Source organism: Emticicia sp. 17c, assembly GCF_037153985.1.
Taxonomy (GTDB): domain Bacteria; phylum Bacteroidota; class Bacteroidia; order Cytophagales; family Spirosomataceae; genus Emticicia.
Genome location: NZ_JBBAYI010000009.1, coordinates 115,343 through 173,013, shown reverse-complemented (window position 1 = coordinate 173,013; position 57,671 = coordinate 115,343). Strand labels below are relative to the sequence as shown.

At 38.7% G+C, this 57,671-nt stretch carries 49 protein-coding genes and 1 tRNA gene (2 of these 50 running past the window's edge); 22 read left to right on the top strand and 28 right to left on the bottom strand.

The features are described from left to right. The 3 genes from WAA15_RS17565 to WAA15_RS17555 form a co-directional block, all read left to right on the top strand. On the top strand, nucleotides 1-1,000 hold the 3' portion of the coding sequence (locus tag WAA15_RS17565) for a PorP/SprF family type IX secretion system membrane protein (RefSeq protein ID WP_337044124.1). It extends 23 nt beyond the left edge of the window; only the last 1,000 of its 1,023 coding nucleotides appear in the window; its start codon lies beyond the left edge, outside the window; its stop codon occupies nucleotides 998-1,000. 129 nt (nucleotides 1,001-1,129) lie between these two features. Further along, a complete protein-coding gene (locus WAA15_RS17560; RefSeq protein ID WP_337044122.1) occupies nucleotides 1,130-3,625 on the top strand; it encodes an OmpA family protein in 2,496 nt (831 codons plus the stop codon). Between the two features lie 190 nt (nucleotides 3,626-3,815). Further along, nucleotides 3,816-3,889 (top strand) — tRNA-Ile (locus WAA15_RS17555). Nucleotides 3,890-3,938: 49 nt separating this feature from the next. Here WAA15_RS17555 and WAA15_RS17550 read toward each other — a convergent pair. After that, nucleotides 3,939-4,772: a universal stress protein gene (locus WAA15_RS17550; RefSeq protein ID WP_337044121.1), complete on the bottom strand. Its 834-nt coding sequence runs from the start codon at nucleotides 4,770-4,772 to the stop codon at nucleotides 3,939-3,941. A 171-nt stretch (nucleotides 4,773-4,943) separates the two neighbouring features. On the opposite strand from WAA15_RS17550, the gene WAA15_RS17545 reads away from it, so the two are divergent. Continuing rightward, complete coding sequence (locus WAA15_RS17545; RefSeq protein ID WP_337044120.1) at nucleotides 4,944-5,771, top strand: class I SAM-dependent methyltransferase; 828 nt, start codon at nucleotides 4,944-4,946, stop codon at nucleotides 5,769-5,771. A gap of 112 nt (nucleotides 5,772-5,883) precedes the next feature. Then, a complete protein-coding gene (locus WAA15_RS17540; protein ID WP_337044119.1) occupies nucleotides 5,884-6,093 on the top strand; it encodes a hypothetical protein in 210 nt (69 codons plus the stop codon). Nucleotides 6,094-6,108: 15 nt separating this feature from the next. Here the strand turns inward: WAA15_RS17540 and WAA15_RS17535 are convergent, their stop codons facing one another. The 3 genes from WAA15_RS17535 to WAA15_RS17525 all read right to left on the bottom strand — a co-directional run bounded on the left by WAA15_RS17535 (nucleotide 6,109) and on the right by WAA15_RS17525 (nucleotide 7,981). Then, nucleotides 6,109-7,053 carry an AraC family transcriptional regulator gene (locus WAA15_RS17535; protein WP_337044118.1) on the bottom strand — a complete coding sequence of 315 codons (945 nt, stop codon included), beginning with the start codon at nucleotides 7,051-7,053 and terminating at the stop codon, nucleotides 6,109-6,111. A gap of 167 nt (nucleotides 7,054-7,220) precedes the next feature. Continuing rightward, complete coding sequence (locus WAA15_RS17530; protein ID WP_337044117.1) at nucleotides 7,221-7,526, bottom strand: DUF3817 domain-containing protein; 306 nt, start codon at nucleotides 7,524-7,526, stop codon at nucleotides 7,221-7,223. Between the two features lie 11 nt (nucleotides 7,527-7,537). Beyond that, nucleotides 7,538-7,981 carry a hypothetical protein gene (locus WAA15_RS17525; RefSeq protein ID WP_337044116.1) on the bottom strand — a complete coding sequence of 148 codons (444 nt, stop codon included), beginning with the start codon at nucleotides 7,979-7,981 and terminating at the stop codon, nucleotides 7,538-7,540. A 442-nt stretch (nucleotides 7,982-8,423) separates the two neighbouring features. On the opposite strand from WAA15_RS17525, the gene WAA15_RS17520 reads away from it, so the two are divergent. Continuing rightward, nucleotides 8,424-12,587 carry a two-component regulator propeller domain-containing protein gene (locus WAA15_RS17520; RefSeq protein ID WP_337044115.1) on the top strand — a complete coding sequence of 1,388 codons (4,164 nt, stop codon included), beginning with the start codon at nucleotides 8,424-8,426 and terminating at the stop codon, nucleotides 12,585-12,587. A gap of 46 nt (nucleotides 12,588-12,633) precedes the next feature. On the opposite strand, the gene WAA15_RS17515 is transcribed toward WAA15_RS17520, so the two are convergent. From WAA15_RS17515 to WAA15_RS17500, 4 genes are all read right to left on the bottom strand, one after another. Then, nucleotides 12,634-13,686: a glycoside hydrolase family 43 protein gene (locus tag WAA15_RS17515; RefSeq protein WP_337044114.1), complete on the bottom strand. Its 1,053-nt coding sequence runs from the start codon at nucleotides 13,684-13,686 to the stop codon at nucleotides 12,634-12,636. A gap of 118 nt (nucleotides 13,687-13,804) precedes the next feature. Beyond that, a complete protein-coding gene (locus WAA15_RS17510) occupies nucleotides 13,805-13,987 on the bottom strand; it encodes a hypothetical protein (RefSeq protein ID WP_337044113.1) in 183 nt (60 codons plus the stop codon). 63 nt (nucleotides 13,988-14,050) lie between these two features. Beyond that, a complete protein-coding gene (locus WAA15_RS17505; RefSeq protein ID WP_337044112.1) occupies nucleotides 14,051-14,476 on the bottom strand; it encodes a hypothetical protein in 426 nt (141 codons plus the stop codon). Nucleotides 14,477-14,527: 51 nt separating this feature from the next. Then, nucleotides 14,528-15,172 (bottom strand): MgtC/SapB family protein, encoded by a 645-nt coding sequence (locus WAA15_RS17500; RefSeq protein ID WP_337044111.1) that lies wholly within the window; start codon nucleotides 15,170-15,172, stop codon nucleotides 14,528-14,530. A gap of 198 nt (nucleotides 15,173-15,370) precedes the next feature. Between WAA15_RS17500 and WAA15_RS17495 the strand changes: the two genes are divergently transcribed. The 3 genes from WAA15_RS17495 (at nucleotide 15,371) to WAA15_RS17485 (ending at nucleotide 18,988) form a co-directional block, all read left to right on the top strand. Beyond that, nucleotides 15,371-15,772, top strand: a complete 402-nt coding sequence (locus WAA15_RS17495) for a hypothetical protein (protein ID WP_337044110.1) — start codon at nucleotides 15,371-15,373, stop codon at nucleotides 15,770-15,772. Between the two features lie 29 nt (nucleotides 15,773-15,801). Further along, nucleotides 15,802-17,514 (top strand): lamin tail domain-containing protein, encoded by a 1,713-nt coding sequence (locus tag WAA15_RS17490; protein ID WP_337044109.1) that lies wholly within the window; start codon nucleotides 15,802-15,804, stop codon nucleotides 17,512-17,514. A gap of 586 nt (nucleotides 17,515-18,100) precedes the next feature. Beyond that, nucleotides 18,101-18,988: a serine hydrolase gene (locus tag WAA15_RS17485; RefSeq protein WP_337044108.1), complete on the top strand. Its 888-nt coding sequence runs from the start codon at nucleotides 18,101-18,103 to the stop codon at nucleotides 18,986-18,988. Between the two features lie 21 nt (nucleotides 18,989-19,009). On the opposite strand, the gene uvrC is transcribed toward WAA15_RS17485, so the two are convergent. After that, nucleotides 19,010-20,824, bottom strand: a complete 1,815-nt coding sequence (uvrC, locus tag WAA15_RS17480; protein WP_337044107.1) for an excinuclease ABC subunit UvrC — start codon at nucleotides 20,822-20,824, stop codon at nucleotides 19,010-19,012. A gap of 296 nt (nucleotides 20,825-21,120) precedes the next feature. Between uvrC and WAA15_RS17475 the strand changes: the two genes are divergently transcribed. Genes WAA15_RS17475 through xrtN form a run of 6 tightly spaced genes read left to right on the top strand, consistent with a single transcriptional unit; the run spans nucleotide 21,121 to nucleotide 26,983 of the window. Next, nucleotides 21,121-21,816: a DUF1361 domain-containing protein gene (locus WAA15_RS17475; protein ID WP_337044106.1), complete on the top strand. Its 696-nt coding sequence runs from the start codon at nucleotides 21,121-21,123 to the stop codon at nucleotides 21,814-21,816. Continuing rightward, nucleotides 21,791-22,150, top strand: a complete 360-nt coding sequence (locus tag WAA15_RS17470) for a diacylglycerol kinase family protein (protein ID WP_337044105.1) — start codon at nucleotides 21,791-21,793, stop codon at nucleotides 22,148-22,150. Before WAA15_RS17475 ends, WAA15_RS17470 begins: the two co-directional genes overlap by 26 nt. Then, nucleotides 22,147-22,758, top strand: a complete 612-nt coding sequence (locus tag WAA15_RS17465; RefSeq protein ID WP_337044104.1) for a hypothetical protein — start codon at nucleotides 22,147-22,149, stop codon at nucleotides 22,756-22,758. Before WAA15_RS17470 ends, WAA15_RS17465 begins: the two co-directional genes overlap by 4 nt. A 56-nt stretch (nucleotides 22,759-22,814) precedes the next feature. Then, nucleotides 22,815-23,108 (top strand): winged helix-turn-helix domain-containing protein, encoded by a 294-nt coding sequence (locus WAA15_RS17460; RefSeq protein WP_337044103.1) that lies wholly within the window; start codon nucleotides 22,815-22,817, stop codon nucleotides 23,106-23,108. Nucleotides 23,109-23,165: 57 nt separating this feature from the next. Beyond that, entirely contained in the window at nucleotides 23,166-25,670 is a 2,505-nt protein-coding gene (locus WAA15_RS17455; RefSeq protein WP_337044102.1) for an XrtN system VIT domain-containing protein, read from the top strand. After that, nucleotides 25,670-26,983: an exosortase N gene (gene xrtN, locus WAA15_RS17450; RefSeq protein WP_337044101.1), complete on the top strand. Its 1,314-nt coding sequence runs from the start codon at nucleotides 25,670-25,672 to the stop codon at nucleotides 26,981-26,983. Before WAA15_RS17455 ends, xrtN begins: the two co-directional genes overlap by 1 nt. A gap of 131 nt (nucleotides 26,984-27,114) precedes the next feature. Here xrtN and WAA15_RS17445 read toward each other — a convergent pair whose 3' ends face one another. Together WAA15_RS17445 and WAA15_RS17440 are read right to left on the bottom strand one after the other, a co-directional pair. Continuing rightward, complete coding sequence (locus WAA15_RS17445; protein WP_337044100.1) at nucleotides 27,115-27,834, bottom strand: Bax inhibitor-1/YccA family protein; 720 nt, start codon at nucleotides 27,832-27,834, stop codon at nucleotides 27,115-27,117. A gap of 115 nt (nucleotides 27,835-27,949) precedes the next feature. After that, nucleotides 27,950-33,409: an alpha-2-macroglobulin family protein gene (locus WAA15_RS17440; RefSeq protein ID WP_337044099.1), complete on the bottom strand. Its 5,460-nt coding sequence runs from the start codon at nucleotides 33,407-33,409 to the stop codon at nucleotides 27,950-27,952. A gap of 637 nt (nucleotides 33,410-34,046) precedes the next feature. On the opposite strand from WAA15_RS17440, the gene WAA15_RS17435 reads away from it, so the two are divergent. After that, nucleotides 34,047-34,388, top strand: coding sequence for a hypothetical protein (locus WAA15_RS17435; protein ID WP_337044098.1), 342 nt, complete (start codon nucleotides 34,047-34,049; stop codon nucleotides 34,386-34,388). A gap of 626 nt (nucleotides 34,389-35,014) precedes the next feature. Here WAA15_RS17435 and lptB read toward each other — a convergent pair. From lptB to WAA15_RS17410, 5 genes are all read right to left on the bottom strand, one after another. After that, on the bottom strand, nucleotides 35,015-35,752 hold the full coding sequence (gene lptB, locus WAA15_RS17430) for an LPS export ABC transporter ATP-binding protein (RefSeq protein ID WP_337044097.1): 738 nt from the start codon (nucleotides 35,750-35,752) through the stop codon (nucleotides 35,015-35,017). 111 nt (nucleotides 35,753-35,863) lie between these two features. Continuing rightward, complete coding sequence (locus tag WAA15_RS17425; protein WP_337044096.1) at nucleotides 35,864-37,270, bottom strand: hypothetical protein; 1,407 nt, start codon at nucleotides 37,268-37,270, stop codon at nucleotides 35,864-35,866. Nucleotides 37,271-37,285: 15 nt separating this feature from the next. Continuing rightward, the gene (locus WAA15_RS17420; protein ID WP_337044095.1) at nucleotides 37,286-38,167 is read right to left on the bottom strand and encodes a DUF4097 family beta strand repeat-containing protein; all 882 of its coding nucleotides are present in this window, start codon (nucleotides 38,165-38,167) and stop codon (nucleotides 37,286-37,288) included. A 16-nt stretch (nucleotides 38,168-38,183) separates the two neighbouring features. Further along, complete coding sequence (locus tag WAA15_RS17415; RefSeq protein ID WP_337044094.1) at nucleotides 38,184-38,732, bottom strand: hypothetical protein; 549 nt, start codon at nucleotides 38,730-38,732, stop codon at nucleotides 38,184-38,186. Between the two features lie 4 nt (nucleotides 38,733-38,736). Continuing rightward, nucleotides 38,737-39,243: an RNA polymerase sigma factor gene (locus WAA15_RS17410; protein WP_337044093.1), complete on the bottom strand. Its 507-nt coding sequence runs from the start codon at nucleotides 39,241-39,243 to the stop codon at nucleotides 38,737-38,739. 180 nt (nucleotides 39,244-39,423) lie between these two features. Here WAA15_RS17410 and WAA15_RS17405 point away from each other — a divergent pair, with 180 nt between their 5' ends. Both WAA15_RS17405 and WAA15_RS17400 read left to right on the top strand, forming a co-directional pair. Beyond that, nucleotides 39,424-40,008, top strand: a complete 585-nt coding sequence (locus WAA15_RS17405; protein WP_337044092.1) for a Crp/Fnr family transcriptional regulator — start codon at nucleotides 39,424-39,426, stop codon at nucleotides 40,006-40,008. Nucleotides 40,009-40,102: 94 nt separating this feature from the next. Next, a complete protein-coding gene (locus WAA15_RS17400; RefSeq protein WP_337044091.1) occupies nucleotides 40,103-40,687 on the top strand; it encodes a DinB family protein in 585 nt (194 codons plus the stop codon). A 43-nt stretch (nucleotides 40,688-40,730) separates the two neighbouring features. Here WAA15_RS17400 and recJ read toward each other — a convergent pair whose 3' ends face one another. The 12 genes from recJ to nusB form a co-directional block, all read right to left on the bottom strand. Then, nucleotides 40,731-42,446, bottom strand: a complete 1,716-nt coding sequence (gene recJ, locus WAA15_RS17395; RefSeq protein ID WP_337044090.1) for a single-stranded-DNA-specific exonuclease RecJ — start codon at nucleotides 42,444-42,446, stop codon at nucleotides 40,731-40,733. A 23-nt stretch (nucleotides 42,447-42,469) separates the two neighbouring features. Continuing rightward, entirely contained in the window at nucleotides 42,470-44,614 is a 2,145-nt protein-coding gene (locus WAA15_RS17390) for a 3-hydroxyacyl-CoA dehydrogenase NAD-binding domain-containing protein (RefSeq protein ID WP_337044089.1), read from the bottom strand. Further along, nucleotides 44,604-45,116: a hypothetical protein gene (locus WAA15_RS17385; protein ID WP_337044088.1), complete on the bottom strand. Its 513-nt coding sequence runs from the start codon at nucleotides 45,114-45,116 to the stop codon at nucleotides 44,604-44,606. Before WAA15_RS17385 ends, WAA15_RS17390 begins: the two co-directional genes overlap by 11 nt. A 113-nt stretch (nucleotides 45,117-45,229) precedes the next feature. After that, nucleotides 45,230-45,592, bottom strand: coding sequence for a DUF1304 domain-containing protein (locus WAA15_RS17380; RefSeq protein ID WP_337044087.1), 363 nt, complete (start codon nucleotides 45,590-45,592; stop codon nucleotides 45,230-45,232). Nucleotides 45,593-45,630: 38 nt separating this feature from the next. Next, complete coding sequence (locus WAA15_RS17375) at nucleotides 45,631-46,548, bottom strand: S66 peptidase family protein (protein WP_337044086.1); 918 nt, start codon at nucleotides 46,546-46,548, stop codon at nucleotides 45,631-45,633. A gap of 29 nt (nucleotides 46,549-46,577) precedes the next feature. After that, entirely contained in the window at nucleotides 46,578-47,537 is a 960-nt protein-coding gene (locus WAA15_RS17370) for an ion channel (RefSeq protein WP_337044085.1), read from the bottom strand. An 80-nt stretch (nucleotides 47,538-47,617) separates the two neighbouring features. Further along, nucleotides 47,618-47,923, bottom strand: a complete 306-nt coding sequence (locus WAA15_RS17365; RefSeq protein WP_337044084.1) for a DUF721 domain-containing protein — start codon at nucleotides 47,921-47,923, stop codon at nucleotides 47,618-47,620. A gap of 88 nt (nucleotides 47,924-48,011) precedes the next feature. Further along, nucleotides 48,012-48,665 (bottom strand): hypothetical protein, encoded by a 654-nt coding sequence (locus tag WAA15_RS17360; protein WP_337044083.1) that lies wholly within the window; start codon nucleotides 48,663-48,665, stop codon nucleotides 48,012-48,014. A gap of 81 nt (nucleotides 48,666-48,746) precedes the next feature. After that, nucleotides 48,747-49,025 carry a preprotein translocase subunit YajC gene (gene yajC, locus WAA15_RS17355; RefSeq protein ID WP_337044082.1) on the bottom strand — a complete coding sequence of 93 codons (279 nt, stop codon included), beginning with the start codon at nucleotides 49,023-49,025 and terminating at the stop codon, nucleotides 48,747-48,749. 52 nt (nucleotides 49,026-49,077) lie between these two features. After that, nucleotides 49,078-49,548: a DUF1573 domain-containing protein gene (locus tag WAA15_RS17350; RefSeq protein ID WP_337044081.1), complete on the bottom strand. Its 471-nt coding sequence runs from the start codon at nucleotides 49,546-49,548 to the stop codon at nucleotides 49,078-49,080. A gap of 13 nt (nucleotides 49,549-49,561) precedes the next feature. Beyond that, entirely contained in the window at nucleotides 49,562-49,882 is a 321-nt protein-coding gene (locus WAA15_RS17345) for a YtxH domain-containing protein (protein WP_337044080.1), read from the bottom strand. Between the two features lie 96 nt (nucleotides 49,883-49,978). After that, on the bottom strand, nucleotides 49,979-51,115 hold the full coding sequence (nusB, locus tag WAA15_RS17340; protein WP_337044079.1) for a transcription antitermination factor NusB: 1,137 nt from the start codon (nucleotides 51,113-51,115) through the stop codon (nucleotides 49,979-49,981). A gap of 329 nt (nucleotides 51,116-51,444) precedes the next feature. Between nusB and WAA15_RS17335 the strand changes: the two genes are divergently transcribed. The 4 genes from WAA15_RS17335 to WAA15_RS17320 all read left to right on the top strand — a co-directional run. Continuing rightward, nucleotides 51,445-52,938 carry a S41 family peptidase gene (locus WAA15_RS17335; RefSeq protein WP_337044078.1) on the top strand — a complete coding sequence of 498 codons (1,494 nt, stop codon included), beginning with the start codon at nucleotides 51,445-51,447 and terminating at the stop codon, nucleotides 52,936-52,938. Nucleotides 52,939-53,038: 100 nt separating this feature from the next. After that, entirely contained in the window at nucleotides 53,039-54,496 is a 1,458-nt protein-coding gene (locus WAA15_RS17330) for a S41 family peptidase (protein ID WP_337044077.1), read from the top strand. A 103-nt stretch (nucleotides 54,497-54,599) separates the two neighbouring features. Further along, complete coding sequence (locus WAA15_RS17325) at nucleotides 54,600-57,095, top strand: DEAD/DEAH box helicase (protein WP_337044076.1); 2,496 nt, start codon at nucleotides 54,600-54,602, stop codon at nucleotides 57,093-57,095. A gap of 73 nt (nucleotides 57,096-57,168) precedes the next feature. Beyond that, nucleotides 57,169-57,671 carry the 5' portion of a malate:quinone oxidoreductase gene (locus WAA15_RS17320; RefSeq protein ID WP_337044075.1) on the top strand. The gene runs 1,003 nt beyond the window's last position, so 503 of the gene's 1,506 nt are visible here — the first part of the coding sequence; the start codon lies at nucleotides 57,169-57,171; its stop codon lies off the right edge, out of view.

Sequence of the window (57,671 nt, the reverse complement as noted above, 5' to 3'; positions counted from 1 at the left end):
AAGCAGGTTAGCTACGCTATTGCTCGTAGGTCTCCTATCTACCTCTTTTCACACCTTCGCACAGCAGGAAGCTATGTTTTCACAGTACATGTTCAATACAATGGCTGTTAATCCAGCTTATGCCGGTAGCCGTGATGTATTGAGCCTGACTGCGTTAGGTCGTTATCAATGGATTGGAGTTGCTGGTGCGCCAACAACTTATACCTTTTCAATGGATATGCCCATTAGCAGCGAAAAAATGGGGCTAGGATTGCAGGCATCATACGAAGGTATCGGGCTGGCCAAAAACACTGGTATCTATTTCACTTATTCTTACCGTATCAAGGTAGGGCCACGCTCAACACTCGCTTTCGGAGTTCAGGGCGGGGCGGTAAATATTCGCTGGGCTTTATCTGATGCCAAAAACGTGGGCAATGACCCCGTATTCAATGGCATGAACGACATCAATAAAATACTACCAAACGTAGGTGGAGGTCTTTATCTGAGTAACGATAAAGGCTATATAGGTATCTCATGCCCGCAAATTATACAGAATCCTCTTTCTAATTACAGTTTTACTGATAGCACCGGAAAACTCATTAAATCGAACAGCCGAACACAAAGACACTATTTCTTGATGATGGGTTTTGTAGTAGGTAAAGGCGATTTCAAAGTTAAGCCTTCTATGATGGCCAGATATACTCCGGGTGCTGGGGTTGGTTTTGATGGCAACCTGAACTTCTGGATAAAAGATAAAATTTCCTTTGGGGTTTCAGGAAGAATTGCACAATTCCAGACATTTAATCAGGATGAAGGTTTCGATGCTGTTGTTGGTATGTTAGAGCTACAATTAACTCCACAGTTCAGGCTTGGTTATGCCTACGACTTCACTACCAACAGGCTTAACGACCCTAGCAAAAAAGGTGTCGACCGCTTTATTGGTATTCCAACGCATGAAGCCATGCTCAGATATGAGTTTGGTTATGGTAAAAACAAAATCTTAACTCCAAGATATTTCTAGTAATAATCTTGATTCGGATATATTTTACAGGATGTTAGAAAAGCATTAAATGCTGTTTTGTTCTATACATCAGTGGTTTTATATGCAATCATTAAAAAAAATCTGAGTGAATTTTTAAATTCAGCAACAATGACTGTCAGGAATAAAATAATCGGAGCCATGTTCATGGCAGCCCTATTTATAGGTCGGGTACAGGCGCAGGAAGCACTGCTTAAAGCAGCCGAGCACCACTATGAAAGCCTTAGCTATATTAAAGCTATTGATGCTTTTGAAGCCGCTTTGAGCAAAAAAGGCATCACCGAACAACAAAAATTAGCCGCCAGAATTAAACTGGCCGATAGCTATAACAAAATAAAAGATACGCAAAGTGCCGAACGTGTATATCGTGAGATATTTGAAGGGAATACCGGAGATATTTCTGATGAAAAAGTAGCAGCCAGCTTAAAATATGCTCAGGTACTTGCCAGCAACGGAAAGTACAAAGAAGCACAGGAAATGTATGATAAGTACACCCGTAAGGTTGATGATGACCCCCGCGGAAAAGGATTTTCGAAACTTTATAATGATGTAAGCGTTTTGTCAAAAAATGCCAATTGCTATAAAGTTGACTACCTGTCAATCAACACAAATTCTTCAGATTTTAGTCCTTCTTACTATAAAAATGGTCTGGTTTTCGTTTCTAACCGCCGCAGCACTGTTGGTGTTCGTAGGGTATTTGGCTGGAACGACACCCCCTTTCTTGATTTATACTTTCTGGATGATATTTCGGCCATTGGCGGAAAAGCAGCCGGTTTGGGCACTGGTTCGAGCGAGGTTAAAAAACCTGCACGGCGTAGAAGTGGCGGCGGTAGCTTAGGCTCTGACGACTACACCGCTTCCACAGCCAACGACTCACGTACAATTGGAACGTATGGTGGCACCAATGTAGGGCTTGGCCTAGGCTATGGCGACAAACCCGTTACGGAGTCAGACAGAATGAGTGGGTCTATCAACTCCAAATACCATGAAGGTCCTTCGGCTTTTTTCAAAGATGGTTCACGAGTAGTCTTTACCCGTAATAACTACCTGAAAGGGAAAACAGGCAAAGGCTCTGACGGCATCATTAAACTTAAACTTTATATAGGCGAAGCCGACAAAGATGGTTGGAAAAATATTAAGGAACTTCCTTTCAATAGCAACGACTACTCAACGGGGCATCCAGCACTTTCGCCTGATGAAAAACTACTATTTTTTGCCTCAGATATGCCCGGTGGTTTTGGTGGAACCGACATTTACGTGTCTCGCTTTGATGGCAGTAGCTGGTCGCAACCTATTAATCTTGGTAAAAATATTAATACAAAAGGTAATGAAATGTTCCCTTTTGTTGATGATAAAGGGAATCTTTACTTCTCTTCTGATGGCCACGCAGGTTTAGGAGATTTAGATATTTTCTTCTCTCAATTAGATGGCATTACTCCTAAAGGGCGCGTAATTAATCTGGGTTCTCCGATTAATTCAAGCAAAGACGATTTCGGTATTCTGACCGATGGTTTCCGTAAAGCCGGTTATTTCAGTTCAAACCGTAAACGCGGCGGAGACGACGATGATATTTATAAGTTTGACCGTGAATGTGAGTTGAAAGAGGGTTGTGATTTAATTATTGCAGTGTACGACTCTGAAACCAAAATGCCTCTTGATAACACTAAAATCGTTTATGAAGATAAAGATGGTACCCTAAAAGAGAAAACTACGGATGCCGACGGTAGTGTAAAACTGGAAAGTTTAGAAGAAGACATGGAATTTACTTTCAGAGCCACGCGCGAAGGATATAACTCAAATACTGTGAGTTTCTCGACTAAGGATTGTGACAATGAACCTTCTCGTCTGGAAATCCCGATGAGCAGACCCAAACCAGCCGTTGACTCTACCACACTGGCACAGAATGGAAACAATACTACGGGGCAAACTGGCTACACAGGCAATACGCCGGGAAGCACCAATAGTACGCTACCGGGCAATAAGTGTCTGATAAAAGGTAAAGTAATGACTCAAGGTACTAACAAGGTAATTGCCGGTGTGCTAGTAACGCTACGCAACGAATGTGATAACAGTATTCAGACAGCAACTACTGATGCCACGGGTTCATATCAATTCCAAGTAGTAGAAGGTTGTGATTATACCGTAGAAGGAACTAAAGATAATCTGGGTTCAAAAGGCAAACGGATTCGTCGTTTGAGTTGTAAAAATGGCAACGTTACTGCTGACATCTATATGTTTAGTACTGGTGATGTAGTGCAGGTTGATAATATTTATTTCGAATATGGTAAATATAATCTACGCCCTGACGCCAGAGCCGGACTAGACAAACTGGTATCGCTGATGAGACAGTACCCTAATATGAAAGTTGAACTTCGTGCGCATACTGACTGCCGTTCTGAGGCCGATTTCAACCAGACATTATCTGATAATCGTGCTAAAAACTCGGCCAATTATCTATTCAAGAGAGGTATCAGCCGTAGCCGTGTAGAATACCGTGGATACGGCGAAAGTATGCCTGTAAACGGATGTTCGGACGGCGTAAATTGTACAGAGGAACAACACGCACAAAACCGCCGTACAGAGATAAAAATCTTACAGATGAATTAATAACAATACAATAATTGAGCAACAAAGCCACCCTTTAAACAGGTGGCTTTGTCGCTATAATCGGGTCTTTGTAGTGCCTGTTTATTCATATTTTTCTCACCTACCCTAACTTTATTAATCAGTTTTATAATTTTTCTTTGAATTTTATTTGTTAATTCTTACTTTTGCAGCACAAAACCAAAAGGTTTTAGGGCCTATAGCTCATTCGGTTAGAGCAACTGACTCATAATCAGTAGGTGCCTGGTTCGATCCCAGGTGGGCCCACTAAAACAAAAAACACGCTATGAAAGCGTGTTTTTTGTTTTTCTACTCATTACTCCCCCATATCATAAACTAGCAGCGGAATATCTGTCTTGTTAATAATTGTTTTCGATTTTCCCGGATTAATCAATTCTGAAAGAAAACTATGGTGATGACGGGCCACTACCAGCAAATCAGCCTTATGTGTATGCGCCGCATTCAATAATCCCTCGCTTACCTGTTCAGCTTTAATAGTCGAAAAAGTAAACTTCTCCTTAGCAAAATTTTTCTCAATATCTTTTAGCAATTGTTTGTCATCCTGAACATCCAGTTCAAAATCAACATTTACTTTAATTAGCTCCACTTTTGCTTTAAAAGTATCTGCCCACTCAAAAACCTTGGCTAATACCTCTTTTTCTTCCGACTCAAGTTCAGTTCCATAAATAATTTTTCTGAACGAAGGTGCAGGGCTATTCACAGGCACAACCAAAACCGGAATATTCACGTTATCAACTACATGTAGAGCTGTATTCCCGATGAGCCTGTTAAAGAAAGAGGTATCTGGTGTTTTACCCACAACAATCAGGTCGGCGTTTTTTTCTTTAGCAAAAGCAGCAATGCCTGACGACAAACTACCTACTACAAGTTCTCTTTGCGCTTTAACTTGTTTGTCTTTCAGCGAATCTACTATTTTATCCAGTTGTTCTTCAAAAGATTTTATCATTTCTTCCTGCAAGGTCGAAGGAGCCACAGTATCATAAGCCAGATTGGGGTCAATCGAAACCACCGGAAAATACGCATGAATTACCAGTAATTCGGCTTTCCATTGCTGAGCCAGAAATGTAGCATATACTAACGCGCTATCTGAGTTTTCAGAAAAATCAGTCGCTATAACGATTTTTTTCATTGGTTTGCTTATTAAAAGTTATGTATCAATAAAGTTAGTAAAAGTTTGTGCTCCTTATAGCAATTCAATATTAATTCTATATAAAGTTTAGTGGCTTATATTTTTTAATTTTGCAGAGCGTCAACTATATATAAGCAAAATAAGCACCTTACAGTTTTATATTTTTTTATAATGAACACCGAAAAACTTATCAGCCCTGAAATAGAAAATTTTTATACCCAGACCTCAGAAGAAGCAAGATTACAGCTTGGTTTAGGGCCGCTAGAATTTGAACGGAATAAAGACCTTATACAAAGGTACTTGCCAAAAGCGGGTAAAGGCATTGTTGTGGATGTTGGTGGCGGGCCGGGTATCTATTCTGAATGGCTAGCTAAACTTGGCTATACTGTTCATTTAATTGACCCCGTTCCGAAGCATATCAAGCAAGCAACCAAACGAGCAAACGCCCTTAAAAAACCTTTTAAAGCCACATTAGGTGAAGCTCAACAACTGGCTTTTGCAGATGAGTCGGCCGATATTGTCATTCTGCATGGACCTTTATACCATTTGCAAGACAAACAGGCAAGACTCAAAGCCATTATTGAGGCCAAACGCGTTTTAAAGAAAAACGGTATTATACTTGGTTTTGCCATTAACTACGCGGCCTCTACTATTGCAGGTTTACTCAATGGCTTTATGCACGAGCCTGGCTTTTTAGATATGTGCAAACGAGAGCTTTTATCGGGTATACATACACCTCCGGCAAGTATGCCGGGTTCATTAGCCGAAGCTTATTATCATAAACCCACACAACTGATAGAAGAATTTAAAGAAGCAGGCATCGAATTTATTAATATTTATGCCGTTGAGGGGCTGGTGTGGCTTGATAAAAAGTATTTTGAAAGCCGCGCTGACGCTTCAAAAAAGCAGGCTTTAACAGATTTGTTAAGCATTACGGAAAACGATTTGTCGCTTTTAGCCTTAAGCCCACACATGATGATAGCCGCCAGAAAAATATGATTTTAAGTTAATATGCCCCTAATATAGCCAGCAAAATAAATAACAGGCTTATTTCGGGCTTTCGATGAATTTGTAATTATATTTGGTAACAATACTTAAACCTTACCTTGTAATGCCTAATATTAAGAATTTTCGTGCTTTTCTGATGAAGCAACAAAAAGATGAGCCTACGTTTTCGCTAAGTGGAATTGAAGAAAAACTCGAATTACCGAGCCTACTACTCCAACATTTTTTGAAAGGGAGAAAAGATTTAGGACCACATACCGAAAAGGTTATTGAGTTTTTTTCCTCAATTGGTTACGACGACAACACCCCTTATTAAATAAACTATATTCGTTCAAATGCCTATTGCCTTCCGAAATTCAGAAGGGCTGATACCCTCATATTTTTTAAAAAGTCGGCTAAAATAAGATTGGTCAAGCAAGCCAACTTCGGCGGCTATTTCGCTGATAGATAAATTGCTTTGATAAAGCAATACTTTTGCTTCTAATACAATGGTTTCATCAATCCATTTGGTAGGCGATTTGCCTGTGGCAGCTTTAACCGATTTATTCAGATGATTTGCCGTAATATTCAACAAAGAAGCGTAGTCGCTTACCAGATGTTTGGTTCTGATGTGGCTAAACAACAACTCTCTGAATCTGTTGGAAATACCCATTGTCTTTATTGATGACGGTCGGGCAGTAGCTTTGTCAATCAGATTTATTTCAGAAAGCAAAGCCAACAAATATGACTGAAGAAGGTCAGTGTTTTTTAAACCATTGTCAGAGTAATCTCGTAGTAATCTTTCAAGTAATTGCTCTACAAAGCCTGAAATTTGCCTACCTAAAGTAATTTTGGGGTTACCCCAAACCCTCAAAAATTCAAAATCTTTCAGCAAGTCTTTTTTAGCCAACCTGCCTATGATAAAATCATCATGAAAGTTAAAGAGGTATCCTTTATTAATATCAAGGTTATCAAAAGAAAAAACCTGCCCTGCTGCTACTACCAGACATTCGTCTTTAACAATCCGATAGGTTTCGCTACCTATTTTCATGATGGCTTCACCTTCAGTAAGGTAAATAAATGTATGCGTTAATGTTTTTGCAGGAGGCACGGGCAATTTCATGAGCCTTATCATGTCTTCGACCCTTACAATAAAAAACTTGTCAAAACCTGATTTCAACACGGTTTCTGTTTTGTTGCCCGACTTTATGAATCTGTTCCGATAGGTTTCGGCATTATAGGTTTTTATGAGGTGTTTATCTGCCAATTGAATTGCATAGGTTTTTAAACTATACATTATTATTTTCTAAAATGTTTCTCTAACAAGCTAAAAATCTCATCAAAAGCCTTATGACCTCAATTAGCTACGTACAATGATTGTTTTGTTTTACCCTGAATTAAATAAAAACAAATACCATTGGTAGTATAATCACTAATTTTCAGAATCCAGATTCAGGCAACCATCTATTCAGTTGTATTCTGAAAAAGTTTTTTATCTGCCCAGAAAGTACCAAACGGAATAACAGAGGCCAGCAAAGCTAAAAAAGTTTTTTTCATGGCCCAGTTTTGCTCAATCTTTACCTGTATTACTGCCAGCACATACATAATGAACAGCAAACCATGCACAAGGCCAAACATTTTGTTGGGTTCGGGGTTATGAAACATATATTTCAGGGGCATAGTAATAAAAAGCAGAACCAGAAACGAGATACCTTCAACAAATGCCAGAATACGAAGCCGTCCCACTTGAGTTTTGAATAAATTCAGCATAATATTTTTGGTTAAAAATTTCTAATAAATGGTCTGAACCACGGTATTGCCATAAAAATAAGTAGCAAGGCTATTGAAAAGTAGATAACAATAGTTTTAAATTTTGCTTTATCGGTAGTAGCCCGCTTGGCAATAGAGCTTCCGACGGTCATAACCACTATTGAGGTAAACATCATAGCAATATGATAAATTCCGAAAAACCATATTTCGTGGTTTCCACCTGAGCCACTTTTTATGAAGTACCCTGTAATAGGGCTAAGCACAAAGTACAAAGTAAAGCCTATAAGTAGCTGTGTATGGCTAATACTCCCCGCAATGGTGCGTGCTATGTTATCGGTTTTAGTATAAGCTCTTTTACTGAGTAATCCTTCGATACTACGCCCGATAGTATACATTATACTTAACAGAACAAGCCAACGGAAAACAGAATGAATAGCTACAAAGGTTTCGTACATAAAGTTAGTTTTTTCATGCAAAATTATGTTCAGATGGGTATCAGGTGTTAGGATAGTTAAAGCCAAAATCAGGATTTTTCAATCATTTTTTATGAAGCTATTCTTTTTTCTCCTACCCAAAACACAATGCTAAATTCATTATCTTGCTCATAATTATGTGGCAATTATGGGCGTAATGTCTTTTTCTATCCGCTAAAATAGCAGCCAAAAAGTAAAAATAATTACAAATACTTACCAGACCCAGAAAACGCAATTTTCTCTTAGCAGTATCGGTCATTCTAATATTCTTACATCAATTGGCATTATTTTTGCTATTTTTTATAAAAAAAGTACAATCTATTTATTTTCCATTCCTGTTGAGTTATTCGTCAGAAATGCTTGCTGCAACTTTGCCTTATACATTTATAGCATTATCTTAAGATTAGTCCTAATAAACTTTATCATGGTGTATAAAACTTTATTGTCTTTCTGTTTTCTGTTATTTAATATCACAATTCAAGTTATTGGGCAAATTCCCACTCCTTCGTTCAGGCATATTTCAACCAATGACGGGCTATCTCAAGGCCATATTAGTGCTATTTTAAAAGACAAACAAGGTTTTATGTGGTTTGCTACCGACGAGGGGCTTAATAAATATAATGGATACAAATTTATTGTTTACAAACATTCGTTTGAAGATACCCTGAGCCTGAACGATAATTATCTTTATGATATTCTGGAAGACCATAAAGGCACAATATGGGTAGCTACAACCAATGGGCTGGATAAGTTTAACAGAGCTAAAGATAATTTTACTCATTTTTTTCCGGCTGATAAGCAGGTCAGTATTCGGGATATATTTCAGGATAGAAAGGAAAGAATATGGCTTGGAACTACCGAGGGTTTATATCTGATTAACCCTACTAACGGTTCTTATAAGGTTTACAGGCATCAGGATGGTAACCCAAATAGCCTGAGCAATGACTTCATATTGAGAATAACAGAAGACAGTTTCGGGAAACTCTGGCTGGCAACCAAAGAAGGGCTTAACCGTTTCGACCCTGAAACCAATGCTTTTGTACAGTATTTTAATGACCCGAAAAATCCGAAAAGTATCGGAGGAAATTACATCAAAGCCATTTACGCCGACAAGCACAACAATATCTGGGCAGGTACAATGGGTGGTGGTGTTTCAAAATTCAGTTATACTGAAAACAATTTCACTACTTTCAGGAATAACCCAAAAGACCCCTCGAGCATTGGCTATGACGATATTCTTTCGTTTATGGAAGATGAAGCCGGTAATTTATGGATTGGTACCGAAAACGGAGGAATCAGCATCTATGATTTTAAAACCAATCGTTTTCAGACTTTTACGAGCGACCCTACTGATAAAAGTACACTGAGTAATAACTCTGTTTACTGTATGTATCTGGACGAAATTGGCAATATATGGGTTGGCACTTATTCGGGAGGTATTAATTTTTATGCCAAATTTGGCAATAAATTCGCTCTATATAAGGAAGGCTCCCCGAAAAATGGACTAAAAAACAGTAGTATATTAGCCATTGCTGGTGATGACAAAGGCAATGTATGGCTAGGAACAGACGGTGGCGGGCTGAGTTATTTCAATACAGAAACTGGCACATTTACAACCTATAAAAAACAGGTATCAAACCCTAACAGCATCAATTCAGACTACGTAGTTTCGGTTATTGAAATCGAAAAAGACCTGTTAGGTGTGGGTCTTTATATGGGTGGTTTCGATTTATTTGACAAAAAAACTAAAAAATTCATTCATCATTTACCCAATAAGAAAGATACTCACAGTATTTCTTCAGAGAGTGTTTTTTCAATGTTAAAAGCAAAAGATGGAAACGTATGGCTAGGTACACTTAGTGGTGGGTTGAGTTATTATGACCGTAAAAACAATACCTTTACCAACTACTTGCACGACCCAAAAAATCCTAACAGTGTAGCATCTGACTACGTTAAAGCCTTGTACGAAGATAACAATATATTATGGGTAGGAACCGAAAACGGGCTTGATGCTTTTGACAAAACTACGAAAGAGTTCAGACATTTTGTGCATAACAGCAAAGACAAAACCAGCCTTAGCAACAATAATATTCAGGTAATAACCGAAGCCGAAGAAGGTTTCTTATGGGTAGGTACTACCGATGGCCTATGCCTGCTCAATAAAAAAACACTGAAATTCCAGACAATTACTGAAAAAGATGGCCTTCCTAACGACCTCATTAATGCCATTTTAAAAGATAAAAAAGGTAATTACTGGATAAGCACTAACAGTGGCATTACAAAGTACATACCCTCAACCAGAACGTTCAGGGCTTATGACATCTCTGATGGGCTTCAGGGAAACGAATTTAAGCCCCGTTCGGCCTATCTTACTGTTAAAGGTGAAATGTTTTTCGGAGGCCCCGATGGTTTCAATGCGTTTTATCCTGACAGCATGAAAGACAACACCTATATTCCGCCCGTACATATTACCGATTTCAAGATATTCAATAAGAGTGTACGTCTGGGCGAAAAAAATTCTCCACTCACAGAAGCTATTACAGAAACTAAAACTATTGTACTCACTCACAAGCAATCTGTTTTTACATTTGAGTTTTCGGCCTTAAACTATGTTTTATCAGGCAAAAACCAATATGCCTATATGCTCGAAGGTTTTGATAAAGAATGGAACTACATAGGCGACAGACGCACAGCTACGTATACGAATCTGGACGCCGGCACATATATATTCAGGGTAAAGGCTTCTAATAACGATGGCGTCTGGAACGAGGAGGGGACCTTTATTACCATAAAAGTACTTCCGCCTTTCTGGGAAACATGGTGGTTCAGGTTGCTTCTTAGTGCCAGTATTATTGGCCTTGCTGTGGCTTATTACAGGTATCGAGTAAGAGAGATAAAAGCATTGAACGAAAAGCTCGAAAAACAGGTGGAAATGCGTACATCACAACTACGCCAATCGACCGAAGACGAATTAAAAGCCAGACAGGAGGCCGAGAAAGCAAATCTGGCGAAGAGTATTTTTCTGGCTACAATGAGCCACGAAATCCGTACCCCTTTGAATGGTATTATAGGTATGACCTCACTGCTGGAAGAAACACCGCTGAACGAAGAACAGAAAACTTATACCGATACAATACATACCTGCGGCGAAGGCTTACTGACGGTTATAAATGATATTCTGGATTTCTCAAAAATAGAATCTGGAAATATGGAACTAGACGTGAAAGACTTTGACTTGAGGCATTGTATTGAAGAAGTGCTTGATATTTTTGCCGAAAAAGTAGCTAAATCGAACATTGATTTATTGTATCAGATTGACTGGGAAGTTCCTTTGCACATTGTTGGCGACAACCTACGTTTACGTCAGGTGCTTCTGAATCTTATTGGCAATGCCATTAAATTTACAAACAAAGGTGAAATATTTATCAGGGTGTTTCTGGCAAATACTGGTAAAAATGGTGAAGTAGAACTAGGTTTCCATGTAAAGGATACTGGCATTGGTATACCTTCCGACAAAATTGACAAATTGTTTAAGGCTTTCTCGCAGGTTGATTCTTCTACTACCCGTAAATATGGTGGAACAGGGTTAGGACTGGTAATAAGCGAAAAGCTCATCAAATTAATGGGTGGCAATATCAGTGTGAAAAGTGAGGTCGATAAAGGCACCGTATTTACGTTTACCATCAAAGCCCAGATTAGTGCTATAAAAATAGATTCTCTACCATTTAATCTGGAAATTCTTGAGAACAAGAAAGTACTTATTGTAGATGATAACCTTACTAACCTCAGTATTTTTAAAGGGCAATTGGAACAGTGGAAAATGACACCCACCCTTACACCTTCGCCCAGAGAAGCCCTGACAATTATTGAGGAGAACAACCAGTTTGATATTGTTATTACAGATATGCAAATGCCTGAAATAGACGGCGTTGAACTGGCCTTAGCTATTAAAAAATTAGCTCCCAAGCTCCCTATTATGTTGCTGAGCTCTATCTCAGATACTTTTTACAAAGAACACCCCGATTTGTTTTGCTCGGTTTTAACCAAGCCTGCCAAGCAGCATATTCTTTGCCGGAATATTCATAACCAGATTATGTCGAAAGAATATCCTGTTATAACAGAAAAAACATCAAACCCACAAAATACCCAGAAGTTATCTAATCAGTTTGCGGTAAATTATCCGATAAATATTCTGGTAGCAGAAGATTACATCATGAACCAGAAATTAGCACTCAGAATCTTAAGCAAACTGGGGTATGAGGCAGACCTAGCCGAGAATGGGCTTGAAGTACTGGAAGCTATTAAACAGAAAGAATATGATATAATACTAATGGATGTACAAATGCCAGAAATGGACGGATTAAAAGCCACCGAATGTATCAGAGAGCAGCTTATTAATCAGCCCGTTATTATAGCCATGACGGCCAACGCCTTACAGGAAAGTAGAGACGAATGCCTGAGAGCGGGCATGGACGACTACATTAGTAAGCCTATTAATCTGGAATTATTGTTAGCCATGCTTGAAAAATGGGCCAAGCTAATTATGAAGAAAATCCAGAAAGCCGTAGAATCAGATATTGTCCGATAGAAGGATACGATTACGTCGGTAGGCGCATCCTTCTATTTTAAAATTATTATTTCTGCCCCGAAGGTAAATTAATTTCTTGTTGTAAAGCAATAGGTTTACCAAAGTCGGGGGTTCCGTCTGCTTTCCAAGTAAAAGGCTGCATTCGTGGTGAACGAAATTTACCACACCCCTGATTAGGTTTAGGGTTGGCATGATAAATTATCCAGTGTTCTTTACCATCCGGCGACTGAAAAAATGAGTTATGCCCGGGCGCGAAGGCTTCCCCGTCAGGATTAGCCACAAAAACAGGTTCAGGGAATTTCTTCCATGAGCTTGCCTGCATCAAATCAGCGTCAGCCCTTGCTTCCAGCAAACCAAGTTTATAACCATCGGCCCAGCAGCCACTTGCCGAAAATACAATAAATACTTTCTTACTTTTAGGCGACTGTCTTAAAAACTGCGGCCCTTCGTTTACTACGGGTAACGAATTACTTGCCCCTACTTTTTCCCAGTCATATACCGGCGATGCTATTTTTGTTCTTGCACCTTCAATTGTCCACGGGTTCTTTAGTTGGGCTATATAGATATTCTGACTTACATTTTCGGCTCCATCCCACCCTGACCAGACAACATACAGTTTTTTATTCATTTCAAATACCGACATATCAATTGCCCAGCGGTCGGTTGGGTCAGTAATCTTGCCTTTGAGTGTCCAGTTAGACGTAGTAGGTTCAGCGTCGGAGTTTTCGAGTACCCAAACCCTGTGGTTATCGTTTTTACCGTCGTCGGCTGCTACATATATATACCATTTGCCTTGCAAAAAATGCAGTTCAGGGGCCCACAATTCACGCGAATAAACTTCGCCGGCAGGAGGAGTCCAGACAACGTGTTTTTCGGCACTGGCTAAATCTGCCAGATTTTTTGTTTTCCAGAGCGTAATATTAACGCCAGTCGTATTACAGTAATAATAATACCCGTTTTTTTGAATCACCCATGGGTCGGGGCCTGTTGGTAACAGTGGATTTCTGAAAGTACCATTTTTAGCAGGGTTCTGGCATAAACCTGTGCTTATAGCACAGCACCAGACAATAAATATACCCGAAAGCAGATTTTTAATCATTTGTGTTAAGTTAGAAGAGAATATAATTAGCTATCGGGCTAAATTATGGGTAAATTATTTACTTAACAAATGATTTTCGGGTACAATAAAAAAGGCGGTTAAACCGCCTTTCTATTTCTTAATGATGTCCTTCATCAGCATGTGTACGGTCATAACCGTTGGCAAAAACAAGTGCCATAATAAACAAGCCTAACAGAAAGGTAAACAAATCGCCAAATACCCAAAGGATTGTCATGATTAACAAGAAAATCACTAGCATAAGCCAGTTAGGTAGCGGTTTTGATTCAGAAGGTTTTCCCATGATTTATTTCGATACGTTATTTTCTGAGCGCAAGTTATTACATAAGTGGCAAACTTGAAAGTATTACTTGATTTTCTCGTAAAAAAACGAATTACCATCGGCCAAAGTCGAACCCACAGGTGCACTTTGGTATAAAACCATATATTTTGATGTTTCGGTAAACGATATGTAGGAGTACGTATTACTCTTCTCGAAAATAAGCATATCTCTGTTGTAAGTAGCCTTTTTATCCGAACTTACACTTACTTTAGTCTGCTCTACTACTTTACCATCTTTAATACGGGTAAAATTACCATTTGAAGCATCAAATTCGAGTGTTTCCTGATAAGTAGGCTGTATCTCGGTAGGCCCACCCGGAGCCGGAAAACCTATACCGATTTTTATAAGTTTCCACTGCCCGTTTACCTGAAGCAAAAGTGGGTCAGTATTGGCTGTTTCACAGGCAGATAACAATACAATAGTGCAGATAAAAGTTAAGATAGTTCGCATAGATAGAATTGTTTTTTATAGAAGATTCCATTTTATTTAAAAAGGTTGGAATCAAAAATCGAACTCTATAATATCAGGGTCGTTTAATAAACTCTTGATGGCCTTTTCATGATTTTGCTCGGGACCTCTTACCACCCAAATACCACTAATGAGGTCGTTCGATTTCGTTTGCTTGTCTCGTTCTGCATCCAGACCAAACTTGGCAAACTTGTGTTCATAATGCTTAAGGGTATCATTATTAAATTTACATACAATCCGGTAGGTACGAATCAGGTTTTTCTTTTTAATACGTGTTTGTATAGGTACTAGCACATAAAGGGCAAAAATAGCCATAATCATTGCCACAAATCCTGTTTCGTAAAGCCCCTTACCAAAGCCAACACACATACCTAAAGCAGCCGTAACCCAAGCCGCCGCAGCGGTAGTAATACCCGTAATACGCCCGCTTGAGTTGTCTCTGAAAATAATTCCGCCCCCAACAAAACCAATACCTGTTACAATGTTAGCTGCTATGCGCGAGGGGTCGGCACCTAGCTTCATCGAAATTATTGTAAAAAGTGTAGAACCCAGACAGATTAATATCATGGTACGCAAACCTGCCGATTTACTATGATATTCTCGTTCAAAACCAATAATAGCTCCAGTACCTGCCGAAATCAGGAGTTTGAGAATATCTTCCGGTATAAAGTGTATCATATACATATTTCTTCAATTAATAACTGAGAGGCAACAATTTAGTTAATTTCTTGTTTTCATCATTAACGGGCATCAAATAATCATGATTCGTTCAACTATTTTTGTCTTTGCCTTAAAACTTAACACGTTTTTTTTGCTTTTTTGATAACAGTTAATTGTATTTGCACATTAATTCGAATATACTAAAAATAACTCCTTATGAAAACTGATCTCAAACAACAGGTCACTGAAATAGCTGCTGCGCTGACGAGTGTAGTAAAAGGTGAAAACACGAGCAAAAAATTAAAGAAAACCATCGATAAAACTGCAAAGAAATTAGCTAAAAAAGTAGTTAAACTCAAAAAGAAAGCTGAAAAAGAAAAGCAGAAAGATGAAAAAAAAGCTTTGAAAAAGGTGGCTGAGAAAGCAAAAAAAGATAAAAAGAAAGACAAGAAAAAAGACAGTGCCGTTGTAAGTAAAAAAGAAGATACTAAAGCGGCAACAACGTCTGAGTCAACACCTACACCCAAAGCCGTTGCCCCAACACCTACTCCGGCAAAATCGGTTCCGGCTAAACCTAAAGCCGTAGCCCCTACCAAAACAGAAGAAAAAACAGCTTAATCTGACCAGATAACTTATTATTGCTGCTTATGAATATACTGCAACAAGGGTGTAAATCGCTGGTTTACACCCTTTGCTTTTTATGTTTTACGTTTGCTGAGACTAAAGCCCAAAATAACAACGACCTTATTATTACTGAAATCATGGCCGACCCTACCCCTACCAAAGGTTTGCCTGAAAAAGAATATCTGGAGTTATACAACCGCTCGGCTAAAAGCATAAACCTGAATAAATTTGTACTTTTTTATAATTCAACCTCCGCAGTTTTTCCTGATGTTTCAATCGAGGCCGGGGCTTATGCAATTGTTACTCACAGAAACAATGCCCGTGAGTTTGAGCCTTATGGAAAAGTTATAGGGTTAAACAACTTTTCATTATCTAATACTGGTACAACCCTCACGCTGAAAAATGTAGCAAACAAGACCTTGTTTTCAGTGAGTTATACCGACAAATGGTATACCTCAACTAAAAATCAGGGTTTCGCACTTGAAATGATTGACACCGAATATGCCTGTGTAGAAGAAGGTAATTGGGCATCGAGCGAAGCACTGCTACAAGGCACGCCCGGCAGCGAAAACTCAGTAAAGGATTCTCACCCAGACCTCACCCCTCCTACCCTAATCAGGTATGAATGGCTAGCCGAAAATAGCATTAAGCTGGTATTTTCAGAAAAACTGGATAGCCTCTCAGCTATAAGCCCTTATGCCTATACAAGCAATAATAATCTGGCAATTAAAACAATAGGGCTCGAAAGCCCTCAGAATAAAAATATTGTTTTGACATTTTCTTCGACCATGCAGGCAGGTGCGCTTTATCAACTTACAGCCCATAATATAGCCGATTGTTCAGGCAATGTACTAAAAGAATCTGGCTTAATAATAGGTACTCCTACTTATGCCGATTCGGGCGAAGTTGTGCTGAGCGAAATTCTTTTTAATCCGCGTAGCAGTGGAGAAGATTTTGTTGAAATTTATAACCAAAGCAGCAAACTGGTTACTATTACTAACTGGGCTTTAGCCAATGCTGATGCCGCAGGTTTAATAGCCAACAAGCGCAATATTACTACTAAAAATATTGTTTTGCAGCCCAAACAGTTTTTGGTCTTAACCTCAGATGTGTCTGCAGTGAGCAGAGAATACTTTAAATCAGTTAAGGAGAACTTTCTTGAGATGAGTTCTTTGCCCTCGTTTCCTGATAAAAGCGGAACGGTAATTCTGCTTAATGCAAACGAAAAAGTATTCGACAGATTCGACTACAACGAGAATCTGCATCATTTATTGATTGACGATAAAGAAGGCATTTCGCTTGAAAAAGCAGATTTTACGAAAGATTCAAACGACCCATCAAACTGGCATTCGGCGGCGGCATCTGAAGGTTATGCCACGCCCGGCTATGCTAATTCACAGCAAATTCCTGCGGTAGAATCAACTATTTTTAGTATTGAGCCGGAAATTATTACCCCTGATAACGATGGACAGGACGATGTTTGTACGCTCAGGTTTCAACTAGACAATTATAATTATATAGCCAATGCTTATGTGTTTAATGCCAACGGACAACTCATAAAAACCCTTGCACAAAACCAGCTTCTTGGTGTTAACGACCAGCTAATCTGGGATGGTAAAGGAGCTACTTATGAACCAGTAGCCGTAGGGTATTATGTAATTCTGGTAGAAATATTTAATACCACAGGCAAAAAACAAAGTTTTAAAGCAAAAGTAGTAGTAGGCAGTAAATTCTAGTTAAGTTTTTTTCTAGCTCCTGTATGTTATATTGACTGATACATATATGTTGTTTTGGCGCATGAGCATTTTATTTGCTAACAGCCTCGAAAGTAAACCCTCTCTCAAAAGCGATTATTGTTTGCCTTGTTGATTTACTGTTATTGAACTATAAAAGGTTTGGGCTAGTTTTCTCTACGATTATTTTTTCTTTGCGAAATCATACTATTTCGATACTCTCGTTGTTCCTGACGCTCCAGATGCAAACCATAAGCCGATACACATCCCATAGCAATAAATTGTGATACGATAAATAATACAACTATCATGGCTCTTAATGTTTTGTTATGTAGTTAATTATCAAAAACGCTTGCCAATGCTTAAAAAAGGCTAAAATCATTGATTCTGAGGAAAATGTTCCTCAGAATCAATGATTTTAGAGAAATTTTACTTCAATTTTCTAAAAATAAGCTCCTTACAAAAATACTTAGAGCCTTAAGTTATGCGTAGCCCACAGTATTATCACTTATTGCTATACCTGTTTTTAACAAATTTGCATTATCTTGCATGAGAGGTATTTATTCATTAAGCGTCTGTACTGAACCCTATGAAACACTTTTATACTATTGCTCTCTTGCTCGGAAACCTGATGAATGTGTTAGCACAGCAAACGGAGACCAACCATTTGAAAAAAGCTATTGAAGAGAAGCTAAGTACGGTTGAGGGAGACTTTGCCCTAGCTTTTAAAGATTTACAAACCGGAAAAACACTTTTTATTCATGAACATGAAAGTTTCCATGCAGCCAGTACCATGAAAACCCCTGTCATGATTGAAGTATTTAAACAGGCAAAAGCAGGTAAGTTTAAACTTTCTGATTCTATTGTTGTAAAAAACGAATTTAAAAGTATTGTTGATGGCAGCCTCTTTAGCTTAGATATAAGCGATGACAGCGCAGACGATATGTATAAAAAAATTGGTCAGAAGATGACTATCTATGACCTGACCTACCAGATGATTATTGTGAGTAGTAACCTTGCAACCAATGTGCTTATCGACTTGGTAGGTGCAAAAAATGCAAATGCAAGCATGAGAATCCTCGGTGCTAACGACATTCAGGTATTGCGAGGTGTAGAAGACAACAAAGCCTTCAAGCTAGGCATGAATAATACAGTAACAGCTTATGACCTGATGCTTATTTTTGAGAAGCTGGCACAAAAAAAAGTAGTTAGTAAAAAAGCCTCAGAGCAGATGATTGACATATTATTTGACCAGAAATTTAATGAAACCATACCCGGAAAACTACCTAAAGACGTAAAAGTAGCGCATAAAACGGGCTCTATTACTGGCGTACAGAATGATTCAGGTATTGTGTATCTACCCGATGGCCGCAAATATGTGCTAGTAGTTTTATCAAGAAAGCTGAAAAACGAAAAGCAGGGAATAGAAGTTCTGGCCGAGGTTTCAAGAATGATTTACGACAGCCTTCAACATTAAGAAGGCTGCCATAAAATACTATCAGCTTTCTTTTTCGAGAAACTCTTTAATACGGTGAGTTTTGTCTTTTCCTACCAATTCAATCAGGGCCTCGTCAGGGGCATTTTTGATGTTCGAAATAGTCTTGAAATGTTTGAGTACCTTTGTAGCCGTTAGTTTACCTATACCGGGCGCACTTTCAAGGCTGCTTATCAGAAAATTCTGGCTACGGCGGTCGCGGTGGTGAGTAATACCAAACCTGTGGGCTTCATCGCGGCAGCGTTGTATCAATTTCAGCGATTCAGATTTTTTATCGATATACAATGGCAATGTGTCTTCTGGGAAATAAATTTCTTCCAGTCGTTTGGCTATACCTATAATGGGTATTTCACCATATAGGTTTAGCTCTTTCAGGGCTTCACAAGCGGCCGAAAGCTGCCCTTTACCCCCATCTATAATAATGAGGTCAGGCAAGTCGGCTTTTTCTTCCAACAACCTTGTATAACGTCGGGTTACCACTTCTTTCATAGTTGCGAAATCGTTTGGCCCCTGCACAGTTTTCGGAATAAAATGACGGTAATCTCTGGGTGATGGTTGTCCGTTAATAAAGCATACCATTGCCGATACCGGATTCGTACCCTGAATATTCGAGTTATCGAAACATTCAATATGGCGTGGTAAAGCCTTAAGTTGCAAATCCTGTTTAAGTTTTACCAGTACACGGTCACGTTTATTAGTAGCGCCGCTTGCAGCTATGGCTTCCCTCTCGGCTTTTTCTTTTCTGAAATAAATTACATTCTTCAAAGACATATCCAGCAATTTGCGTTTATCTCCTATTTGTGGCACTGCAATATCTGCCTTCATATCAATCGTCACCGGAATATTCGTTACTATCTCTTTAGTGGTGCTTTCATACTGCTGCCGAAGCTCCAGAATAAACATAGCCAGAATTTCTTCATCGGTTTCGTCCAGTTTTTTCTTTACCTCAAGCGTTTGTGTAAGCGTAATAGTACCATTAATTACTTTCAGGTAGTTGATGTATGCCGATGCCTCATCGGAGGTGATACTGAACACATCTAAATCTTTAATGCTTGGATTAACCACCGTAGCCTTACTTTGGTAGTTTTGCAGAAAATCAAGTTTCAGTTTAAACTGATGCGCCTCTTCAAATGCCAGCTTTTGAGCGGCCTCTTGCATACGTTGCTCAAAGTACTGTTTTGCAGGTGATAAATTACCTTTTAAAATATTATGCACCTGCTCTATTTCACGCATATAATCAGCTTCTGATTGCAGGTTTTCGCAAGGCCCTTTACAGTTGCCGATATGGAATTCAAGGCAAACTTTGAACTTACGTGCATCGATATTTTCCTGCGCCAGATTCAGGTTACAAGTACGAATGGTATATAACTGACTAAACATCTCGAGCAACGCATACATAGCTTTTGAGTTAACAAAAGGGCCATACAGTTTGCCGCGCGATTTGTCTTCAATACGCCGTGTAGTAATTACGCGCGGAAAACGCTCATTTGTAACACATACAAACGGATACATTTTGTCGTCGCGCAATAAAATATTATAACGGGGCTGATATTTCTTAATCAGGGTGTTTTCAAGGAGAAGCGCATCAAATTCGCTTGGTACGATGGTAAACTCCAGCTTACGGATACTTACAACCAACCGACGTGTTTTTCGGTCGTGGCGGTTAAAATTAGTAAAATAACTTGTTACCCTGTTTTTCAGATTCTTGGCTTTACCTACATAAATTACTTCGCCTGTTTCATCAAAATATCTGTATACCCCTGGTTCTTCAGGCACCCGCAATAATTCGGTTTTATAATCAAAACTTATCTCCGACATATCATCTTCATTAATATAATTCCCATTCAATTATTAACAATCCTCTGAAACAATGTGTTCAATTTTATAAGAGCAGATTGCTGGTATTCATTTCTACCTCTAATTTACATACAAAGTGGCAATAATAATAGCTACAACTTATTCTTAAATACATGACACCAGCATTTTATTGTGTTTCTATTTGTTTTGTATCTCTACCTAACTTGTTATGAGTATGTTAAAAAAAATAGAAAAAGATTTGGAGAATGATAAAACTTGAATTTACTTTGCAAAACAAAGTTCTTTTTAAAACACTTATGAATAATAAAAAATCAGCTACCCCATTTAATATCAGCCGCCCGACATTGAGCCTGATTTTACTGGCAACCTTAAGTGTAGTGCTTCTTCTTACCGGATTCGTAAAAACGGGGTATCTAAGAAACATTTTTCTGTTATGGAATTTATTTCTGGCGTGGGTTCCGTTATTTTTTGTTCTGGTGGCTCGCCGGATTCATGCATCAAAACAAGCGGCAATTGGTACCAAGCGCGTTGTACTATATGTTTTTCTGGGTTTGTGGCTTTTATTTTTCCCTAATTCGCCTTATATCATTACAGATTTAATTCATTTGGTCGAATCAGAAAGCCATTTGCTGTGGTTCGATTCGGTCAATTTTTTTGTTGTGGCCTTGGCAGGTTTAGCTACTGGCCTTTATTCGCTTTACGTAGCTCATCAGATTATCCAAAGGCTTACCAACAAGTTTACAGCGTGGGTTTTAATTTCGGGTAGCGTCATGCTGGCAGGTTTTGGGTTATATCTGGGTCGGTTTATTCGCTTCAATAGCTGGGACTTGTTCACTAATCCTGTTTTTTTGTTCCGAAAATCTTTTCAGGAACTACAAAACCCACTAGCTATTAAAACAACGCTGGTTTTTTCTTTAGTAGTAATGGTCTTATATATTTCGTTAAACCTGTTGATTCCGCCACAGTATGAACGTACCAAAAATGTTGCGTAGTTTTAAATATGCTTTTCAGGGCATAGGCGTATTACTACACGAAAACAATGCCCGTTTTCATTTGTTTGCTACTGTGGTGGTTATTTTGTTAGGCTTGCTATTACATATAAGCCATACCGAATGGGCTTTCGTAATTATGCTTATAGGGTTGGTATGGGCAGCAGAAGCATTTAATACAGCTATCGAGAAAATATGCGATTTTATATCGTCTGAATACCATCCGCTTATCGGGAAAATCAAAGATTTAGCCGCCGCCGGAGTTTTAATTATTTCCATTGTTGCTGTAATTGTAGGAATTATTATATTTTTGCCTAAAATATTAGCTAGTCTATGAACGAACACCTAGAACAACTCAAAGAGATCCGCTCTATTATGGAACGTTCCTCGAAGTTCCTTTCCTTGAGTGGGTTATCAGGTATTTCGGCAGGTATTTGTGCTTTAGCAGGTGCGTGGTACGCACACAACAAAATACATATCGAGGGGTTATATCATTTATTCGACCCCAAAGTACGCTCAGAAATTGTACCTTTTTTGCTCCTTGATGCACTGGTAGTACTCATTACGGCACTAGCTTCAGGTATTTTCTTTACCGTCAGAAAAACTCGCAAACAGGGTTTAAGTGTCTGGACTAGCACCTCAAAACGCCTGTTGACAAGTATGTTTGTTCCATTAATAGCAGGAGGCATTTTTTGTCTGGGCCTGCTTTATAATGGCTTTTTCTGGTTGTGTTTTCCGGCTACGCTCGTTTTTTATGGCATAGCTCTGGTAAATGCCAGTAAGTACACCGTGCATGATACCTTTTATTTGGGTATAAGTGAAATTATTTTAGGAATCATTGCTTTGTTTCTGGCTCAATGGAATCTCTGGTTCTGGGCGGTAGGTTTTGGAGTATTACATATTATTTACGGAATAGTTGTGTATTTCAGGTATGAAACTAAATAGTTATTGATAAAGCCACAAATAAAATTGAGCTCTTTATTGACGGCTTTAAGTTATATATGAATTTATTACAAAATTTTAATAAGGCTTTTGAAAGCAAGGCACGTTTAGGCATAATGTCGGTGCTGATGGTAAACGATGAAGTTTCTTTTAATATGCTAAAAGAAATTCTGGCACTTACTGATGGCAATCTGGCTACTCACCTGCGCGCGCTCGAAGAGGCGAACTACATCACATTCAGAAAAGAATTCATAGGACGTAAACCAAGTACTATTTACTCTGTTACAGATGAGGGCAAACAGGCTTTTAACGACCATCTGAACGAACTTGAGAAATTCATCAAAGGCACATAATATATTTTTTTACCTATTTACTTTTAAAAACAAAGTACTTTTAAATATACATTTATTATGAATACTGTTGACTATATCTCTGAAAAAAAAATTCACTCAAATTCACTTCACTGGAAAAACCTGAACGTAAGTGGTACATACATACTGGGGCTTGTAAGTTTACTTATCTGTCTGGCCTTTTTCCATTTCAGCGAAAAATGGCAAAATCAAGATATCCTACCATCTCTGCTGACACAAATGATTAGCATTTTTTATGTAGTCGTTCTATTGTATGATTCCAGAATGAGAGTATTCTGGAAGAAGCAACCCTCCGAGCAGTTATCGTATCGGTTGCTTGCTTGGCAAATATGGGTAGTTAGTTGCTTTACTCTAAACCGCTCGGTAGGTATTTTTCAGGAATCAACCGACTGGCTAAGTGTTGCTCTTTGCCTTTCAGCGGCAGCAAATATTCTTTTTCATTTCAATAATTTGTTGCCCAAGTTTTTTCAGGAAATACTTTTTACTATGCTGGGTGCCTCTACTGTACTATGGTTTTATTTTACTGCGCATACACTATGGCTATATCCTTTTAGTTTTCTGGGCATTATTATTCTTGGCCTTTCTTTCCACACCTTTATTCCTTTATTGTTACTCATTGCTCACGTCAAACTGCTCATAAAATATTGGCATTCCTATAAGCCTGCATTTTTATTCGGCCTGATTACGCCTTTCGTCCTTACCATTGTTTTTATTAGCCAATGGATATTTATACAAGAGAAAATCCGCACAATTTATCAAGAATCTTTTACCTCAAAAACGGCTGAAATCCCTACGTGGCTGGCAGTTGCGGAGAAAGTAGAAAATACATGGATTACTGAAAAAATACTGAAAAGCGATTTGGTGTATACTACCTTTAAAGGAAACTTTGATGTTTTTACGCTCACAAATAATTTTGAGAAACGATTGCATGACCCATTAGTCTTACTAGCTTCTTTTTTTTATAAAGATGTCATAATTAGCTATGAAGAAAAAATGAAGATTTTAAACATGCTCCAGGATATACGCCATGAAAGCCAGATAAGACTACGGAGCGGAACACACCTGCAAACCAGTGCTGTAATAACACAGGCCCGTATTTATCCTGAATACCGAATAGCTTATACTGAAAAAAACTTAACCATTGTTGCTCCCTTTACTTTTGGACAATCTGAGGCCATTTACACTTTTTATTTACCAGAAGGCTCAGTGGTTTCATCGCTTTCGTTGTGGGTCAACGGTAAAGAAGAAAAAGCCTATTTAACAACCAAAAGTAAAGCGCAAAATGCTTATAATACTATTGTAGGCCGTGAAAGTCGTGACCCCTCGGTGGTATACTGGCAGGAGGGCAATAGCATAAGCGTCAGGGTTTTTCCTTGTTCTAATACTAACCCCCGACACTTTAAAATTGGTTTTACGTCTCCGCTTAAAGAAAAGAATGGCCGGCTGATTTATGAAAACATTTACTTTAAAGGCCCCGACGCTCAAAATGCAGACGAAATAGTAAAAATTAATTTTACCTCAAAAATTGATGAATTATCGGCTCCGTGGTCTAGTAATGACAACAATGCCATTGAACACAAAGGTAGCTATACACCTTACTGGCAACTGAGTTTTAACACCCCAGAATTGTCGAAAAAAGCATTCAGCTTCGATGGAAAAAGTTATGTACTGGAAAAACTGAACAGACCCAAAATTAATTTTAATCCTGACAAAGTATTCCTTGATATCAATAAAGAATGGAGCAGAACAGAATTTAATGATGTATGCGAGACTTTTAAAAATAAAGAAATATGGGTCTGGAATAATGCGCTCGTGAAACTGAATGAGAGCAATCGATACAAATTATTTAAGGAATTAAAACAAAACCAGTTCAGCCTTTTCCCGCTTTACCAAATACCCGACCCCACACGTAGCTTATTTATCACAAAAGGCAATTATCAAGGGCCTATACTTGAAGATTTAAAAGATAGCAACTTTGCCAAAGCTATTCGAAACATGAATACTTCTAATGGAGCTATTCAGACAATATGCCTGAATGATGAACTTAGCCCCTACCTGAAAACTTTAAAAGAAATGAGTGTAATTATGGTAGACTGGCAAGATATTGACCAACTGAAAAACAAAAAAATATTTTATATAAAAGCCAATAAGGCTCCTGTTGTAAGCATTGAAACTGCTGGTATGCAAATCAGGGAAGATAGCACAAGCAATGCCGGAAAAACCGATGCTCCAGACCACCTGCTACGCCTATATGCCTATAACGATATTATGCAGCAAATCGGGGTAAAATATTTCCAGCAGGATTTCCTGACCCCAAAGCTAATTGATGAGGCTGCAAAAGCCAATATAGTAACTCCGGTTTCAAGCCTGATTGTATTAGAAACTCAGGACGACTATAATCGTTTTGAGATTAAGAAGACAGACATCGCTCTGGCAAATGCCTCTCTTAATGCGTCGGGGTCTGTACCAGAACCTCATGAATGGGTATTAATAATAGCATTGGGAGTCATCATCGTATTTTTTGTTCTAAAAAAGCCCTGTTAATGATTACCCTTAATAGTATTAAAAATATCCGTACTGTTATATCATTTATTTTGATATATCTGGCTTTATTCAGTTTTCAGGCGTATAAAGGCTATTTTTTAGGCGATAGTGTTTTTCTGATAGGTATAGGGCTTTTATTTTATATGATAAAAACAGGCTTTTCAGACAACCGAAGCTATCGTTTTTTGTTTCCGACGTTGGTAGTAGCCATACTGGCATTTTATATACCGGCCTCTTCAATCAGATACATACTACTGGTTTTTGCTTTGCTATTTTGCTATGAAAGTCTGGTAGGAAAGGTAAGTGGCTTAGTTCTAGTGACGCTTTTGTTAATATCACCTTTATTCAGGTATGCTGCCGAAACCTTTACATTTCCTATTCGTATATGGTTGAGTAAAATTAGTGGGCAATTGCTTAAGGCTATGAATTTCCCGATAGAAATACAGGGAAACGTAGTTTTAATCAACGGCAACGATTTTCTGGTAGATGCTGCCTGTACCGGCTTACAGATGATAGGTTTTTCGTTTTTACTAAGTATTTTTCTGATGACCTATTATCAGAATTTATTTCAGAAGAAACTGGCATTCTACTGGCAGATACTGATATTATCATTTACATTTTTGCTGAATATATTCAGTAATCTATGCCGGATTATTATATTGATTGTTTTCAAAATTTTACCCGACCATATCATGCACGAAGTTATTGGCCTAATATGCCTGCTATTGTATGTCTGGCTACCTGTAATAGCACTAACAAAGTTCGTAATCAAAAGGCAGAAACACTCCAATAGACAGTTATACATAACAGCAGATAACAAAAGGCATTTACACTGGTTGGTTAATACTTTGGTATTAATGATTTCTGTTTATCTGGTTGTATTTTTTTCAGACACAGAAAAACGTATTAACGTCGGCTCAATTCAACTCAGAAATAAGGCGGGGTATCAGACTAAATTACTATCTACTGGTATTACACAATTAAAAAATGCTAAAGCTTTGGTATATCTCAAACCAATCCCAGATTTTTATTCGAGCGACCACAGCCCCGTTGTCTGTTGGACAGGTAGTGGTTATGAGTTCAAAAAAATTAAAGAAGAATCAGTGGGGCAATATCATATTTACACAGGTATACTAGAAAACAAACAAGATAAATTATATACAGCTTGGTGGTTTAGTGATGGTGAAACCACTACAATTAGTCAACTCGAATGGCGATGGAAAGCATTTAAGGGTACCCGTAGATTTGAATTAGTAAATGTTACGGCATCAACTGAAGATGAACTGAAACACACAATTGCTGAATGGCTATAAATTTAGTTTGGGGTAAATTTCAATAAAGTCTATATGCTATTTATATAGGCTTTTTTCTTGTTTGTCAGGTGCATAAACACATAAACCTGACTGTTACGGTCAGGTTTATGTGTTTATTATGCTCACAGGTATTATCTACGAGCTAGTTTTGCCAATAATTTCAGAATTTCAAGATATAACCAGATAATGGTTACCATTAATCCAAAAGCTGCATACCACTCCATATATTTAGGAGCGCGCATAGCTGCACCTTGCTCAATCAGATGAAAATCAATAATAAGGTTCAGGGCGGCTATGGTAACAACTACCAATGAGAAGCCAATGCCTATCAGACCCGCATCATGAATATAAGGCATATTAATACCGAACATTCCGAGAATCCAAGTTGCCATATAAATAAGGAAAATGGCTCCGGTAGCGGCTGTTAGTCCAAAAATAAAGCCTTGTGTTGCCTGAAGAATTTTAGTTTTGTATAAAAACCACATCACAAGCACAACACCAATAGTTAAACCTGCTGCCAGCAAGGCTATTTCATGAAATATAAACGAAATAGCACCAATTGCCAGCCCTTCTAACAAGGCATAAGTTGGGGCCAGCTGAGGCGCCCATTCTTTTTTAAATACCAGTACTAAAACGCATAGAAAGCCTCCGATAAGACCAGCCGGAATTAATGCGCCCGCAATACTCCACTGTTTTTCCATGCCTATCCATGATACTGCAGACGATGCTAAAAGAATAAATAATAAAATACCCACTTTATTAAGTGTGGTTGGTACGGTCATTACGCCATTTTCATCATGTGTGATGTCTAGCTTGGTGAACGTTTTTTCAGAAAAAGCCGGATTTGCCATAGCTTAAATTGTTTAGGTATGTTTGATTTAAATTAAAACAGTTTTATAAACTCCCCCTAAATTACAAAAAAATCACAGAGACGTATATACCTCAGGTATTTTTTGCAATACTATTCTATTCTACAACTACTTTGCCCCCACCGTTATAACTTTTATACTCGCCGTTATACATGGCATCGGCAGCAGCGGGGCCAATAATAAATTTCCCTCTTGACACTACGCGTACCAGATAATAGAAACTTCGTTCTGCGGTGTCGGCATCGGTATAGAAATTAATTCTATCGTCACGAATATCAAAATGCTGTGGCACCGACGCATTTTTTATCCAAGTCATTTCACGGTCTTCATTGAGGCGTGGGTTTTCAATTTCAAAGGCCGCCGGCAACATATCTGTTACTACTACATTTTTTATTGGTATGGTTCCGCTTACACTTATCTTTACCACAACTAATTGGTTTTGTTTAAACTGATTTACCGAAAGTGGCTGGCCCGTACGGGTATAAAACTGACGACGTACTTTCAGGAAGTTATCTTCTTCTGTGTAATTACCTGTGGCGCTTAAGCCCTCCTGTTGCGCAAAATAGTAAAGGCTTCCTTTACCTTTCGCACTAATATTAATGGTTTTTCCGGCTATACCTTTATTAATTGATAAGTCAGTACCTGTAAAATTAGCCAATGTTTTGTTATCGCTTGTCAGAACGGCTGTCACATTCGATTCTCCATTACGTTTGGCTATCTTACCTAATGCCAGAAAACTGAATACCGACTCCTGCGTTGATAGATAAGGCGTGTTTTTAAGCAATGTCGATAAGGTTCTTGCCAATTTCGGAATCTGCAAACTTTGTGGGTCACTTTCTACGAGGCTATTCAACGAAATAGCCAGATTACGAATAGGCGACGAAAAACTACCTCCGGTTTCTTTTACTGTATTCTCAACGGTGTAATCCTGCGGCACTAACTGTTTGTAACTTGCTTCGTCGCCAATCTGTGCAAAAGTGGCTCCAAGCATATAACGAATATCAGTTGTTAATAAATTGCTATTTTCTTTAAAATAATTCATCACAGGCTGGTTGGCTCTACCTGCCAGCGCAAGTGTGTATAAAGAATAAATCACTTCTCTTCTGGCAATCTTCCGTCCGGTATAGCTACCTGTTTCTTCATAGACATACTCTGTTTCGGTAGTTACCTGAGTCGATGTCATGTTGGTAAGGTAATCGAGCATTCTGTTCAGACTTTCTTCATTAATTTCATAGTCGGCCTTTTTAGCTTCCAGTAAAAAATGTGCTGCAAAGGCCGTACCCCACCAGCTTTCGGTATCCATGCCCTGCCAATAACTTAGCCCACCACTGGCTAACTGCATACTTTCTATTTTACGAATAGCCGACTGCACATTAAATTGTGGGTTCCAGTCGTTTTCGCCTTTCAGTCCTATTGATTTCGACTTGGAAGCAATTGTTTTCGTAAAGTCGGCAAAATATAGCTGAGGAAATGCCTTCGCTACGGTTTGTTCGATACACCCATGAGGATACCCCAACAGGTAGTCGAGTTCTTTGGCAAACTGAACCATTGGAGAGCGGCTTACTAATAAACTGGCCTGTGCCGAGCTTGCCATATATGTATTACCCAGATTAAGCACCTCGCTGCGGCCAGCCAGAACTGTACCTGAATAGGCACTTTTCAATAAAGAGGTACTTGGCCTGATGGTGAGGTCGGTACTTTCTGAGAATTTCTCTTTAAAACCATTCACTGTTACTGTCATACTGCCCGCCCCAATGGCTGCCGGAGCTTTTATGGTAAAGGTCGTTCTGATTTCTTTACCTGCCGGAATATTAAGCGACTGGTTATTCTGGCTTTGTAAAGACAACCCGCCTGCCAGTTGAACTGAAGCACTTACGTTTGTATTACTTTGGGTTGTATTCGTGATTGTTACCGGTACAATTACCTCGTCGTCGGGGCTGAGGAATCTTGGCGCACCAGTGCTTATTACAAGAGGGTCTTTTACCTTCATATTGGCATTAGCCGACCCAAAGGCTTCATCATTGTAAGCTACGGCCATGATTCGTAAATCGCCCGAAAACTGCGGAATATCAAACTCAAACTGTGCTTCGCCATTTGAGCCAGTTTTCAGTATACCGCTCCAGATAGCAACCAGTTTAGTACGCCCGTTGCTTAGGGGGTTTACTCTTTTTTCAAGGTTGTACCCATCACCTCCTATACTACTATTGCTGGCCAACGATAATTCAGGAAACAAAAACTGATATAAATCATGACTACTTACTTCTAAAGCCTGTTTCTGATAAAAATAATTATAAATATCAGGTGTTTTAAAATTTTTAATCTGTAAAATACCTTCATCAACCACCGCTACGGTTAGCTCGCTATTAGCTTTGCTCTTGATAGTAATTTTTTGTTTACGTTTCGAGCGTGACTCTTTGGCAGCTATAATCTGAACAGGCAGCAGGTTACTGGCTTTCTCAACTTTTAAAGAGGCGAAACCATGCGCTACTGTTAAAGGCATATCTATTCCTTTCATCGGCCTGATGAGCGTTGCCGTTATATAAGCATTAGGCAGCATATCTTCTGTGATTTTCACCTCTACTTCTGCCGATTTTTTATCGGTCTCTATATAAAAATGCTCCAGAACTTTATTTTTTTCAACTGTTACAAGCATTTTGCCAGCAAAGGGTGTTTTCAAGAGAATTTTTGCTTTATCTCCTACATTATATTTTTCTTTGTCTGCTTCCATTAATACCTGCCCCTCGTTGCTTACTTCAAACGAACTGTTCGACGTACTACCATAGCCATACGCATAAAAACCCTGAGAAGCATAGCTTTGCGCGCCAGGGCTATAAATACGCACCTCGTAAGTGCCTGAAACCTGTGGAATAAACCTGATATTTGATTTTCCTGCGGCAAAACTTACTTCTTTTGACTGCACCAGTTTTTCTAAACGCTTGGAATTATACTTGATAGTGCCGTTATTTTTTTCTACAACTGTCTGATACTCTATACGATACACATCTACCACCGCACGGGCATTATTTTCTGGCTTACCGGCTGTACTCAAGGCTACCAGCGGAATACTTAGCGGCACGTGTGTGCCTACATAATAATCTGAAAGCCCAACTCCAAAGAATGTTTCCTGTGTAAAAACATCAAAGCGTTTCATACGGTTAAGTGGCCGCCCAGTTTCATCAAAAACTGTTACGAATACCTTGCCTTCCAACACACCCATATCTTTATAAGTAGCCGGAATCTGAAAACTCTGCAAGCCTATGCCATTTTCATTGGTAACGCCTTGTCTTAAATCATTATTAAATTTTGTATCGTTCTGGATGTCGAAAGAATAGTTTTCAAAGCCTTTGGCCGTAAAAGCCTTACGTTTCAGGCTGAACTCCATCTCATAGTTTCGGTTTGAAGCAGGAGGGCCAAAAAGATTTGTTGCCACAGCCTGCATCGACACGGTTTCACCCGAACGATAAGTGTCTTTTGCCGATAAGTCTACTTTAATTCTGTCGGGCATAAACTCTTCTATACTGATAGATTTCGAGGTTAGCAGCACATCGTTACCGTTGTAGACTTCTATACTGTAATTACCTGTAACAGCGGCACGGTCGAGCGGGATACTGGTATCAATGGCCCCTTGCGCATTGGTACTTTTCAGGAACGACTTAAACTCACGACCATTAGGCAACAGGATTTTAATTTTAAGTGGAATATTTTCGGCCGATGCCCATTTGCTGTCCCTGACAACCGTATTGAAATTGATAGTTTCGCCAGGGCGATAAATGTCGCGGTCGCCATACACAAAAGCATCATAGCCACTGGCATTTGCGCGTTTACCCTCCACCTCAAATCGGGAAGTTTCTACCCGTGTATCTTCCAGTAACATGTAATTAAAGTCACTATCGGTACGGGCAGTAACCATTGCTACCTGAAAATTAGGAGCTTTTTCGAGTAATTTATCAAAAATTACTATGCCTTTACTATCAGTTTTTTGTGTGGCAATTAACTGATTATTGGTACTTATGAGATTTACCTCTATACCCGAAAGTGCCTGAGTATCAATAATTGAGTTAACAAAAACCATTACGGCATTGCCATCGTCCGATTTTTTGGTGATAATTCCGAGGTCTGACACAGACACCAGTTTGCTGGTATTGTAATAATATTCATCGTTCGAGTTAAGACTTACCAGATAAACGCCCTTTAGTTTACTCTGGTCAGGTAAAGGCATATTCATGATTGAAGTGCCATGCACCTGCGGCAAATTTCCTGTTTCAATAGTACGGTCAAGAATAACATCGCTATAAAAGCCACGGTCATCGCCACTATACACAAATCCGTTAGGTGTACTGCCTTCGTCGGTATAATTATAATCTTCATAACGATTGTTGCGCAAGAAAGACAAAATGTTATTCTCGTAGATTTTAACTATTTTTGCTTTTACCTTAGGTATGTTCGTAATTCTGACTCCGATATTACGGCTCCCTTTCGACGACAGGTATATACTTTTTTTATTGGCAAATTCAAGGTTGGCTGGCATTTCGCCAAAGAATAAATCTTTGGTATAATCACCATCCATTTTAGCACCGAGTGTTCCTCTCAGGTTATTTTTGATAGTTAGTGTATAAGCCTCTGTTGTACTGAAATAACCTTTAATAATAAAGCCGTTTTCGGTTAATTCTGTTTGTGTTTCAACAGCAGGTTCAATGGTATAGCTATCTTTAAGTTTGGTGTCGGCTATTTGTTGGGTAGTAATAACTTTTACAAAACCCTGATTATTTTCGTAACCTGTTTCAATATCTACAATTTTTACTTCATAGGGCGATGGCACCACACCCTCTAGTGTATAGGTTTGTTGTGTGCTTGCCCCACCACCCGACATTTTTATGCCTTTATCAACAGTTGCCGTAAGAGTGCTTTCTTCTTTTGATGAGGGGGCATCGGGCAGGCTTAAAACAATTTTGTTGTCATTACCGGTATTGCTTACACTAAAGTTTTTGCTGGCATCGCCAATCTGGAGTTTTACCAGATTTTCAAGGTTGGTTTTCTGAACCGGATAATTAAAGTCAATTTTTACTTTAGCCAGTGGTTTTCCATCGGCGCCTTTCATCCAATAGCTTTCTACTTTATTAGGTTGAAGGTAAGGCGTATGAAATTTTATTGTTTCATCATCGAGCGAATAGTTTTTGGTAAGAGTTTTGCCAAGTAAAGGCTTGCTCAAAACAGCTTTATAATCAGTAGCAGGGCGAAAACCGTTGGTTGGTGAAAAAACCAGTTCGTTTGTTGCAGCCCATTTGAACACCCCTTCAACTTTAGGTTCAATTTTTATATATTCTACGGCTACCCAGTTATCTAAATCTTTTTCTCCTACAAGGTCTTTATCAAAGGTAAAAACCAGATTTTGTGCCTGTTGAATTTCATCCTCAAAATTTCGGGCCGAAATTCCGACCTCATTTAGTTTAGAACAGCTTGAGATGTAAATTGTTGTACCCAGAGTCAGTACTGAAAAAAGAATGATATTCCATAAACCCAGAGTGGTAGGCTTAAGACAACGAAAGGGAGATTTCATGGATGATGAGATGTTTTTAATAGGTGTTCGACGATACAATTAACGTTAGAATTTTGGTAAATTGTAGAAAAACCCCAAAAATATTTATATTATTTCATCAAATATTCGCGCTGGTTTATTGTATAAACGTGTCTAACATTTTATTTTATGATATATCTTTCTCACAAAGCATACAGCCATGCCAATTATATTGAGACAAACCGGATGTAAAGCCTTTGATAGGTCCAAATAATGTCAATAATTATGTAATAAGTCTACACAAATCTTTTCTTAGGAACCGTCTTTACATCACTTACTAAAATATACAGATTTATAACCATATTGTTCATTAAAATACTTCTCTAAGGGTAATTCTCTCCATTGACAACCGATTTTTAACCGATGAAAAATAGATAAAACAACACTAATCCGTTTGTCTTTTGTTAGATTTCTACCTCTTTTACCTTGACTTAGGTATGGTAATATATAATTTTTAATTCTATCTTTGTTTAATCGGACCTCCGAAGCGGATGCTCATTTGATTTAGACACTTTGCTTCGCAAAACGAAATTACCTATTTCTTGAAAATCTATTTTCTCCCTATGATAATCTTAAACAAGTTCAATGTAACTTATCAATCACTGATAAATTCACTACAATGGATACCAATAACATACCCGAAAGAATAATAGAGCATTATAATTGTTACAACATTTATATCAAAGAAAATCTCTTTTCAGATTCACAAACACAACAAAAAGATGTTTTATATTTTTTAAATAAAAATGGGTTGAATAGAAAAGATATTTACGAACTTTTAAGATATATAAATCTTTATGATTCTGAGATTAATGAAGATAATGAAAGTAAAATAGGGAATATTTTAGATGCACTTTCAGGATTTTGTAACATTGATGATGCCCAAAATTATATCAGGTTTTCCGATGACCCAATAAAGGAAGATGCTTTTTTGAAATATATGGGGGAAATTGCATATTAAATAAAGTTATAATTACTGCTTTGTGTTTGAAGTAAGTCGTATCATAATGTTATTACTATGAAGCACAGAACCGCCTTATAAGTTCGATTTTGCTTTAGATTTTACCAATAAAATTACTCCTTGATAGCAATGCTACCATCAAGTTAGCTAGTTATTAGAAAAACCTACTTCAGCCTTCTGGTTTTCAGGAAACTAAGTGAGTAGATGTAACAGGAAAGCCACATATTACTAAGACAATAAAAATATGAATATGCTACAATGGTTGCTTGAATGGTATTTAGAAATAGATTTAATATATACAAAATTCTGAGACTTAGCAATCAAAATGCAGAACTTTGAGAATAGCGAAACAGACTGTTAAGGTTATAAACTTCTGAATGGGAAATTCGGGTCCCTTTTGAGCCTCTACAAAACTTTAAATTTTAATAATGAAATTTAAAGAGATAGTAGAAAGTCAAGCCCTGAAAAAAATCGACTGGTGTAAGTGTTAAAATTTGAGAAATGGTTATCAGGCAATAAAGTAAACAAAAACAGCCCGATTACATGTGTAACCGAGCTGTAACAAAACTTATTAATAGTATTCAGACTACCTGTTATAAAAACAATAACATGTATTTAAGATATATTTATACTTTACGTTTCAACTCAAAATGCTGCCCCAGATAAACCTTTCTTACGAGTTCGTCACTGGCCAAATCTTCAGCTGTACCCTGACGCAAAATTTTACCTTCAAATAGCAGATACGCTCTGTCGGTGATAGATAAGGTCTCGTTTACGTTGTGGTCAGTAATAAGAATACCAATATTACGGTGTTTGAGTTTGTACACAATATGCTGGATTTCTTCTACGGCAATAGGGTCTACTCCGGCAAAGGGTTCATCTAATAAAATAAACTTAGGGTCAACTGCCAAAGCACGAGCTATTTCTGTACGACGACGCTCCCCTCCCGAACATACAATACCTTTGTTTTTTCTGACATGTGTCAGGCTAAATTCCTCAAGTAACGATTCTGTTTTTTCTCTACGCTCGGCTTTAGTCATTTGGGGTTTTGCTAGTTCTAACACTCCCATAATGTTTTCCTCTACACTTAATTGTCGGAAAATAGACGGTTCTTGTGCCAGATACCCAACCCCTAGTTTGGCACGTTTATACATAGGTAGTGAAGTAATGTCAAGATTGTCGAGCCAGACTTTACCGCTGTTTGGCTTTACCAGACCAGTAGCCATGTAAAACGAGGTTGTTTTACCTGCACCATTAGGGCCAAGTAGCCCTACAATTTCACCTTGCTCTACCTGATAACTTACATTATTATTAACTAAGCGTTGTCCGTATTTTTTGATCAGATTTTCTGTACGTAAAATCATTGCTTTCTGTTTCGCCCATTTTTTGCAAAACTAACGCCTTTTTTGCAGAAATCTTGTTAATATTTATTAAATATGAAGCTCTGTAATAAAACACACCCAATTAAGCAACCATTATCTGGCAAAACCAAGTTTCAACGAAAAGTCAAGAATTGTATTTAACAAACCGGGCCTAGGAACAGGAGTTATTATTTTTTGTCTGAGAATGCTGGTACTTACATCAATAAATGATTTACGATTGGTTTGTACCTGATACCCCAGCATTAAACCTACATTTATTTGTTTTTCGCTCCCATTGACTTCTCTTATCCCGTCAAAATCGATAAAAGTTGATAGAGCACTTGCAACCTGATAACTACCTGTTAGGCCTACATAGAAGCCGTTCAAGTTACTGGCCGACTGCCCTCTTGCAACACGTTTGTTCATGCCTATGTAATAGCGTAGCTGTTCTTCAAGTTTAGCAACATAGGTTTGTCTACCTTTTAAATCAGGCTTGTAGGTAACATAAGAAATAATTGATTGGATATCGCCATTGCTGTTATAGGTGGTGTCAAGGCTCATCCCTGTTTGTGTATAGGTAGTATAATTCGAGAACGTACCCGTTATATTTGAATTAACCGATAACGGAGAATGCCCTATTTTTCTTTCATACGCAACATCAAGTTTTACTTGCTGCTGGTATTTGTCCAGATAAAAAGCATTAGCCAGATTTACTTTCAATAGTTGGTTAACCTCATAGTTACATTGCAGGAAATCACAAGTATTATTGGCAATTTTCTTTTTCATGGGCAAGTATAAGCCGAGGCCGGCTCTGGCGTTTGAGGAAATGAACCATGAAATATCTTTTTTGTTAGACTGTTTTTCGTTAAGCCAGCCATTTTCTTGGTCAATGCCAGCTTTATTGCCATGTAATAGCCCTGCCGAAAAACCAAAGTTAACGTTATTGCCAAATTGCCAGCCCCAGTTCACGCTATAACTTGAAGTAGGTCGGAAGAAAAACGTTTGTGGTTTAAATAGTATAATACTTGAATATGAGATATAATCATACAGATTAACTAAAGCCTTCAAGCTCAGGTATTTGCCGGTTATGTTAGGCTTTTGCCTGCCTTCTGCTACTCTTTTTTTCATTTCGTAATACCATCTTGTTTCCAGCGTAAAGATATTTTCGGTCATCACGCTTTTGCGGGTATTTCGACCTACATAACTCACAATAAACGATTTATCTATGCCTATTTTCTGTTCAAATTCAAATATCGGCGTGAAACTTTTTGCGAAGTAAACGAATGGGTATATGCTGCGTAAAGTTTCAATATTAGCTTGCATATTTGCATTAGCCGGGCCTATTCTGAATGCACTTTTTACAACTCTGTTATTACCAAAGGCTTTTTCGTACTCATCAATAAGGGTTGTTTTTTCAAATTTTGTTACGCTTTCTTCCGAAAAGCTCACTTTAACACTATCGGTCTGCCCTACTACTATTATAGGTAAAAGTGTTATCAATAAAATAATAAGTTTTTTCATCGGTTTGTGGTTTTACTAGTTGATTGAAATGTTTCCGAAAGAATTTTGGATACTGATTTTTGTAGCAGCCGAAAGATTATAAGTCACAGACTTGGTATTGCTGTTGTTTTGAATCCAGTTAAAGCTCTCTGGCACTAATACTTTACCATATTTCGACACTATGCTAAAGCCATAATTCTGTAAAGGCACTTTAAGGCTAATTTCCGCCTTACTGGCATTAATGCTCAACGCTTTCAGATTGGCTACCGATTCAATCTCTACTTTGCCATATTGTGCATTAATTTTATTTGTACCACCCAAGTGCTGAAAAAATAACTCTGACCGTTCTGATTTGATAGTAATCACCCCTGTAAGGTTTTTGCTATGTAATTCGCCGTAGTAAGCATCCAGTTTTAGATTAGCATCGGTCTTTTGTAAATCGAGTATGCAGAATTCCGATTTAACATTTAACTGAGCGTATTTTCCCTGAATAAACACCTTACCAAAGTTATTAAGAACAGTAACTTCAAGATTTTCGGGCATATAAATCAGATATTTTGCCTTAAAATTTGAAACAGGTTTCTGGGTTCCTTTCTGGATAAGCAAATAATTACGCAATACAACCTCTTTTTCCAGTTTATCGGCTACATACTTCATTACTTCAAGGTCTGCTTTGGCAACAGCGCGGTCGGGGTGTTTTGAAATCAGTTCCATGTTCACTTTGATTTCGTCTTTATCCCATGTTATTATTTCAATATCGGCTTTATCGGCATCTACTTTCAGTGAGGTACTACCCGTAAATTTTTTTTCAATATTTTTTGTAACTACCTGAAGTGTGGTTTGGGCAAAAGTAAGCTGGCTGCCCAGCAGCAGGAAAAGCAGGTACGTCAGTTTGGGTATGTCATAGTTTTTTTTCATTGACTTGTGGATATTTTTAGATTTTAGTAACCATTTTTCTGATTATATCTGATTTCTGTTGCTCTATTGAAGTAAGTTGTTCTATCAGTTCGGGTTCGGTATTGTAGTTACCTATGGCCGATTTAAGCTCATTACTAGCGGTATTTAATTCTTCGAGTTCGGTTTTAAGGCGTTCAAATTCCTGATTCTGGCACACATAGGTTTGCTGTTTACAATAGGCCATCAGCATTTCGTATTGTTTCTGGCTATCGTCGGCAGGTCGGAGCAAGAGGTTATCATCAATTTTTTCCTCTGAATAGCGAACGTTATCAGGAATCGAAACATAAAAGAACAGGATGCCTGCTACTAATATTACAGAGGCCGCTACTGCAATTGCAAGCCATGCGCCCATGCGTGATTTTGGCTGAACCACCGTTAACTGAGCTATGATGCCATCCCAGTTTTTTTCATCAGGCTCATACGCTGGCAACTGGCTGATAGCTTTTTGCAGGGTATCATCGTTCAGTCTGGCTTCAATATTCTTCCAGATTTCTTCCGAAGGTTCATATTCTGGTAAATGATACATAGCTTTAATAATTTAGAATACCCCTTAATTTCTTTTTTGCATGAAAAAGCTGCGACTTTGAAGTTCCTTCCGAAATACCCAATATCTCGGCAGTTTCTTTATGCGAATACCCTTCAACTTCTATCAGAATAAATACCATTCTGAAACCCTCTGGCAACGACTGAATAGCTTTTTCCAGATACTCTGCATCAATGGCACTACCCCAGTCAATCATGCTATCTTCTGTAATTTCTTCAATCAATTCCCATTGCTTTGGCTTTTGTAGCTTCTGATAGGCTTTTCTTACTACAATTGTTTTTATCCATGCCCCTAGTGTTGCCTCTGCCCTGTAAGTTTCCAGTTTTCTGAAAATATCCAGAAAAGCATCCTGCAATACATCGTTGGCATCATCAAAATCTCCAGTTAGCCGATAAGCAAGCGTATACATAGCTCGCTTGTAGCGGTCGTAAAGTGTCCGCTGGGCAACTCTGTTATTTTGTAAGCAAGCAGCAACTAGTTCAGTTTCGGTCATGGATAATTTTTTAGAGCAACTTTATTATAAAGTGTAAGAATACTAACAGAAAGGTTGTATACGGTTTTTATTTTTTTACAAAATAGACAACTATATTAAACTATTGCCAGATTATGATGCTCAACTTATCATTATCTTTGGCAGATTTACCTTTAATTGCCAAACATCGTACTTTCAGATATGACCGATGCTCTTTTACAACTCAGACAGCTTGTTACTGCTATTGCCCCCTTTAGTGAGAATGATTGGGAAAACTTTGCGGGTATCTGGAAAATTTTTTCGGCAAAGCGAAAGGAAATTATTACTACCATTGACGACACTGAGCGGTATCTGTATTTTGTAGCCGAGGGTGTGCAAAGAGTATATTATTTTGATGAACAAGGCCGGGAAGCAACATTGGTATTTACGTACAATCCATCGTTCGGAGGGGTAATTGATTCGTTTATATTGCAGCAGCCTTCAAAATATTTTTATGAGACCCTCACGCCGTCGGTCTTTTTAAGGGCTTCATACTATGATTTTCAAAAACAGATGGCGCATAACACGGGTATCGAGCTATTGCTTAGGCAGGGTATTGCACAAGTGCTGTCAGGCGTACTTACACGGCTGGTTGAACTACAATGCTATTCATCAGAAGAGCGTTTTCTGCAATTACTTAAGCGTAGCCCACACATTTTACAGTTAGTGCCACACAAATATCTGGCAAATTATCTGGGAATTGATGCCACCAATTTCAGCAAACTCATTAATAAGCTCAAGATATAAATTCGGGTTTGGGCATATTGTTTAAAATGTTGGTAAATACCAATATTTTTCTTGCCACGGTGGGCCAACTTTGCGGCATAATAACACAATTAAAATGCACAGAACAGATAAAAAAACTTTACTGGCAAAGCTGGAAAGTCAGGTCGAAACACATCTGCAATTAAGTATCAGTAATTTCCAGAACCAACCTAACCATATTTTATTACAAACGGCCAGTAATGGTGGCTGGAGTATTGCCCAATGTATTGAGCACCTGAATAGCTACGGCCGTTATTATTTACCTCAGATTGAAAAAGCACTGGCAAACTATGTGGAGGTATCGTCAAATACCGGTTTTAGAAGTAGCTGGCTAGGAGCTTATTTTACCAGAATGATGCTGCCCACCAACACCAAAAAATATAAGGCATTTAAAGGCCATATTCCGGCCGTAAATCTGGACGCTCATGCTGTAATAGCCGAATTTATTGAACAGCAGGAAACTCTGTTGCGGTATCTGCAACAGGCGCAAGAGGTTGATTTGGATAAAATCAGGGTTCCTATTTCGCTTACCAAATGGATAAAGCTAAAACTGGGAGATACTTTTCAGTTTATGATTGCTCATGACCAGAGGCATCTGGAACAAGCTCAGCGTAATTTACCAGCCAACACAAGTAATAATCATTTACAGACGCTTGCCTGATAAAGTAAAGGCTACACGCTGATACAGGTGTAGCCTCCATGGTTTAATACTTGATGTCTTTCAACATGAGTTGAAGCGTGGTTTTATTGTTGAATGTGTTTTCATCAATCTGATAAGCCACTTTGAAATACTTGTTTTCTATGAGTTTAGGAAAATGTTCTTCTGCCATTCCGAAACCTACGGCCGTAAATATAGCTCCGGTTTCTTCCTCGAATAATTCGAGGCGAAGGTGTTTTTCTTTCATTACCCGCGGAGTATATTTCAGAGAAAGGTTTTCGGTAGCAAAAACAGGTTGCATATTGTCAGGGCCAAAGGGAGCCATCTGGTTGATAATCCTGTAAAATTTCGGAGAGATATCAGCTAGCCTGATTTTCAAATCAATACTTATAACAGGTGTCAGTTGTTCGTCAGTAATATATTTGGAAACAATTCGGTCGAACTCCTTCTGAAAAGGCAGAAGGTTATCAATACTAAGTGTCATACCGGCGGCGTGCTTGTGGCCGCCAAACTGCTCAAGCAAATGCGAACATTCTTCAATAGCTGCATATAAATCGAAGCCTGATACTGACCTTGCCGAACCCGCTGCTACCTGCTCTTTTGCTTTGGTAAAAATAATGGTAGGTCGATAGTACTTTTCGATACAACGGCTAGCTACAATTCCTATTACGCCCTTATGCCAGTCTTCTCTGTAAAGCACCGTACTTTTGGCTTTATTAACCAGCCAATCGTCGTTGGCTATCATGCTCAATGCCTCTTCCGTCATGCGGGTGTCGTGCCCTCGACGTTCAAGGTTATGTTTCTGGATTTCGTGTGCAAACTCAAGTGCTTCTTCATAGTTATCTGATAACAACAGCCTGACCGAATCTTTGGCGTGTTTAATACGGCCCGCTGCATTGATACGCGGCCCTAATATAAAAACTACGTTTTCGATACTCATGTTACTGTTATAACCAGCCACTTCTTTGAGGGCTTTTAACCCGATACGAGGGTTCTCATTGAGTTTCTTTAAACCATAGTAAGCCAGAATTCTGTTTTCGCCAGTAATAGGCACAATGTCTGAAGCAATACTAACTACGCACAAATCAATAAAATCGTAGAGGTTTTCGAGGGGTACCTGATTTTTTATACAATATGCCTGCAAGAGTTTAAAACCAACGCCGTTGCCTGTGAGTTCTTTGTAAGGATAACCACAATCTTTGCGTTTAGGGTCAAGTACTGCCGAGGCTTCGGGCAAATACTCGTCTGGCTCATGGTGGTCGCAGATAATAAAATCTATCTGGTATTGTTCTTTCGCTATTTTTACTTTATCCTGTGCTTTAATGCCGCAATCCAGACATATTATTAACGATACCCCCTGTTCGGCGGCCCATTCAATACCCTGTATCGAAACACCGTATCCTTCTGTGTAACGGTCAGGATTATAATATTCCAGATTTTTATAAAAAGTACACAAAAAGCCATACACTAATGCCACAGCGGTAGTACCGTCAACGTCGTAGTCACCATATATCATTATTTTTTGATTCTGGCTTATGGCTTCTTCTATACGGCTAACGGCATTACTCATGTCGGCCATCAGAAAAGGGTCGTGCAGATGTTCTAGTTGTGGCCTGAAAAACTGCTTAGCCTCTTCAAAACTGTGTATTCCTCTCTGCACAAGCATATTGGCGAGTGTGCGCTCTATGCTTAATTCTTTCGATAAAGATTCTGCTATTTCCTTTTCAGGGAGTGTTTTATATGCCCAACGTTTTTCCGACATTTATTCTATTCGCCTCCAAGCGTTTATAAAGTTTTTACTAATTCTTTTTGTTGAGGTGTAAGCCTGAACCTTTCGCCGTATGTATCGGCCAGACGGTCGCATTCTGTTAAAAAGATTTCTTTACCCACAAAATCAGGAAAATTGAGTGTTCCGCCTGCATAAGCCGGAAAACCCCATGCTAAAATTGAGCCTATATTGCCATCTAATTTAGTAAAAAGCACGCCTTCATCCATACATCTGATGGCTTCAACTACTTGTCTGTACAATAAGCGTTTTTTTACTTCTTCTACCTCTGGTTGTGTATCAGCCACAGGGAAATAGGTCGATAAGCCTTCCCACAAATATTTTTTACCATCGGCAGGGTATTCATAGAAGCCTTTTTTATTCTTTTTACCTAAGCGTCCCAAATCTTCAACCATTAGTCTGGTTGCCTGATAGCTTGCGTCTTCCTCGCTCAACGCGCCGTCTGCAATGGCCTGCTTTGAGATTTTCAAAGCCAAATCAAGTGCTACTTCGTCAGAAACCGCTAATGCACCCACGGGCATTCCTGCATTTTTGCCCGCGTTTTCAATAAGCACGGGGTCAACGCCGTCTTTTAACAATGCTATGCCTTCGGTGGTGTAGGTGCCAAAGCAACGCGAGGTATAAAAACCTCTTGAATCGTTCACGACAATAGGCGTTTTTCTGATTTTTTTCACATAATCAACTGCCAGAGCTACCGCATAATCAGAAGTTTCTTTGCCACGAATCAGTTCAACGAGCATCATTTTATCGACTGGGGAAAAGAAATGAATTCCGATAAAGTTTTCAGGCTTTGCCGAAGCCTTCGCCAAACCCGTAATAGGCAAGGTTGAAGTATTCGACCCAAACACACCGCCTTCTGCCAGCATCGGCTCGGCTTCTTTGGTAACGGTGGCTTTTAGTTCACGGTTTTCAAAAACAGCTTCAATAATTAAATCACAACGATTCAGGTCTTGTGTGTTATCAGTTGTTTTGATGAAAGATAACAGTTGTTCTCCTTTTTCGGGGGTAGTTTTGCCTCGTTCAATACCTTTTTGCACCAGACTTCTGGCATAATCCTTTCCTTTCTCGGCACTTTCTACACTCACATCTTTCAATATTACTTCAATACCTGCCATAGCCGAAACATACGCAATACCAGAACCCATAAAACCAGCCCCCAGAATACCCAGTTTCTTTACCTCTGTCTTAGGGATATTCTTAGGGCGGCTTGCGCCTTTATCTGCCTCATTTTTACCCAGAAACATAACACCTATCAGGTTTTTGGCTTCTTTTGAGGTAGCTACTTTTACAAAATGCCTTACTTCGACAGGAATGGCCCTATCCATGTTTACCTGCAAGCCTTCATACACACAAGATAGTATCTCGATTGGTGCCGGATAATTCCCTTTGGTTTTGTCCATTACCATAGCTGTACCTCCTGCAAATGTGCGCGCACCCGTAGGCGACTGCACATTGCCGCCTGGCACCTTATAATTTTCACGAGCTTTAATAGCTCCTGTTTTTTTGTCGAACTCATCCCACGGTTGTATTGCTTTAGGGTTAGCCAATACCCATTTCATAGCCTTTTCCATCATTTCTTCTCTGGTAGTGGCCAAATCGTTCACCATACCGTAGCCAAGTGCTTCTTTCGGACTTACACGCTTGCCTTCAACCATCAGCATCAAGGCGGCTTCCATGCCTATGAGCCGTGGTAAACGCTGGGTACCCCCACCGCCGGGCAATAGACCGAGCTGTACTTCGGGTAAACCAATTTGCGCTTTGGGGTTGTCAAGGGCAATACGGTAATGGCAAGCCAGACATACCTCATACCCTCCGCCTAAGGCTGTTCCGTTAATGGCTGCAACCACAGGCTTGCCACAGGTTTCAAGCAGACGGAATATCTTATTGAATTCAAGAGAAAATTTATATGTTTCAGAGGGGTCTTTATCGTTATTCTGCAAAAGCATTTTTACGTCGGCACCTGCAATGAATTCATTCTTTTCAGACGTAATAATAATTCCTTTGACTTCGGGGTCGGCGTAGGCCTTCTGTAAATGTGATTCAAATTCAGGAATAGAAATATCGTTCAGGACATTCATGGGTGAGGTAGTCATGTTCCAACTGAGTACCGCCACATTGTTTTCAATTTTGTAGTTAATTTCCATTATATAAGGTTGAATTATAGGCTTCTACTATTTTATCTGCTTTTGCAAGGTCTTTTGTTCTGCCAAAAAGATGTAATATCCTGTATTGTTCTTTTAACGTAGGAATCTGGATAATCAGCTTACTGATTGCTATTTCTTTTGTTTCTTTCACTTCAAGTTTTTGCCAGAAACCCTCGTTGAACACCTCTAAATGGCCCATTACTTCTACAATTGCTTCATTCAGGCGGAATCTGCCAAAATTTGACCTGAACTTATCATCTCCCTCAGGAAAATAACTTTCCTGAATATGTTTATGCCATAGTTTTTTCAGAAAAGCGGCATCTCTTTCAGAGGTAAGGAGGTCAATATCGTTGGCAATAGAAAGAGGGATTCCTGCTAACACCAATGCTGAACTTCCAATAATGTAGAATGGGTCTTGCAATTGTGCCAAATCATCCGACAAAAACGCTATTGTATTTTCTATGTTTTCAAGAATACTCATTTCAAATAAGTATGCAAGCATACTGTTATACAAATATAGAAAATTATTCAGAATTTGCAGATTAATAAAGAGATGCTTTGTGAGGTGTATTTTATTTATCCAATATGCTACAAAAAACGAATTAGCAGTATATATCAGGCCAGCAACGTTATTATAAGAGCCAATATAGCCGGAACTGCCTGCACTACAAAAATTCTTTTACTAGCCGACATGGCTCCGTAAATACCTGCCACTATTACACAACCGAGAAAGAAAAAGGCTATATTTTTGCTCCATGCCACATCAGTAATGAATAAAGACCAGATGAGCCCTGCTGCTAAAAACCCATTATAAAGCCCCTGATTTGCTGCTAAAGAAACGGTCTTAGGAAACAACTCTTTCGGGAAAGTCTTAAATACCTTAGGACCTCGGGTTGTCCAAGCAAACATTTCAAGATAAAGTATATAGATATGCTCTAAAGCTACCAGACCTATCAGAATTTCAGAGAGTATTTTCATGGGTTTGTGTTTAAATAATAATGAATATATGGGCTAATTTAAGCAATAAAATTTTCAAATTCTAACTTTACCTCTTCATTACCTACAACCAGACTAGCCATTCTGCCACAGGCCATCGACCAGTTGATGGCGTCGTGTCCGACTGGAAAATCATAACAAACAGGATAACTATATTCGGCTGTATGCTCAGCCACAATTTCATGAATACTTTTACCAAAAGGCTCATCATTTTCTTTACTATCTGTAAACGAGCCTATTACTAATCCACTAAGGTTTTTAAGTTTGCCTGCCCTTTTTAACTGAATAAGCATCCGGTCGATATTATATAAATATTCCCCAACATCTTCAATAAAAAGAATGGCTCCGTCCCAGTTAATGTCTGACTCCGAGCCAATAACATGAGCCAGAAGGCACAAATTCCCGCCCGTAATTCTCCCATTTGCTGTACCCATACGGTTGCGTTCATTGGGTTTTACCTGATAATTAACACTTTTACCAAAAAGAAAAGCGTAAAGGGTTTCTACCGAAAACGCATCTCTTTTAAAGGTTTTGGGCATTGGTGCATGCAGGCTCTGAAAACCTAACGACTGCACATGGCTGTGCACGACCGTAATATCCGAAAAGCCTACTATCCACTTAGGGTTTTGTCTGAAAGCGGTAAAGTCTATTTTATCGATTATCCGAGAACTCCCATAACCACCCCGTGCCGAGAATATAGCTTTTACATCGGGGTTATTAAGGGCTTTCTGAAAATCAGCCGCGCGGATGTCGTCAGTTCCGGCAAAACCATAGTAGCTTGCGCTAACCGACTCCCCTATTATTACTTTTACTCCCCATTCGTTTTCCATTAATTTAATAGCCGATTTCAGGTCGCTCACATCGAGCTTACTTGCCATCGCCACAATAGCTACTGTATCACCTTTTTTTAATGCCGGAGGATAAACTAATGATTTCAAGGTTAATTAATTTATACTGATAATTTTATTTAGTAATTCAAATCTGCCTGCACGTAGTCGCTTATTTTTCTTAAATCAAGTACGTAACTTTCTTCTTCGTCATCTTCAACCATAGACGTAAACTTTGCTCCCCATATAATTTCATCGCAAATATACGAATGCCGCACATAGATAGAATCAGCGAAGGTATCATCTACCCCCTGAATAGCAATCAGGACTTCGGCATCGCAAGCAGCCAATGAAGTAGGTGTTTCGTTATAAAACGGGCTATCTTCGGTAATAGGATGAACGATTGTCCAGCTTGTAGGGAAGAAATTCACTTTTGACCGTTCGAGCGACAGCCCATAATACCGGCGATTACTTACGCCATCACGCTCTTCAATTTTCGAAAACACTATGCTTACATCCATATTAATGAGTTGGTTACCTCTTTCGTTAACCATTCTGAACATCAGGGCGTTTGTATCGAGGTAAGGAGCAATCAGGACATTCTTACTGAACAATATACGCGGGTTGGGCCTAGAAAAACGGCCATAGAGCAAGCCTGTTACAATTGCAAACATCATAAGCCCCACCAACGATTCTATACCAGCTACCCAACTGGCAGCAAATCCATCGGGCGAAATACGCCCATACCCTACCGTAGTAAGCGACTGCGCACTGAAAAAGAACGCATCCCAGAACTGTGAGTGAGTATTGGTCATGTTAGCTCCAACGAGGTGTTCAACGCCTATAAAATAATAAGTAAGCGCAAACAGCAGATTTAGCAGTAAATAAACCAACAGCACGATGAGGAAGAATACTTTCCAGCTCATCATGATAAAACGATTATATATATTGAGCCAGGCTTCGAAAGACTGCCCTATACGCTTTACATTAAATTCACCATTTGATTTCAGGAGTCTTTTACGTCGGTCGGTTAGTTTGGCACCAAAGCCTAAATCCTGACGATTCCGTTCGGTTTCGACAAGTAAACTTTTCTTTTTCATAGCAATGGGTAATGTTAATCTATTTTGGTATGCAGTATAGGCAAATTAACAAATATGCGCTAAAAAAATTCAGAAAAGCACTATAAAAAGATAACGTCGTCAATAACTGACTCGCCTACATCTTTATTAATTAAGTTTATGAGCTTACTTTTAGCCATGAAAAGCTCCTGACGAAGTGGAGAAGAATCTATACGGAGGTAAAGGGTGCGGTTTTTAACGTAGATTTCGGTTGTACGTGAAGCAATGGCTTTACCCATCATACGTTCCCAGAAGGCAACCAGATAGGTTTCATTAAACTTCGATTTAAGGTTGAAAGTTTTCAGAAATGCTTCAATGGCATCTTTTAAAGGCGTAGCCTGCGAACGACGAGCGGTTTCTGATGGCATTTCTTGAGGGATATTTGATAATTAAGGAACGATTAAAACGCTTAACCGTTCCTTAAAAATAGAAAATTTATTAGCAATAACCAATGGGTTATTTTAACAATTCGGCTACTTCAAAACTTACTGATGCCTTTTCGGTATTGACTTTTACCAGCGAATTTTTTGGAAAAGGAATTATAACTTTATCATCAAAGTTAACAGCCAGATTCTTAACTGGTATTTTCAGCAAGAAAGTATCCTGATACTTGTCTATCACTGAAGCTGGCCCTTCTACTACGACCTCGGCCGGACTTATATTTATCAGGCTTGCAATAACATAGTTTTTCTCGAGGTCAACGCCTAGGCTATCTACTTTTAACAGTACTCTTTTTTTATATTTTCTTTCAAAATTTAAAGCGAAAGTATCTGTTACAATGTAATTTATTTTGGAGTTAGTAAACTTTGCTGAAAGTTTTTCCATCAGCACGGTTGTGCTTAACTGGCTAACGCTCATGGGGTCTTCTACTTCATACTCCAGTGGTGTTGCATTGAACAACAAATTATCTTTTAGCAAATTCCAACCTGTACTCGACAGGCTCACCTTGATGGTTTTAGGTAAAGCTGTGGTTGGAACATACAGAGAATCGTTATACTTTATTTCCAGAGGGTAGTTTATCTTGGTTGTATAACCTGATTTATTCAGGGCATTTAGCAACCAGAAAATAAAAGCTGCTAAAAAACACAAGACTAATGTTTTAAAATTCATACGATTCAAGATTCGTGTACAGCTATTTTACTCAAAACCTGTGGGTTATATTCCTTGTACGGTCTGAGTGCAGGCACTAAACTATTTTTTTCGTGCAATTGACGATTTTTCAAACGTTAATCTGGCACCACCACCTGCCGAAATCGTAACAGTGGTTTCGTCTTTTGAAACTACTTTTCCGTGCATTCCGCCAAAAGTTACAATTTCATCACCTTCTTTCAGGTCTTCAACCATTTTCTTTTGGTCTTGTGCTTTTTTCTGTTGTGGGCGAATCATGAAGAAATAGAATACTGCAATCATTCCGACCATCATGATTATCGAAAACATTCCGCTTCCGCCTTGTGCTTGTAAGAGTATCATTTTATGTTTTTTATTTATTTCAGGTTTATAATTATACTTTAAAACTCAGTGTTTACTGATTCTCAGGCTTTGTAGCTTCGGCAGCAGGCTTGGCTGTTACTTCGGCTGTAAAAGAAATAACCGTTTGTGGCGGAACTGCATTTGAGTGAATCGTTACAAACTTTTTATTTACGCCTACTTTTCCGGTGCTATTAAAACGAACCACGATGGTGTCTTTCTGCCCAACTCCTACCGGAGTTTCTGGTTTTGAGGCAACCGTACAACCGCATTGCACCTGCACGTTCAGAATTTGCAGAGGGCTTTTACCCACATTTTTAAATGCGAATTTATGTTCTACGATATCGCCCTCTTTTAGTTTGCCAAAATCGAACGATTCTTCTTCAAACTCAATTTTTGGTGCATTTTCAGCAGCAGCCAGCGAGTCGGCAGTACTTGTTGTTTCTTTTGCGCTAATGAGGTTACAAGAGAAATTAAGCCCGCTTATCATAACTACTGCAACAATGCCTAGAAATACCTTTTTCATTATGCCTCAATAATTAGTTTTTTGATTTTATCTGATTCATCAACGACTCTACATCTTCCAACAATTTTTCAGCTTTCTGACGAGCCTCGCTTACTACTTTCTGGCCTTCGGCTTTGGCTGAGCTATCGCCACCTACTACTTCCATGGCTACTTCGTCGCCTCTTTCAATCAAATCATTAATAAATTTTTGTAATTGTTCGCGGTATCTTGATAACCGATACGCCAGTTTGTCGCGAGTAACTTCGCCTTTATCAGGAGCATATAAAATACCTAAAGCGGCCCCTGTTGCTACACCAACTAAAAATGAAATGAATGTTCTTGATGAGTTGCTCATAATACCCGTGTCCCGAATGGGAGATTTAGTAATGGATAATAATTAGACTTAACTTCCAATTCAAAAAGTGATTCTTTTTAAGATTGGTTCTTGAATTTATTTGTTATCTAGCATTCCACGGCCACTTTTACGTATTTTACCAGCATCTTTTAATTCTTTTGAAAGGCTATCTAAAATACCGTTCACAAACTGGCCACTTTTGGGTGTGCTATAATCTTTTGCTATTTCTATAATTTCGTTGATAGTTACTTTAATAGGAATACTCGGATAATTCAGCATTTCTACCAAAGCCATTTTCAGCAAAATCTGGTCGGTTTCCGAGATACGTTCAATTTCCCAATTTTTTAGTTTCGGAATCAGAATATCTTCCAGTTGGTTTTCTTCCAGAATACTTTTACGATACAAAGTTTGTAAAAAATCTTTTCTTTCTTCCCATTCTTCGTCTAAAAGAATAATTTTGAATCTGCCATCTTCAACGAACGACTGGAACGTATGCGTTACCGCTGCACGTAGCGTTTCAATATCATCAATCCAGTATAAGTCCTGTTTTTCGAAATACTCCCATGTAAGTTCATTTTTCAGAATTACATTTTTCAATAAATATTTCAAAAGAGCAAAGTCTTCTTCTAATGTATGATTTTTCTTGGCGCAATATTCTGTATAATGATTATTAACACGCAGTACTTCTCTATAAAGTTTGGCTATCAGTACCTGTTCGTTACTCCAGTCAACGTTACGTCGAATAGCCAGTGTTTCCAGAAGTTTCTCCTGACGAAGTTTCTTGATTATCTGATTGTCGGCTAATTTAGATTGAGTAGCAGTTCTTTCATCTGCTTCAGCGCGGTTGGCAAGTTCAATAAACAATAATAAAATTTGCAGATAAAAGTCGTAAACTTTTTCAGCTTCAATCACCATACGGCTGGCATAGTGGTCAATATCGCGTTTATTTTTAAGCAGAAAGAAATCCTTCGCTTTTTCAACTGACATTATCACCTCCTGTGGCGGATTGAAATCATCTTCTTCCTGACGAGAAAATGCTTCATGAAGTAGTTGCTGACCTAATTTTTTGTATCCCTCTAGTTTTTCGCGGTCCTGATATTCCATTGAGTTTAAATCAGGGGCAAAGTCGTCTGCAATGAGGTCTAATGATAATTGGAAATTCGCACCCTCGGCCTGTTTATAAGCATAGAGGGCTTGCATCGCACGAATTCGTATGAGGCGTCTGTTAAGCATGGGCGTTCAAAGAACGAGTTTTATTAAGCTGCAAAATTAATAAAAAACCGCATAAACACCCCATGCTTCTGCCGGAATTTCTTCTTTGCCCTCTTGAACACGCTTTTCTGGCAGCTGTTTTCATAATTTTACGTTCAGGTTTTGTATGGGCTTCCGATAGCAATAAATATCATATACCCAGTATAATATTTTGCATTAAAATACATTATTATATAACATCTGTTGTTTGTGCCAGCAGAACCTACTTTTTTGAATGGGGGATTCTGCCACAGACAATTAGGAAAATCAACTTTTTGCACTAAATTTGAAAGACAGAAAATTGGCCTGACATGAAAAAAGTATTTACTTATATAATCTTTCACACGCTCTTATGTATTAGTCTGCTTGCTTATTCCCAAACCTATTCGGCTGAACAGATTAAGGATGACTTAACGAAACTAAAAACCGAAATAGAGAAATATCACCCTGACCCCTACAAGTATATTTCAAAGGAAAAATATCAGTCGCTCTATGACTCTATCGTGCCAACAATTAAAGGCCGGCTAACCTTGCGCGAGGCTTATTTTACCTTACTGCCCATGGTTCAGGCTATTGGGTGTGGGCATACGCACATGATACTTGATAAACGCCTGCTCAGCAAAAATCCGTCTGGCTCCGACCGACCCAAATATTTTCCTTTTAGTGTGCGGCTTATCAACAACCAGCTATTGGTATCAAGAAACTATTCGGCAGAGAAAAAAATTACGAGAGGAACCGAAATTCTGGCTATTGACGGGCAACCTGTAAAAGAAATTCTGCAAAATCTGGAGCATAAGTCGTATTACAATGGCGATGGCATTAACCTGAATGCACGAAAATATTATACTATTCGTGAGTTCAGAAAACTATACTACATCTGGAAAGGCGAGCAGGATTCGTTCCTGATTAGTTATCGCAAGCAAGGGCAGGAAAAACCAAAAACCATTAAAATAGAAGCTAAAGACACCTATTTTATGGAAAAAATGCTTGAAACAAGATACCCCGATGTTGACGAAGATACTACCGGAATGGTTTCTTACAGAGTGATTGATTCAACCCAGAAAGTAGCATTGGTTGATGTACGGTCGTTTATGTATGATTTCAAGAACATAGGTAAAGGCAATTTTGAAGGAGAAACCAAAAAGATTTTCAGAAAACTGGAAGAAAATAAAATCGAAAACCTGATTCTTGACCTAAGAGGCAACTCTGGTGGTTTGCTGGAATATTCTATTTTCTTGCTAAGATATTTTACTAATCAACCTTTTGAGGCGTACCGTTTGGGCTTTCGGGATGAAAGTTTGCAGAAACTAAAACAGGATTATAAAAAATACGATGGGGTTTATGCCCGTGAAGCGGCCTCCAGACTAAACACCGAGTTTTCGGTCAGGAGTTCGGATGGTTTCCTTGAAAGTAAATATGCTCAGAAACAACGCCCGCATGATGAGTTCCGTTTTAATAAAAACGTATATGTACTCATGAACGGAGGCACATTTTCGGCGGCGGCCTTGTTGGTATCAAAACTACATAATATGGGTGTAGGCACTTATATAGGCATGGGTTGCGGTGGGGCTTATGATGGTTGCTCGGCTGCGCAGTTTTCAACTATCCAGTTGCCTAATACATCGCTCGAAATCTATTTGCCACTTGGTAAAATCTCTTACAATATTGATGCTGAGAAATATAACAAACCTATTTTACAGCCAGACTTTGAAGTAAATGCTAATCTTGACGATTTTCTTAAAAACGAAGACACCGTTTTGAAATTTACTTTAGACCTCATTAAAAACAAAGTCAGAATAAGATAGTTCGCCAGTAATGCTGCTGAGGTGTTGATATTTAATTGTTTTTTCATGCCATCATGAACAAAACATTTCTACTTTTACAAAAACACTCGTCTACTCATTAATGAAAAAGTTATTATTAGTATGCTTCGTTTTTTGTTGTTTTAAGGCTTACCCGCAGAAACAAACATTTTCGGTGGAAGAAATCAGGCAAGATATGGCTGTTCTGAAACGAAAATTTGAGAAGCTACACTCGGGCATGTACTATTATACTACCCAAAAACATTATGAAAGATTTTACGACTCACTTTATAATAGCATTCAAGCTCCGGTTAGTTATCTGGAGGCCTACCGTTTACTAGCTCAATTGGTTACAGAAGTAAAAGACGGCCATACGGGTATCCGATTTAATAAAAAACGTTTTAATACTAAAAAACTAAAGCTCGTTCCTTTCTATCTGCGTAAGATTGACAACAAATATTACATTAGCCTTAATACATCGGCCGACTCTACTATTATCAGAGGGTCCGAAGTACTGCTTATTAATAATGAACCCATTGCACCTTTACTTGAAAAATTAAAAGCGTTTGTTTCTAGCGATAATGGCAACGAAGAAGCCAAATATTATTACGCCACCGGAGCATTCCCTAACTACTATTTACGCCAATATGGCGAAAAGGACTCCATTATAATTACTTATAAGCTACCCAGAAACGATTCGGTTTTCAGCAAAAAAGTAGCTTGTCTGACATCTAAAGAAATCAATAAAATTTCAGATAAACGCTATAAAACCTTTAATCGGCCTAATCTTGGCTTAAAAGTCATCGACAGCCTGAACCATATTGCTTTACTCAATATTACTGAGTTTAGTATGGCAGGCAAGTTTTTTGACCCCACCCAAATCAAGTTTAAAAGAACTCTCAAAAAAAGATTTAAACAGATAAAAGCACAAGGAATCGAACACCTAGTGCTGGATTTCAGAGGAAACGGGGGCGGTTACGTACCTAATATCTCAAGGGTGCTAAAATACTTGTCGCCGACCCCTTTTACAATTATTGATACAATGGGCTTTAAGAGAAAGGCCTATTTCACTATTGCCAAGCCTTATCATATTAGCCCGCCGCTTGTATTATGGATGGCTTTCTCTAAACGAAAAGGAGACTTTATGTATAGGGTAAACCGAAAAAACAATAACCAGAAACCCGTAAAAAAATGGGATTACAGGGGTAAAACTTATTTCCTGACAGACCCTGGGTGTTATTCGGCCACTACTTTTACGCTTAATATAGCCAAAGATTTGGGCATCGGGCAGGCTTTTATCGGGCAGCCTGTTGGCGGGGCTAGCTGGGGAAGTTTTGCAGGCACATGGCAGGATTTTAAACTTCCTAATACGAAATACATCATTCATACACCCTTATATAAGATTGTTCATCGTTTGCCGAACAAGGTAAACAACGGCTTTTTTCTTGACCTCGACTACGAAGTGAACCGAAACTACGAGGAATTATTAAAGAATAACACAAGTGTGATTGATTTCACGGTTGATATGATTCGGGCAAGTAAAGCCGCTCATTCAAGATAATACCCTCTTGCAGGGCTGGTAGTAAAATTGAGGTTTACAAGTTCTTAATCATGAAAAAATTGTAACTTCGGGCACTTTTAAGATATTATCTACCTATTTCGAAATGGCACTACAAAAATTATCTAAAAGCAAGGCTTCCAGAAAAAACAAGATAGAAACTCCCAAAAAAATATCTTATTACCGGAAACCTGACGGGCTTTCGCTAGACCAATGGCAAATAGCTCTTCGGAAACAATTCGGGGAAGACAACGAAAACGAGTTCAGGATTACAAATATTGGTAATCAGGAATTTTTCTCAGATTTTCAGGTAACCAATACGCAAACCAGTAATACTTACAAAGTAGCTATCAGAAGTGCCGATGATAGCCAGAATTTCTGCGAATGTTTCGATTTCAAAACTAATCGGCTAGGTATATGTAAGCATATCAGTGCAGTTATGCATCACCTAAGCAAGATTAAAGGCTATAAAAAAGCCATGAAAGAAGGTTTTCATCCGCATTATACCTCGGTATATGTCGACTACCGCAACGGAAGAGACATAAAAATCAGGATTGGCTCTGAAAACAAAGATGAATATGAAGCCTTAGCCAAAACATATTTCGATACCAATCATAGTTTAAAGGAGGCATCTTTTGGAGTATTTGAATTATTTCTGGAAAAAGCCGCAGCTTTAAGCAGGGCGTTCAGGTGCTACCCAGATGCCATAGACCTCGTTATTGCTGAACGGGATAAAATCAGGCGGAGAGACTACTTGTGGCGCATTATGCCCGATGGCGAAAACGACAGGTATTTTGATGATTTACTGAAAGTTCCTTTGTTTCCGTACCAGCGCAAAGGGGTATTTTTTGCTGCGTTGGCTGGAAAAAGCCTCATTGCTGACGAAATGGGGCTAGGTAAAACCTTACAGGCCATTGCCACAGCCGAATTGTACAGAAAAGAATTAGGTATTAACAGGGTATTGATTGTATGCCCTACTTCGTTGAAATATCAGTGGAAAACAGAAATCGAAAAATTTACAGATAGCAGCGTATATGTTGTTGAAGGCAGCTTGCAAAAACGCAAAGACCGCTACTGGCGAACAGATGCGTTTTATGTGATTGTGAGTTACCATACCATGACGCACGACCTCGACTGGCTGAACAGAATGGAACCCGACCTTGTGATTCTGGACGAAGCACAACGCATAAAAAACTGGAAAACGAAGGTATCGCAGCAAATCAAAAGAATTGTAACACCCTACGCTATTGTATTAACAGGTACACCGCTTGAAAATAAACTCGAAGAATTATATTCTATTATGCAGTTTATTGATGTGTTTCGTCTAGGGCCTATGTATCGTTTTCTGAACGAGTACCAGATTACTGATGATTCAGGCAAAATAATATGTTATAAAAACCTGAACAAAATAGCAGAAACACTCAGGGATGTGCTGATTCGCCGGACTAAAAAGGAAGTTTTGTCAGAATTGCCTAAACGGATGGATAAAAATCTGTTTGTTCCGATGACTCCACAGCAAATGAAGGTGCATCATGAATTAGGCGATACCGTTGCCAAAGTAGTAAACAAATGGCGTAAGTTTGGTTTCCTGAACGAAACTGACCGCAAACGGCTGGTTTTAACCTTAAGCCAGATGCGCATGGTTTGTGACAGCACTTACATTCTAGACCAGAAATCAAGGCATGATACAAAAATAGAAGAGGTAATGAATATTCTGGATGAGGTTTTTGAAACCTCCGAAGAAAAAGTGGTGATATTCAGCCAATGGGAACGCATGACCCGCCTCGTAGCACAAGAGCTTGAACAACGCAACATCCAGTTTGAGTATTTGTATGGAGGTGTAGAAAGCATCAAGAGGAAAGATTTACTGGAAAACTTCCAGAATAATCCACAAAGCCGTGTTTTCTTATCGACCGATGCCGGAGGAGTTGGGTTAAACCTGCAAAATGCCTCTTTATTAATTAACCTTGATATTCCGTGGAATCCAGCAGTACTCGAACAACGCATAGCACGCATTTATCGTCTGGGGCAAGAAAAAAATGTATCAGTCATTAACCTTATTGCCACAGGAACCATCGAACAACGAATGCTTGACGTACTGGAATTTAAAGGAGCTATGGCCAAAGGTGTGCTTGATGGTGGCGAAGATACTATCTTTATTGGCGAAGACCAGTTCAAACAATTTATGAACTCAGTCGAAAACCTTATTGAGATTCCGGCCGAACAAAAAGAATCAATGGTTGAAGATGATACCGACGAGCACATTAAATATGAACTCCCCGATGATTTACTGGTTGATACACCCGAAGGTGCAACTACCTTCATGGGCGATGACGACGTAAAACAAACCGAGCAGCCCAACCTTAGTGTATCTGCCAGCAACCCGCCTGCACACGAGTTATTACAGAATGGCATAAATTTTTTCGCTCAACTAGGGCAAACACTTAAAAGCCCGGAGGCTACACAAGCGTTGATTAATAGCATTACGCAAAAAGACGAAAACGGCAAGGTTTATTTAAAGATTCCGGTCGAAAACGAAGAGGTTATCAGTAATGCCTTACAAGTATTAAGCACTCTGTTTGGGGCATTTACGAAACAATAAACGGGTATTATTTACCCAGTAAAATTAATTGTCAACGTATTGAAAAATACTGCAAAAATATAATTAGAAAGATATGAAAGAGAGCGAAATCCATAGCGATGTAATATTAATAGGTGCCGGAATTATGAGTGCTACTTTAGGCACTTTTCTGAAAAAACTTGAACCTGAATGGAAAATAAAGATTTTTGAGCGTATGGACAGGGTAACGGCAGAGTCGTCTGAAGCATGGAATAATGCCGGAACTGGCCATTCGGCCTTTTGTGAGTTAAACTATACGCCAGAGCAGGAAGATGGAACTATTAATATTGACAAGGCTATCAAGATTGCGGCCTCTTTTGAAACCTCAAAGGAGTTCTGGTCAACTCTGGTCGAAGAAAGTATCATAGCCGACCCCTCTAAAATGATTCGGCGTATACCACACATGAGTTTTGTATGGGGCGATAAAAATACCGAATATTTACGAAAACGACATGAGGCGTTGAGCCAACATCATTTATTTAGCGACATGGTGTTTTCAGATAAATATAGTGAAATAACAGCGTGGATGCCCCTCGTTATGCAAGGCAGAAACGACTC

What these genes read in the sequence shown, in the direction of transcription:
- uvrC (WP_337044107.1), bottom strand. Translation starts at nt 20,824, where the DNA reads ATGTCGGAGATAAGTTTTGATTATAAAACCGAATTATTGCGGGTGCCT.
- WAA15_RS17490 (WP_337044109.1), top strand. Translation starts at nt 15,802, where the DNA reads ATGAATATACTGCAACAAGGGTGTAAATCGCTGGTTTACACCCTTTGC.
- WAA15_RS17425 (WP_337044096.1), bottom strand. Translation starts at nt 37,270, where the DNA reads ATGAAAAAACTTATTATTTTATTGATAACACTTTTACCTATAATAGTA.
- WAA15_RS17420 (WP_337044095.1), bottom strand. Translation starts at nt 38,167, where the DNA reads ATGAAAAAAAACTATGACATACCCAAACTGACGTACCTGCTTTTCCTG.
- WAA15_RS17475 (WP_337044106.1), top strand. Translation starts at nt 21,121, where the DNA reads ATGAATAATAAAAAATCAGCTACCCCATTTAATATCAGCCGCCCGACA.
- WAA15_RS17360 (WP_337044083.1), bottom strand. Translation starts at nt 48,665, where the DNA reads ATGAATTTTAAAACATTAGTCTTGTGTTTTTTAGCAGCTTTTATTTTC.
- WAA15_RS17510 (WP_337044113.1), bottom strand. Translation starts at nt 13,987, where the DNA reads ATGGGAAAACCTTCTGAATCAAAACCGCTACCTAACTGGCTTATGCTA.
- WAA15_RS17335 (WP_337044078.1), top strand. Translation starts at nt 51,445, where the DNA reads ATGAAAAAAGTATTTACTTATATAATCTTTCACACGCTCTTATGTATT.
- recJ (WP_337044090.1), bottom strand. Translation starts at nt 42,446, where the DNA reads ATGTCGGAAAAACGTTGGGCATATAAAACACTCCCTGAAAAGGAAATA.
- WAA15_RS17370 (WP_337044085.1), bottom strand. Translation starts at nt 47,537, where the DNA reads ATGAAAAAGAAAAGTTTACTTGTCGAAACCGAACGGAATCGTCAGGAT.
- WAA15_RS17520 (WP_337044115.1), top strand. Translation starts at nt 8,424, where the DNA reads ATGGTGTATAAAACTTTATTGTCTTTCTGTTTTCTGTTATTTAATATC.
- WAA15_RS17435 (WP_337044098.1), top strand. Translation starts at nt 34,047, where the DNA reads ATGGATACCAATAACATACCCGAAAGAATAATAGAGCATTATAATTGT.
- WAA15_RS17390 (WP_337044089.1), bottom strand. Translation starts at nt 44,614, where the DNA reads ATGGAAATTAACTACAAAATTGAAAACAATGTGGCGGTACTCAGTTGG.
- WAA15_RS17380 (WP_337044087.1), bottom strand. Translation starts at nt 45,592, where the DNA reads ATGAAAATACTCTCTGAAATTCTGATAGGTCTGGTAGCTTTAGAGCAT.
- WAA15_RS17325 (WP_337044076.1), top strand. Translation starts at nt 54,600, where the DNA reads ATGGCACTACAAAAATTATCTAAAAGCAAGGCTTCCAGAAAAAACAAG.
- lptB (WP_337044097.1), bottom strand. Translation starts at nt 35,752, where the DNA reads ATGATTTTACGTACAGAAAATCTGATCAAAAAATACGGACAACGCTTA.
- WAA15_RS17385 (WP_337044088.1), bottom strand. Translation starts at nt 45,116, where the DNA reads ATGCTTGCATACTTATTTGAAATGAGTATTCTTGAAAACATAGAAAAT.
- WAA15_RS17545 (WP_337044120.1), top strand. Translation starts at nt 4,944, where the DNA reads ATGAACACCGAAAAACTTATCAGCCCTGAAATAGAAAATTTTTATACC.
- WAA15_RS17470 (WP_337044105.1), top strand. Translation starts at nt 21,791, where the DNA reads ATGAACGTACCAAAAATGTTGCGTAGTTTTAAATATGCTTTTCAGGGC.
- WAA15_RS17495 (WP_337044110.1), top strand. Translation starts at nt 15,371, where the DNA reads ATGAAAACTGATCTCAAACAACAGGTCACTGAAATAGCTGCTGCGCTG.
- WAA15_RS17530 (WP_337044117.1), bottom strand. Translation starts at nt 7,526, where the DNA reads ATGCTGAATTTATTCAAAACTCAAGTGGGACGGCTTCGTATTCTGGCA.
- WAA15_RS17350 (WP_337044081.1), bottom strand. Translation starts at nt 49,548, where the DNA reads ATGAAAAAGGTATTTCTAGGCATTGTTGCAGTAGTTATGATAAGCGGG.
- WAA15_RS17440 (WP_337044099.1), bottom strand. Translation starts at nt 33,409, where the DNA reads ATGAAATCTCCCTTTCGTTGTCTTAAGCCTACCACTCTGGGTTTATGG.
- WAA15_RS17525 (WP_337044116.1), bottom strand. Translation starts at nt 7,981, where the DNA reads ATGTACGAAACCTTTGTAGCTATTCATTCTGTTTTCCGTTGGCTTGTT.
- WAA15_RS17415 (WP_337044094.1), bottom strand. Translation starts at nt 38,732, where the DNA reads ATGTATCATTTACCAGAATATGAACCTTCGGAAGAAATCTGGAAGAAT.
- WAA15_RS17515 (WP_337044114.1), bottom strand. Translation starts at nt 13,686, where the DNA reads ATGATTAAAAATCTGCTTTCGGGTATATTTATTGTCTGGTGCTGTGCT.
- WAA15_RS17410 (WP_337044093.1), bottom strand. Translation starts at nt 39,243, where the DNA reads ATGACCGAAACTGAACTAGTTGCTGCTTGCTTACAAAATAACAGAGTT.
- WAA15_RS17365 (WP_337044084.1), bottom strand. Translation starts at nt 47,923, where the DNA reads ATGCCATCAGAAACCGCTCGTCGTTCGCAGGCTACGCCTTTAAAAGAT.
- WAA15_RS17505 (WP_337044112.1), bottom strand. Translation starts at nt 14,476, where the DNA reads ATGCGAACTATCTTAACTTTTATCTGCACTATTGTATTGTTATCTGCC.
- nusB (WP_337044079.1), bottom strand. Translation starts at nt 51,115, where the DNA reads ATGCTTAACAGACGCCTCATACGAATTCGTGCGATGCAAGCCCTCTAT.
- WAA15_RS17465 (WP_337044104.1), top strand. Translation starts at nt 22,147, where the DNA reads ATGAACGAACACCTAGAACAACTCAAAGAGATCCGCTCTATTATGGAA.
- WAA15_RS17460 (WP_337044103.1), top strand. Translation starts at nt 22,815, where the DNA reads ATGAATTTATTACAAAATTTTAATAAGGCTTTTGAAAGCAAGGCACGT.
- xrtN (WP_337044101.1), top strand. Translation starts at nt 25,670, where the DNA reads ATGATTACCCTTAATAGTATTAAAAATATCCGTACTGTTATATCATTT.
- WAA15_RS17500 (WP_337044111.1), bottom strand. Translation starts at nt 15,172, where the DNA reads ATGATACACTTTATACCGGAAGATATTCTCAAACTCCTGATTTCGGCA.
- WAA15_RS17540 (WP_337044119.1), top strand. Translation starts at nt 5,884, where the DNA reads ATGCCTAATATTAAGAATTTTCGTGCTTTTCTGATGAAGCAACAAAAA.
- WAA15_RS17560 (WP_337044122.1), top strand. Translation starts at nt 1,130, where the DNA reads ATGACTGTCAGGAATAAAATAATCGGAGCCATGTTCATGGCAGCCCTA.
- WAA15_RS17345 (WP_337044080.1), bottom strand. Translation starts at nt 49,882, where the DNA reads ATGAGCAACTCATCAAGAACATTCATTTCATTTTTAGTTGGTGTAGCA.
- WAA15_RS17405 (WP_337044092.1), top strand. Translation starts at nt 39,424, where the DNA reads ATGACCGATGCTCTTTTACAACTCAGACAGCTTGTTACTGCTATTGCC.
- WAA15_RS17485 (WP_337044108.1), top strand. Translation starts at nt 18,101, where the DNA reads ATGAAACACTTTTATACTATTGCTCTCTTGCTCGGAAACCTGATGAAT.
- WAA15_RS17400 (WP_337044091.1), top strand. Translation starts at nt 40,103, where the DNA reads ATGCACAGAACAGATAAAAAAACTTTACTGGCAAAGCTGGAAAGTCAG.
- WAA15_RS17455 (WP_337044102.1), top strand. Translation starts at nt 23,166, where the DNA reads ATGAATACTGTTGACTATATCTCTGAAAAAAAAATTCACTCAAATTCA.
- WAA15_RS17535 (WP_337044118.1), bottom strand. Translation starts at nt 7,053, where the DNA reads ATGTATAGTTTAAAAACCTATGCAATTCAATTGGCAGATAAACACCTC.
- WAA15_RS17445 (WP_337044100.1), bottom strand. Translation starts at nt 27,834, where the DNA reads ATGGCAAATCCGGCTTTTTCTGAAAAAACGTTCACCAAGCTAGACATC.
- WAA15_RS17550 (WP_337044121.1), bottom strand. Translation starts at nt 4,772, where the DNA reads ATGAAAAAAATCGTTATAGCGACTGATTTTTCTGAAAACTCAGATAGC.
- WAA15_RS17330 (WP_337044077.1), top strand. Translation starts at nt 53,039, where the DNA reads ATGAAAAAGTTATTATTAGTATGCTTCGTTTTTTGTTGTTTTAAGGCT.
- yajC (WP_337044082.1), bottom strand. Translation starts at nt 49,025, where the DNA reads ATGATACTCTTACAAGCACAAGGCGGAAGCGGAATGTTTTCGATAATC.